Below are 57,671 nucleotides of genomic sequence, written 5' to 3'. Positions count from 1 at the left end.
GCACGTATTTCAGGTTTCCCCCATCGATCAGGCTATACAGATGACCGGAATTTTTGACAGCATTGTACTGGTCGCGCGGGTCCTGCGCTTCGCCATTGAATGTAAGTACATTGTGAGCCCGGCTTGTCACGAAATAACTGCTGTATTCGGGATTACCATAGCCTACATCCCCACCGTCGATCAGCAGGTATTCGCCTTTGTGATAGAGCACAAACGAACCGGCATCTGCGTGGGCATGATTCCAGGTAAAGCCACATTTCACACCCAGCAACGTAGCGTCGGGTTGCCACGATGAACGTAGCATTCCCCATCCCATCGACTCATATAGCGCCGACGTAGGTAAGGAAGGCGTCGCAGGAGCAAGCTTGTTTTCTGGATGATACAGAAGCCCCATTGGCGTGCTGACGCCTAAGTCTTCCCGGAATTGATTGCGGTACGTATGTTGTAAATACCAGTAATAATCATCTTTCCCCAATCCTAATGCAATCAGCAGTTTGGCCGGACGATCACCGTTAGCCAGGTCATTGCTGTCACCAAAATTTAGGGACATCAAGGGTTTGTTGGCAGCTCGGGGATACGATACGTTGATAAACCAATCGACAGTTTTTTGCAACAGCGCATCATAGGGAGTTTTGATGGCCCCTAATGCATTGGTATACGCCAGCCGAAACAGCAAGTATTCCGATACGCCGTAATTGGCATAGCTCACACTTTCATAAAAGCCTCCGGCAGAATCAAAATTAGAAGGCTTGTTTTCCAGCACGCTGCCAGCAAAAGCAAACCATTGTCGACTGTCCTGCATAATGCTGGTTGCCCATTGTCTGGACTGTGGAATTTCATTCATCACAGCCAATGAGGCAACGCCTGCTTCAAAGACGATGGCGGCCCACCAGTTATGCCCCATGTTGTTGAGCGACTGAATCCGCTTATCTTTCGATACCCAATCGGCAATAGACGGCTCAATACCAAGCTTTACGATCTTACTCGCAATTTCCTTACGCTCGTTGTTGGTGAGTGTATTGTAGATGGCATCGAACGTCACGGAAGCTATCCAATTGTTATGACTGGTAGCCAGCCCTGCGTTCCAACGCGGAGTACGGTCATCCATACCGTCCCAGAACGCACGGTCCACTAATTCCTTAAGCGAAGTCTTTGCCCGTTCGGCATAGCGTTTGTCACCCGTCATGGTGTAGGCTAATGCCAGTTGCTCCATATTCCCACCTTTAGTCTCCGTCAGCCACTTATCGCACCGTTGCCGAATGGCATTCCAACGATTAGCCAGCAACGTGTCGGTCTTGATGCGCTCTTTCAGCCGCTCAGTTCGCTGCGGGGTATATAACAGATACGGGTGTGCTTTTTGAGCCTGTACGACAAAGTCTGTGTAAAGCAGGAAGAACAGGATCAGGGTAAACTTTCTCATAATTCTAGAAAAAATGACTGTTCGACGGGGGTAGCCGACTGCACTTTCTGCCCTACGCTAGTGCCGTATTGCCACGCGACAATTGTTACTTTCATAGGCATCTTACTACGGGGGGGAATGGGTGTAAAAACGATTCGATTTTCATCAATCATTGCAGGTCCTTCTTTTACATAATAATGCACCGGCAACTGAACGTCCGAGACGGCATTCAATGATAACCTTTTCATACCAACTTTCTGATTCTCTATAGCAGGGAATGTAATATTCTGTGGGATGCCTTCCTTATTGCTGATAGGGAAACGCATATCAGCCTGCTGCACAATGCTTTTATAGGTTTGATCGCCTTCATTAGACGCTAGTAGCCAGATATCATTCGAGCGTTTAGGGTTAGTAAAGCCAATCCGGTAGAAGCTAAGCTGAAAGGTGGTATCATTCACTTTGCGTATGGGGCCACAGATGCGGTCGATGGAGATTGACGTACGAGCGTGTTCCGTCGTCGGATATATACGAGAAGTGTCGGTAAACGTACTTTTCAGACGGAACGTAATGCCGTCAGTATCGGGTCGAAACTGTAATTGGTAGTTGGCGTGTGCCTTCGTCGGTTTCAGCAACTGACCGTTCTGGCTAAATCCCAGATGTTGCGCTTTCTTACCTCGGGACTTGCAGTAAATGGCTTCAGTAGCTTCGGCCATTTCTTTATCGAAACACCAGGTGGCCATTCGCTTGTCACCAGTATAAGCGGCATACTGTGCCGGTTTTGCCGTGGGTAAACTATCTTTCCGCCAGCGATCCATCAGCCACCCTTTTTGCGGATCAACCGGTTTTAGAACGACGGTATCCTGTTGCCCTGATGTTTCGGGTAATCGGTATTTGGCGGCTTTTTCAAGATATAGTGCCAGAAACCGGACCATAGCATCAGAACTATCGAAGTGGCCCCGACCTGCATCGGCCAACAGACTGAATGGTGTTTTGGGATGCTTAGCTACATACGCAAAAGCCGGGCTCAGTCTATCTTCCCACCACTCGTATTCACCCATAATCATTAACCCCGGTACGCTATCAATAGTACGTCCAGCCCAGTCTGGATTAGGTCGTCCGCTGCCGGTTAGACTGGTTAGTGGAGCATCACCATGTACGGATAGAATAGCCAGGGTTCGGCCAGGACTCCACGCAGCAAAATTCCATGGATAACTGGCTAAGGCTGAATGCCCAATTGGCACGATGGGGGCAATTTTCAGTTCAGTATAACCCGATACGTCTGCCAGCCGGGCTATCATATCGGTGAACGCGACACCGGCCCCTTTCGAGGAACGGGTTGGATTCCAATCGAAAGTTTGGTTAAACATGGGCGTTACCCAGACGATGGCAAAGCCCAGCTTAGTCATGGTTTTCCGAAAATCGGGATGTTCAAAAATCCCTTCTTCGAGCATGTTGTGCTGACCAACCACAATTGCCCGCACATATTTACAGTTGTCAGGAATCCATAAAAAAGCCTGCGGATGATTGTTTGTCTCTGGTGAGATTACGGATTCAACCGGTACTGACCATTGCCAGACCTGCCCCAAAACCGGATTCAGCAAGCCTAGCGATAATCCTAGGTAGCCGACTATTATGTTTCTGACACTCATATTCCACTACGTGCTGTGCGTTTCGTAAATGCTCCAGAAGAATCCATTCAACATAACCGCTTACTAGCGGGCGTTCTATCAGGAAATAGACACGTAACGCGAACGCATACCCTTACAATAGATCAGGATATGACCAGCCATATCAGTTTTTTTCTTCAATGATGATCGCCTGACCACCTTTTGCCTTAACACTGACCGGAAGTGCATCAGCCTGCTTTATGTCAATGACCCGTTTCTGAATACTACCAGTAGCGTCGTCTTCGTAAATGGTAGCCTGATATTGCTTTCCGGCTACCAGAAATTGAAGCGGTAGTGAGCCACTCCAATCCGTTAAACCTGCCACCGTGCCGATGTACCACGTTTTACCCTTCCGCCGGGCAACGCTGATATACTTACCGATTTCACCAGCCAGATAATGTGTTTCGTTCCATACGGTGGGAACCCGTTTGAAGAACTCGATCTCCCCTTCGTCACTGTAGTCTGTCGGATTACCGTACCAGAAGATGGCTTGCAGCGGACTGAAATACACAACCGAGAGCGCCAACTGCTGCCCTTTGCTCACCTGCAACTTAGTCTTGTACAAATTGTCGGTAAAGTAACGATTGGCGTTGGGGTAACAAAAGGTATAATCAGCAGCCCCAGCCAGGAATCGGGTAAACGGCAAAACGGTATTATGAAATGCATCCGGATTGTTCTCATTCCCCCGAATTCCTTCCTGGGTAAGCAGATTAGGAAATGTTCGACTTAGGCCCGTTGGTTTATAATTATCGTGAATATCAAGTACAAAACCGTAGTCGTATACTTTTTTAACTGCTCCAGCCAGCCACGTAATCCCTTCCTGGGTCAGCCCATCTACGAAGCCAAATTTCAGTCCGGCTACACCCCATTTTTTATAGAGAGGCAAAATCTCGTCTAGTCTGGCCCGTAACGCAACCCGGTTTACGTATAAAATCACACCAATTCCCTTTTCCTGTCCGTATTGGATCACTTTCGGCATATCAATGGCCGTAATAACTTGGGTAGGATCAGATGTGGTTCGAAACTCAGCCCCGTACCAGCCTGCATCGAACATAATGTATTGAAGGTCATGCTTGGCAGCAAAGTCAATACAGTTGAGGCCACCTTGCGTGGTTAGTGATGAGCGGATCAGTTTACCTGGTTTAATCCAGCTTGGAATAGATTGCGCCATTGGCGTGCAGAGCCGCAGGGGAAGGTCGCTAAACTGATGCAACCCTATTGGCGATGTAGCCACACTAATGGTACGCCAGGGCGTTTGAAAATCAGCAGTCGTTTTAACCGAATCCTTGTGAAAAGCAACCGCCAGCGAATTAGGCTCCGTTCCTTTTGTCAACACGGCCTTCGTATAACGCTGATTATCGGCCTCACCAATCGACAGAAAGAAACGACCATTGGTCAGCGTCGCCGGAAAATCACAGGTCTTTTGCAGATCAGTAAGGGCGGTCGGGGTAAAAACAGACTCTTCGTTGTATTGGTAGATTGTGTAATTACCCGTCGGTGCGAAGGTGGTATGTTCCTGTCGGATCAATCCAGTTTCCAGACCTTTCTGGTTTAGCAATACGTATCGAAATGCCACACTCCCATCAAATACGCGGGCTATGACCTGAAAGGCTGTGGTTCCAGACTGACAATCAAGTATTAACTCATTGTAATTGTTCAGAATGATATCGTTTTCGCCCAGTGGCCACGCAAACTGTTCCTTGTGTGAGTGAGGACTCTGCTTTTTAATTACTGCATTCTGCCCTACGTGCACTCCGTTTAATTCAAAACCTAATGCAGACCAGTTTAGCACTGGCTCATCAGCTTGCCACATCCGATACATCAGTGTTTTTTGATCGCTAACGGATATGGCTATACGTGTCTTTGTGTCGGGCGATATTGCCTGATAAATTTTAAGTTTTGGCGCTGCTTTGACTGACCCAACGGATAGTAACAGAAACATCAAAATCTGATAATGTGCCAGTCTGATTAACATAAGGATTATCCCTACCACTGCTTAGTTCAAATTCCAATAAACCACGTAGCGCTGCTGATGGACTTTATAATAAGGCTCCAGTTTTATAGACTTGCCTGCGGATACGGTTTCAAAGGCTAAAGGATTTCCAGAGACCGGCTTTACCCAATCCGTAACCGGTTTTCCTTGTATGTTGAGTATATGGGGAATGTTGTCGGGAATAGAATAGTCATAGCCATAATATTGATACGGATCGACTGGATCATGAAACGGGGCTGTTCCTTTCATGTTGCTCTTTCCTACTTCTCCCGCCAGCACAATAGGCCCATAAGCAATAGCCGCAACATTCGGATTATCGTTGGTGGGTATCAGCCGAAGCGTCATCGGATACGTCAACTCAATCAGATCGCCGTTATTCCAGCTTCGTTCGACGGTAATATAACTGCCTGGCTGCTGTTTCACCGATACGGCTTTGCCATTGACTTTCAACGTAACGCCCGTTTTTGCCCAAGCCGGATAACGCAGATATAGCTGCATCTTCACCGAATTGGTGGTCTGAATGGTCAGGCGAGTGGTTGTTTCTTCAGGATAATTTGTATCCTGAATAAGCGTAACACCTTTTTCCCGCCATGTCAATTGTGAAGGGATGAACAGGTTGACGAAAATCCCCTTATCATCGTGATAATAGATAGCTTCACCGTATTTGGACTGGCTCTCAAAACCAGACCCGACGCAGCACCAGAACGATTGATCGGGCGTACTGTAGAGCCGATACGCACCAGCTTTCATAGGCGTGAAGTAACACACCATGCCCGACTCAGGGTCCTGCTGACCCAGAATGTGATTGTACAACGCCTGCTCATAATACTCCGCGTACTTTTCCTCGGCTGACCAGGTAAATAAATGCCGGGTTAATTTGAGCATATTATACGTATTGCAGGTCTCACTAGTGTTGCCCGTCAAGTGTTCCGAGATTTTGTCCGGTTCAAAGAAATGCTCTTTATCGCTGTTACCTCCGTGGGCGTAGGTATGGTGCTGAACAACCGTATTCCAGAAAAACGTAGCGGCTGTTTTGGCTTTCTCGTTGCCCGTAAGTTCGTAATCCCGTGCTTCACCAACCAGCTTGGGGATGAATGTATTCGCATGGGCTTTGTTGAGATTATCCTTGCCTGCTTCCAGCGGTTCGAGCGCAGCTTTGTGGTAAAAAAGTTGAGCGAGTTTCAGATGTTCAGGATTATTTGTTACAGCATATAGGTTGAAAAAAGCATCGTTCATCCCGCCAAATTCATTCCGTAACATCTTCTGGAGTTGCTCCTGCGATAAAGGCGCAAGCTTTTTAGATGCCCACTGTGCCATTTTAGTCTCAATGTCGAGCGCCTGTTGATTACCTGCGTAAGTATATTGGTCTGTTAGCCCAGCAAATAATTTGTGCAGCGTGTACCAGGGGGCCCAAACGGAGCTAGCAGCAATATTCCGATCAATATACTGTTGTGGATAAGCACTCAAATAGCCATCCTGATTCAAAACCCGCTGCACCTCGCCCAGCGCCGTTACCAGACTATCACCTTTTTTACGGAAGACTTCGTTGCCGGTAGATGCGTATTGTAATGCCAGTCCTGACAACATATGCCCAATGCTGTGGCCCCGTAGTTCCATATCCAATCCTTCCCAACCGCCAAGTGGCTTGGGCATTTTAGTCAGACTTCCGGTTTTTGGGGTATTCATGCCTGCATTCACCCGAAAGCTATGAACCATCCGCTCAACCGGCAGCGATAATAGCCATTTACCCTCGCGCTCCAGGTTTTCTTTGAATAGGCCTTTAGTCAGGCGAATATCCTGTAGATTGAAGCTATACGCTTTAATCGGCACTTTGACCGACACACTCATTTTATCGGACGCCTGACCAGGATATTGAGCTTGGGCCAGAAAGGATTGGCTGACAAGGCTAGAAGCTATAAGTCCTAGCCACCAACAGACTTTTCGTGATCTACCAAATTGAGTCATAACGATTTATTGGGCGTACTTATGCAGGTGTAGCTTCTGCTATGAAATAGTGCATCATCTAACACTCATACTCTTTTTCACCTATAAATTGCTTGCCTGTTTTTCAGGTAACAGGTAAGGTAGAGGGAGCAACTAAGCCCCTCACTGTTTGCATAATTATCTTGTCCTGGCGGCTATTTGACCACGACAAAACAGTGCTACCCTCTGCACAGTGGAATCGTTACTGATCTGACTCTGCTACGAACTATGGCAAAGCGCGATTAGGGGAAATACTCCAGTTTATCGGAATCGATGTTGTTAACTGATTTCACCTCACCACCACTAGCAGCCTGGATAACTGCACTAAGGCTTATCACTCCTGTAGTACTTCCCGGTGTCAGGGCTCCTTTTAGACCCATTGACAGTTTTTCCCCTCCGGCAATCGCCTGAGTCGTTGTCAGTATATAATAATTGGGCTGCGAGTCGTCGAATGTCCATGCACTGTTCTGTACAGATCGGCTTCCAAACGAAGTCGTTTGATTGTCAAAAGTCAATTTCAGTTTGGCATCTTTCGTGATTCTGACGGTGATAGTGTCATTTGTCGGTATCGAATTCAATTCAACGACATCGACCACCACGCTAAAATTGCCTGCTCCATACGATATTGTTGGCGACGTGTACATAATTGGTGTTACGTCGGAAGTCAGTGGTACAATCGTTAAGGTTTGACTTACCGGACTGGCAGCGCTATAAGCTATATTACCGTCCTGTGACGCCGTTATGATCGTGGAGCCTTCTCCAGCAATATGGATTTTGCCATTCACAATCGTGGCAACCGCCGTATTTGAACTGCTATAACTGATCACCAAACCTGAACTAGTCGTTGCGCCTGGATCAAAATCCACATCGCCCACTTGTTTTGTAGGTAAGACATTAAACGTAATCGCTTGAGACTGTTTCGGCACGATCAGCACAACATCGTTTCCAGTTCCGCCAAGGTATGTGATCTGAAAGCGGTTGGTGCCCACCGCAATAGTACTCCCTTCGGGCATACCATTGAACGTTCCGGCAACGGGTGTATCGGAGGTATTGTCAATAACTGTATAGCTGGTTCCAACCGACAAGCCAGACGCATTACCTAAATCGGTGATCACCAAATTTGCTCCATTGACCATTACGCCGTTAGCAATGAGTTTGTCAGCCTTGTTGTCGCTGGTGTTCAATTCGACTTGATATGTTGCCCCACCAGTCAGGCTTAACACTGCCGAAGTAGTAAACGTACCGACTGAATTGCCGGGTGCTACAAAGCCTCCGTTGCCAATTGAAATAGAAGCGCTTGATTGACCTGTACCAGACAGTGTCCCGCCAGTAACGTTGATTGGGCTGGCCAGAGACCCATTAACGGCTAATGTTCCGCTGTTTACTAGTGTTACTCCCAGGTACTCGTTTTCGCCATTTAGTACCAGTTTACCATCATTTACTGTCACTGACGAGTAAAAAGGTGTACCGCTAATGATCGTCGTACCGTTTTTGATCTGCCCCGTCATAGTCTGCGTACCCGTGCCGACCTTTTCAAGATTAACACGCCCTTTATCGACCGCGTCGGCAGTTGGGCCGGAACCAATCGTCCCCTCAAATGTCCCATTCTGATTGTCAGCACCTACTGCTAAGGTAGAGGCTCCGTTCGTCAGGGTGTTTCGAGAGATAATGTAAGCGTCGGACGTACCGTCAAGGGCACCGATGGTCTGCTTGTTGGCGTACAGATTCGCGCCATTATAAACCAGGACGGCCGTTGCGTCAGTCCCCATCATCAATCGCGTAGGGGGCAGCAGCACGTTGTTCGCATCAGTAAGACTGTTCGTCGTATTGTGGAGTTCAATCGTACCCTGTGCCAGATTGATGCCACCTTGCAAACCACTCCAGTCCATAGCGGCCTGTATGCGTAGCCCTGCGTATGAACTACTGCTACCATAGATGGGCGTTGTGATTTTGAGACCCTGCGTACCGGCAATTTTTAATGGAACGCGCGAATTGTTATTGGAGTTGCCTAGAAACAGCTTCCGGGCTCCTGTATTAATCATGTTAATGGTAGGCGTACCCGACAGTGTCTGAAACGTTAGTGTACCCCCATTTGATCCGCTGGCCAGCGTCAGTTCCGATGTACCGTTGGCGGCATACGTTAAGGTTCCAATCGTAATGTTACCATCTAATGTTACTCCGCCAATATTGGAAAAGTTGGTTGAGCCAAAGGTAGCGTTAGATTGAACCCCACCTGGCACTACCGAATTACTCCAGTTAGTTGCCGTCGACCATTTCAGAAACCGGTTACCAGTTCCGTTTGTAATTGATGTAGTAGCGGCTACAGCCGTGCCACCTGGTCGTTGCGAAAGCTGAATCATTGAGCCATTAACTGCCACAACAGAATAGTTGGTGTTGGCAATAAAACCACCCGGAACAGTGCCCGTTAATCGCACCAGATTACCCACCTCGAATGTCTGACCCGGCCAGGTTAAATTGACATTACCAGCGGTTGACGAAATAGTTGTAGTGGTAATGCCTGCTGTGTTGGTCCAGGTGCCATCAGTAACCCCCGGAATTTGATTTACCGTAAGCGTCTGGTAGGCTATTGGTGCTATGTTGTATTGGTTATCGCCCATCTGCTGGGCAATGATCGTGGTTGTACCCGGTTTCGACACATGAATCGTACCGTCGGCATTGATGGACGCAATAACCGGGTTCGAGCTGGAATACACAACCGGCAGTCCTGAACTGGCCGTTGCACCCGGTGCAAAATCGGCAGCTCCAAACTCTTTGTTAGGCATTGCAGGGAAGGCGATTGTTTGATTGGCAGGCCTTACGGGTTCGTCAAGCGAAAAGGTCAACGTGCCATATCCTAACTGATCGTAACCGCCACTATTCGGTCCATAATTCCCCCCTCCTCCCTCGGGTCGTACAATCTGAGCGAAGCGGGTCATATAAGGGGCCGATAGCCCTTTACGGTTCACATAGTGATTATAGACCATCTCCCAAACCGGACGAAGATTACCACGCTGATCCTCCGATATAATTGGCTGCACAACGCCAATGCAGTTGCTATACGTGGTATAGGGCACCTCATAGCCCAAGTTATATTTAGCAATGTATTCAAAACCTTTCAGGAGCCGGTTATCATCGTATCCATACAGATCTTCACCCTGATTCCAGGCCATTTCGCAAAAGGAGCCCGCCAATGCCACCCCCAGCACTGTATGGCCCTGATCGCGACCACTTTCCTGCCACTGGCCTAAATCGCCAAACACATAGGGTACCGCGTTCTTCACAGAGCCCATCCCTGCCCCGTTCTTAAAATAGTCGACTGCTTCGTTGTAGATATCCCGACGGTCACAGAGTACGCCAATACTCAGCATAGAGGCCATGTTGCAAAGGTCCCAGTTTGCATAGTAGTTACTGATACAAGCCCCATTGTGATTGACTAGAAAATCATGGTTCATCGAATACCATACGGTCAGCATCCAGTTCTGAAACCGCGCAAAATCAGCGGGTGCCCAACCGCTGTAGGTACGCATAATCTCGGCAGCATTAGCCAGTTGATAGCCCTGAATACCCGCCAGAAGAAATTTATCAGATGTACCGTTGATGCTCGTCATAGTAGCTGACCAAGCATTCAGAATAGCAATTGATTTCTCGGCGTAGGCATCATCGTTTGAAATTTTCCATCGTAGAGCTGTCTGATAAGCTGAGGCTGCATCGCGGAAAATTGACGCATAATTCTCGGGGTTTGTGCCGTTAAAGCCCCGGTAGACGACTGTTGGAACCGGGTTGGTAAAGGATCGCGTCAGCGAGGAGTGCGAATTAGCTACCAGAATATCCCAACTGGCTTTCCAGGGTTGGGCATTGGCATCTACTCTACTTTTTATTCGATCGAAATCAGTTTGTTTATGGAGCAATCCTGGATGAACAAATGGCTGCGCCCGAAGCAACACGGTAGCGCTGAAGAACAGGATTATAAACAAAAGAAATCGGAGGCCTTTGGGACGGCTACTTTCCTGAGCATTAAATAGAATCGATCTCATACTGGTTTTAGAGAAACGTAGTAAAAACAAAAGGCAAAGGCGTAGCAAGGATTCCCTCCCTTGAGAGGGAATCCTAACCTAAAGAATGCACGTAGTGATGGGTTGACTACCAGCCGGAGTTCTGGGTGAGCTGTGGATTCAGTTGGATCTGCTGTGTAGGAATGGGAAGCAGGTAGTTTTTTTCCGACCACTGCCGACCACTTTCAAAAATCAAATTACCTTCGGCATCAAGCGGATACGGAGACGTACCGTTTACAACCCATCTTCGCTCGAAGGGAGTACCTTTCCAGCGGATACCCAACAGCGGTTGTGGCATTTCAACTTCGGCGGTTTTCCAGCGTTTGAGGTCATCAATCCGGAACCCTTCCAGAAATAATTCAACATTCCGTTCCCGGCGGATTTCAGTCCGTATATCCAGGCCATTCGCTGTGGCAAACGCATTGCTTAGTTTAGGCATGGTTTTATTTACCCGATTTCGAACCCGGTTCAGCGATTTGTCCAGGTCGGCATCACTGATGGAACCGTTCCGTTCATAGGTAGCTTCGGCATAAATCAAATAGACTTCGGCAAGCCGGATCACGGGCCAGTCGTAGCCTTCTTCATTGTCGTTCAAACGCCGTTCGGTACCCCACTTCTGATTCGCATAACCCGTAACGGTATTGACCGTGCTATTGAACCGCCCACGTCCGCTAGCCCGATCAGCGGCATCACTTAACCACGTTGACCGGGCACCGGGGTTTTCATTATCCCAGTAATAACTGCTGTCAATAGCCATGGTGTACCGCATCCGATTGTCCCGATTCTGGTATTCCGAACGGGTGGTGCCGTAACCTCTGAAGAGTGGCGATTTCTCGATGGGTAGGCCGTCCTGACTCAGAAATTGATTAGCAAACTTGCGGGTCAGGCTACTGCCAAACCAAGTATGCGTTACGTTCTGGCGAATTTGCCGTAGGGTGTAATCGTAGCGGTTAGACAGAATGTATTCACGGTTGGCCGACTTACCAATGCTTGCCGGGTTCGATTTTTCATTTTCCAGAATGAACAGGTACTTCAGCGCTGAATCGCCCAGAGCTACCGGTGCAAATAATTCATACTGCGCACTGGTGATAACCGTGTTGCTATTGGCAATTGCTTTATCGAGGAGCGGATTCGCCCGGGCGCTGTTGTTGCGATACTTTTGCCACGTACCCTCATACAAGCCTACACGCGCTAAAAAAGACTGAGCAGCTCCTTTGCTCACGCGACCTTTGTTTGCTGCCGTAATAGCGCTTTCCAGGGGTAGAGCAGCAATGGCTTCTTCCAGGTCTTTCACAATTAAATCGACCACTTCATCACGGCTGTTACGGGGAGTCTGCAATTCGGGCGAATCGACTGACAATGATTTGGTGACGATGGGTACACCGCCAAACTGCTGCAATAGATCGAAGTAAACATAGGCCCGGAAAAACTTAGCCTCGGCTACATATTGAGTAATATCAGCCTGACCCGGATACGTAGCAGCTTTTTCAAGAAGATAATTGATCGCTCGGAGCCGCGAATAACTATTGTTCCAGTTGACATCCGTGGCCAGTAATGAATAGCTACCATTGCTATAGGGCGTGCGTTGCCCGACAAAATCAGCGCGGATGTCAGAGTGCGGGCTACCGGCTACGCTGGCGGTTGGCGTTGGATCATAAAGCACCTGAGCAAAACTGGTCAGGTAGGTATAAAACTCATTTGCGGCCAGTTTGAACTGATCAGGTGTATTCCAGTAACTGGCATCTGAAATTTCGTTGATGGGTTTCAGGTCTACCAGCTTGTTGCAACTGAACTGGAGGAATACCAGGATTCCCGCAATCAGCGTGATGGGTTTTATTCGTGTATTTTTCATGTTGCTGCCGTGCTGCGGGTTAAAAAGTCAGGTTGATGCCGACCGTGTGAAATCGGTAGAAGGGAAATCGCTGGCTGAATGTACTTTGGTTGTTGTTATTCGTATCGCCCGTGTTTGATACGGTGCGTGAAGCCTCGGGGTCCCAACCGTCGGTGATCTTTGAGATCTCCCATAAATCGTTACCTGAGTAATACAACCGTAGTCGCTGAATACGAGCTTTCTGGGTTAGTTTCTGGGGAAGTGTGTATCCAAAGACCAGATTCTTCAGCCGGAGGTAAGCACCATTTTCGGCTACCCAATCCGACGGGATGTAGTTGTAGTTATTGATCGTTCCGGTTGACGAGATACGGGGCAGGCGGGCGTCCGTCCGTTCGGGTGTCCACCACTGATTCAAATAAGCCGAATTTTGGGCCTGGAAAAGAACAGCTGCCGGAATCCGCCAGTTTCCATCCCGAATGATGGTCCGTTCGCCAACACCCTGGAAAATAAAATTGAAGTCAAATCCTTTGTAATCGAGTCCACCATTGATACCATAGATCATTCGTGGATTGTCGGTACCCAGGTATTTTGCGTCGCCTTCGAACGTAAGCTTACCATCGCCGTTGAGGTCTCTGAACATGTTGTCGCCCAGTTGAAGCGACGCGTTACGGGCCGTTCCACTGGGAATACCGATGTTATTGCCAGGAATCAGCTTTTTATAGGCTTCCAGTTGCTCCTGCGTCTGGATACGTCCGGCATATTCCAGGCCGAAATACGAATTGATCGGGTAACCCTCCACGGCGCTGTTCAGGCCACGGTTATTGCTATTGAATAGTGTCTGTCCACCAAAATCAACCAATTTGTTCGTGAAGTCAGAGACATTTCCACCAAACCGGTAGTTTAGCTGGCCGACGCTGCCCCGCCAGTTGAGCGATACTTCCCAGCCTTTCGTTACCAGATTACCGTTATTACCGGCTGGTGCCGTTGAGCCTAGAACAGTCGGGTAGGTGCGGGCAATGAGCATGTTATCGTTGTTCTTGATAAAATACTCAGCTGCACCTGACAGGCGGTTTTTCAGTACTGAAAAGTCCAGTCCGAAGTTAGTTGTTCTGACACGCTCCCAGGTTCTGTCTAACGCAACCAGACCACCCGGCGCTACGCGAACAGCGGGTGACGTACCCAGAATTGGGTATCCGGAATTCGTACCGCCCGGCGATGAGCTTAAATTGAGTAACTGGATGTAATCATACAGACCGATACCACTTTGATTCCCTGTAGTGCCGACCGATGCCCGTAGCTTCAGTTCATTGATGAATGGAATATTTTTCATGAATTCTTCCTGCGAGATTCGCCAAGCTGCAAGCACCCCACCAAAAAGTTTCCAGCGATTTTCTGCGCTGAACTTTGAGGAGCCATCGTAACGGAAGTTGCCTTCCAGGAGATATTTATTCCGAAAAGTGTAGTTGGCCCGACCAAAGTAGCCTGCAAGAGCGTAGTGGTTTTGCGCTTCTGTGTTCGTACGTGAAGCCGCATCGCCCGTTCCCAGCGCCAGAGAAGTCGGTACGCCCGCCAGGATGTCCTGCGTACGGGTCAGAAAGCTGTTAACTTCGTCACGCTCATACTGAGCGCCCGCCGTTAGATTAAGGCTATGGTCGTTGCCGAAAGAGGTTCCGTAATCCAGATAAGCGTTGAGATTATAGTACGCTTCCCGACGGGCTGCCCGTTGGTAAAAACTTCGGTTGGCACCTGACGGCGTTAAGGTCGAAATAAGCTGGGTGCCACTGTAGTCGTAAAATGGAATCAGATCTTCATTGGTCCGGTAGTCGGCATTGTGAAAATAGTATCCAGCCGTAGCTACGGCTTTAAGCTTTTGGGTAAAGGTATACGTAGCACTAAAGTTCGTATTTAATCTAGTGTTATATTCTTTGGCGTCACCTCCAAACTGTGCGATGTTGTTAGGAGCCGCGTTGGCAATTCCTGACCCCCATACGTATGCTTTGCCATCGATGGTTGAGGTCGGTAATCCGGGCTGGATACCGTTGTTCAAAACGGCTCCGATGTTAGATGGCTGGATGATGTCATTTTTTTCCAGCGAGATATTTGATTCGATCTTGAGTTTAGGCGATACCTGATAATCGTTCACTAGGCGCAGGTTATATCGTTGGTTAGAGTTATTACCCCACCGAAGTAAACTGCCATCATTGAGATAGCCTAGTGAAATACGGTAACCCGCTTTATCAGATCGAGATGAAACACTCAACTGATGTTCCTGCGACGTAGCATTTCCCCACAATATATCCTGCATGGTGCCGTCGAAAAACGAAAAGTCTTTGACATCCGTAAAGCCAGTGTAACCAGCGGCTGTCCACTGTGCGTAGGTTAGGTTGTTGATACCGTTCTTTTTGGCATAGATGGCTGCGTTCGCCAGATTTATCCAGATATCTGTAGGAGCGAAAGCATCAGCCTCCCGCGCTTCTTTAATCATGGGTCCCCAGCCGTTTACATCAACCAGTTTAGGCTGTAAGCCAATTACTTTTCGCGAAACTGATCCGTTATATTCGATGATGGCCTTACCTAATTTAGCCCGTTTGGTCGTAATAAGTACAACACCACCAGCGGCACGAGCTCCATAAATAGCAGCCGCTGCGTCTTTCAAAAAGGAAATATTGTCAATGTCAGCGGGGTTGAATGAGTTCAGCGCACTGGCACTCGGAATCGGTAAGCCATCGACGATAATCAGCGGTTCTGTCGAATTGACGGATGAGTTGCCCCGGATTAAAAAGCTCCAGCCTTCGCGACCTGGCTGCGACGAACTTCGGGTGACCGCTACGCCCGGCACCTGTCCCTGCAAAGCGGCCAGTGGACTGGCAATTGGGCCTCTGTCCTGAAACGTCTTGGCATCTACCGTAGCGATAGCCCCGGTTAAGGTTGCTTTCTTCTGCGTCCCGTAACCAACCACCACAACCTCTTGTAAGCTTTTCGTATCCGGGGCTAATTTGATGGCTAATTGAGTCCGGTTACCGGCGCTCACCTCCTGATTTACATAGCCAACGAATGAAAACACCAACGTTACGTCCGGGCTGGGGACACTGAGCGAAAACTGGCCCTGAGCATCGGTTGTTGTACCGCGAGACGTTCCTTTTACGGCAATTGTTACACCTGGTAAGGGAGCGTTGTTTTCGTCGGTTACGGTACCGGTAATGGTTTCGTCGGCTGCGGTAGCTGGCGTCTCCGTAGACGGCACGGCGCTACGTGGTTCCACATTCCGTAAAATGATCTGCGAACCAACCACTTCGTAGGTAACGTGAAGCGGTGTGAGTAGCGAATTGAGAACCTCAGAAAGCGGCTGATTCTGCACCGACAAGCTCACCTTTCGGTCAGAGCGGATGACCTGTGGACTGTAAATAAACCTGACTGACGCCAGCTTGCCGATTTTTTTGACAGCCTGCTCAATTTGCAGGTTTTCAATGGATACAGAAATAGGTCGGTTTAAGACCTCCTGTCCCCTACCATCGAAGGCCAGCACCAGACTGGAACACCAGACTAGAATGAAGACCTGATAAAACGCTGTTCGCATGATTTTTTCGAAAATCACCCGTGGTTTTGTATTGATTCGCATAGAAGTAAGGAAATATACTCGTTTACGTTTGGCACAAAAAATCCCCTTACCCAGTCGGACCGCAGATGCGGAGTGTCTGGATTTAAACCGTTGTATTGGACTGGGGAGTTAAAAAAGGAAACTGGGTTGATTAGACAGTCGTAGCCTATAGGCACTGAGCGCGCAGGCTAGTGTAGGAGCAGCAAAAAATTAGACAGGTTCATAGGATTCTGTAGGTTTAGAGTAGTTATATTAATTTGGCTGACCAGATCCACCTCACCGGCACCCTTTGCTATAGACAACAATCTGCGCATCAATTACCTCATAATGCGAATCGGTTGCCCGACAAATGAGATCCAGCTTCTCAAACAATGATTCAGCCCCAAATTCGGCGGTCAGCTCGCAACCCGCCAGCAGGTCAGTGTCGTAATTAATGACGATACCATATGTGGCTTCCAACTTTTTAAACACCGTAACGACCGGCGTATGCTCGAACATCAGCGACTGAGGCTGGCCGGGTAGCGTTGCGACAGGCTCCGGCATGGCCACTAATGACCGTTCCAATTGCTGATCCTTCGCCTGAAACGTTACCTGTTGGTTTGGGGTTAGAATCAGCGCCGGTTCGTTTGGAGCTACGTTGCCCAGATTTCCGGTGAGTGGGGTCTTAAAAACCGATACTTTTCCCGTTCGAACGATCACTTTGGCTTCCTTATCGTTGGGATAGGCCCGTACGGTAAAGCTAGTGCCTAGAACCTGCGTCGTTAGCTGGTTTGTATATACCATAAAGGGTTGCTTTGGGCGACGTATTACTTCAAAAAACGCTTCCCCAACTAGAAACACTTCACGTTGTCGAGCCGTAAACGTGCGTGGAAAACTGATCTGGCTACCCCGGTAGAGGGTTACCTTGCTTCCATCGGGCAGACGAACTAACTGACTGGCATTTGTGCTGTTCCGAACTTCCTGTAACGTACCAACCTTCTTCTCAATGACTTGCTGATAAACAGCTATGGGCGTATCGGGTGTGCGCCAGTAAAAAAAAGCTAACGTTCCAAAACCAACCAGCAGAACAGCGGCTGCGATACGCAACCAGCCTGAAAATCGGCTGGGTCTCGGTTGCCACTCTGGTACCAATTCTAATTCGTTCAGATCCTGAGCTTTCTGCCGGTTGATCCGAATACGGCTTACCTCCGTGGCCAGTTCCTCATCCGATAGCTCTTCCTGCGCCTGCTGCAACTGAGTGACGTAATGACGAGCGGCCAGTACCATATCCACTTTGTCGGGATTGGTCTGTAGCCATTGATTCCAGAAAGCCTGTTCGGCAGGTGAGTTGGTTAGTACCCACTGTCGAAAGCGGCTATCCAGCACAAAGTCATCGAACGTGTACTTGGTATAATCAGGCATGGATGCGGCTGGCAATTTCCCTGTTTAGTAGGAAGTAGACAAATGATTTCTGATCATACTCTTTTTCACAGATTTTTTTCATAAAATTTTTGAAGAGAATGATGACGCGGTCAAGTAGCTTTTATTTATTCGAATGAACGACAAGAAAATGCCCCTGCTCAAAGTGCTAAGCTTTAAACAGGGGCAGAAATATGAGCTTAATGGATGCGTCTGCTATGAGAAAAGACGGATAGGCAAGGAATTGCGAAGCTGAGTCATTGCCCGGTAGAGAAAATTAGCGACGGTTTGTTTTTCAACATCCATCACTTGGGCAATATCGTCATTGGAAAGTCCTTCGTAAAATTTCAGGAACACAACTTCCTGCTGCCGTTTCGGTAAATGAGAAACAGCTTCTCGTAAATTTTGCTCGGTACTGAGCTGTGTTTCTCCAGCAATCCAGGTAACTTCGGCAGTAAGCTCGTCTATATGGTAAATGTCATTTTCTGGATCTTCTTTAACTGCAAGAGCCCAATCCCGTTCCCGACGGAGTTTTCGCAGCAGATTGTTCCGTAGCGCCTTGATTAGATAAATAGTCACATAAGGTGTATCGACAATCGCCTTGCGTCGATTCCAGAGCTCCAGAAATAAATCCTGAATACAATCCTTAATCAAATCCCTGTCTTTGGTAAACCGGGTGGCGTAATTAAATAATACCCGGTACCTAGCTTCCACCAGTTGATCAAAGGCTTTCTCATCATCCGCTCGAAACCGAGCCCACAATTGTGCCATGGTTTGTTCATCCGCAGGAATTGACACCGAGTTAGCCATGATTAATTGGTAAATACTTTAAGTTAATGTTGTACAATTCTGACGCAATTTAAACAAGCGACATTAATGAAAGTCTTACCGATACGTATATTCAAAAGCACAATATCGCGGCAAAATACAATTCACCTAGTAAAGTAAGGAAACTTGATAAATGTTTATTCAAAATCCTCTATGATCTGTTTCTTGAATATATTCTACTAAAATACTCCATAAGTACAAGACAGCAAGCTATTTCATGCAAAAAAACGAGTCTTAAACCGTATATTTTTTTGCAAACGTTTCCGGAAACGTTTGCATTATGGAATTATGACCAAAAAAGATTAAAATTTTCCGTGTACAATTGCTCACACGACGTGTGTCTTATCACTTAAACGTTTAATTCCCCGAGAGCTCTTTATTGAAAAAGTAATATTTCAGCGATTGCTGCACTTTATGAAAAACACACCTGTAACGATCAAAGACATCGCCCGCAAATTGAATATATCTATTTCAACCGTTTCACGGGCACTACGTGATATGCCGGAGATTCATCCCGATACACGTAAGGCCGTGATACGATTGGCGGAGGAACTGGATTATCAGCCTAATCAATTGGCGAAAAATCTGGTAAAAAGCCGTACCAAAACAATCGGCATTATTTTCCCTAACTTATCATACCATTATTTCTCGGCTATGCTAAACAGCCTGGAAGAAGCCTTTATGCAGGCGGGTTATAGCGTCTTGGTGGCCCAAACTAATGAGTCGTACGTACGCGAAACCATCAGTATCCAAAACCTGCTGCGCAGCCAGGTAGAGGGGCTTGTTCTTTCGCTTTCCCGTGATACCTCTACCTTTGATCATGTTGAGCGATTAGTCAAAAAAGGAATACCAATCGTATTAGTTGACCGTACAGCCGATATTACATCAGTGTCCAAAGTAATGGTCGATAATCGGGCAGCTGCTTTTAAAGCAACCGAGCATTTGATTGAACAGGGTTGTCGTCGGATTGGATTTTTGGCGGGACCGCCCCAGTTATCCTTAAGCAGCCAACGAATTGAAGGGTATTTAGCAGCTGCTGCCCAACATAACGTAACGGCTGGCGGTCAATACGTACGGCACTGTGATTACACCAATGAAAACACGATCTTACAAACTCTGGCGCTGATGAGTTTGCCCAATCCACCCGATGGGGTCGTTACTATAAGTGATCGGATTGCTTATCCAGCGCTGTACGCGATGCAACAGAAAGGATTGGTTATACCGAAGGATATAGCCATCGTTAGCTTCAATAACGAACCAGTATCGGCCTTTTTTTCACCTACTCTAAGTAGTATAAATCAACCGATTACAGAGATGGCAGCTGAAACAGTCCGCTTATTATTGCGTCAGATTGAAAGTAAGGATGAAGTAAATAGTGAAACTATTGTATTTGATACGCAACTTATTATCCGTACATCATCAGTACGAAGCAGCTAAGTGCTGAAAATCTGCATCACTGCCCATCTATCATTCCTTTATAAATAGTGTCATTTGATGTCCGAATAACTTTTACAGCAAGTCACAAAGAAAAGACGCCCACATGAGCAAGAACTCAATGGGCGTCTTTTACCGACCATATCACTGGCGAATCTTCGAAAATAGTATCGTGGCCGAAGTGGCGCTATGGCTTTATGGCGGTATCTGGGGATAAATGGCCTAGGATTTATCAATTCAGTTATCGGCATGTCAGTTGCGTGACAAGCTACATTAGGCGTCAATCTGGTCTACGGCTTCTTCGGCCACAGCCGCCATTGCTGTTTTTTTATACTCCCCCCGATCTATTTGCACTAACATTCCCGTCTCACAAAAGCTACTAAGCCAGCGGGTTTTTGTTCGTTCTGCAACACCCTGTCCACTAGCAATGGCATTAACGGTCTTCATCTCAAAATGCGCAGGAAGAGCATTAAAAAAGGTCATCCGTTTCCCAGTAGCGATATGGATACTCGGGTGCTGCGGCATCGTCCTGTAGAGGTTAAGACTTTTCTGAAATGAAATATTTGCCAGCATCAACGCCAGTTCAAAATCTACATCATCACAGACCCAACTATTTATAAATCCATCTACATTTCCAGTGACGGGATCGACCCGACGAAAAAAGGAAAGTGTCATTGCCAGTCGTATGACCATCAACCCATGACGCCGGGCAATACTGACCGAGTAATCTCCACCAACGAAATGAGCGGTTGCCTGCTGCTGTTGACCACGCTCATCAAGCAGGTCCCATTGTTTGTCGGTGAAGCTAACTTCAACCCGTAATGTTTGGGTTTGCAGCCATACCCTGTAAAACCATTCTGACCACTCGGTATAATGGTCATCTAACGAACTTGACCCAGCGCTCGGCCTTAGGCTACGCCATTGCATGCTGCTCACACCGCGCAAAAACAGGAATCGGGAATACAAACCATCCTGATTACCTTTGAAGATCGATAAAATCTGATTATCTGTCCCAGCGATAACCACGGATAACTTAGGCTTTTCAATTTCAATTAGTTCATTATTGGTTTTCCTTGATAGCCCTACCCGCTCATGATGATAGGCCTGACGGAACAGCGTGCTTAATTGACTGCCATGATCGCTTTTGAAGGAACCTGCTATAACATCGGCTTCTGTCTCAACCATAATCAGCGGCAGGGATTGGTTATCTGCCATCTGCTGAATGAACTTAGCCGTGGTTATATTGCCTGGCACCAGCAATTGTGCCCGTTTGGGCCTGGTTGGTATCTTATCCGGCTGGTCGGTCTTCAGGGAGGATCGATATTGATCCATCTGCTGCTGATAACTTGCCAGAGCGCTCTGATAGCTCTCACTCAAATGGCGATTAATACGCTGGAGTAGCTTAGTACCCAAACTAACCACTCCTTTACCGCCAGCCGGTGGACAGACGATAAAAAGCATCAGGTTTGGATATATCCGTCGTCGATCATAGATAGCACTGACTTCGGGAATGATACTCCCCCCTACCACCAGAGTGGTCATCAACGCTGTCAAGTATTCACTATCTTCGTCATGGCAGTCCATCAGTCGTTGTAAGGCGGTTGGCAAGCTGGCTTTCAGAACTGACAGATCCGTATCGGCAGTCTCGTCAATACAATTAAATGATCGTTTTACGTCGAGCATACTTAGTGGAGTGTACATTATCTGAGATAAACCAGTTACGAGCTAAATAATTACCATGATTAATCTTCTTACAGAAGTAGGCAATTCCCTTGACAGTAATGTGCAACTCGGGTCTATTTTCTCCATTCGGCATAGATAAATACCGACTGATAATTAGTCGAGAGTTAATGGCAGCTCGGCTGGGCAGCAAATCATCCGTTAAGTATTCCTGGCAATACAGCCAGTCGATGAATGCCTGAGCACCACCAGTCATTTGGATGATATCAGCAGCTTGTGCCAGTGAAAATGTTGTTGGATTTTGGTTCATGGTTAGTACGGAAGATCGTTTAAATCGGTCAAGTCAGGAATGATACGTTCGTTGCCGTTGAACTTCTTGTCAAAGTAGTTGAGTCCTCTGATCGTCAGGGAGGGGATCAATGTAAACCGTTTAAAATTTCTCGGATCTGGCAGTGAGTGCATATCGCCCACAAACCAGCCTGCATTAATACAAAATTGGTAGGGCCGTAAATCTTTGTCCAGGTACCGTTGTGTGCGTAAGGTGAAAATAAAGTTCTGTACCCCACCTGAGAAGTGTAACAGATCGGCAGCTTGTGTCAGCGAAAAAGTGGTTTGTTTTGTCATAAGATTAAGATTTGGCACATACGTCCTGAGGAGCCACTATGAGTGACTCAGAAAAATTCATTGACAGAATAGTGGAAGAATCAAATCAAGGACTGCTTAGATAAAGACAGTCTCATTCTTTACTGACATTGTAGCGCAATGAATGCACTGATTTATTCTGGGGATGTTCTTTTCTTGATGTCGAGATTTATCAAGAAGCTTTTCTAGAATAATTCTGCGGATGTTTCGGACATCATTGTCTGCGCCCCCTTTTCTTAGTTTTTACATACTGATCTGCAACAGCATTGATCTCAATATGAGACATACACGACTGTCCCTTTAGGTATTGATCTATCTCTGATTGTAGAAAGGTCAATCGACGGCCTAGTCGTTTAAAAGGCAATTCACGACGTTGTACTTTACCGTACAGTGTCGTCACTGCTGGTTTGCCAGGTAAATAATCGCTCAGTTCTTCGATCGTCATCCATCTATCCGCTCCAGACTGTAATACAGTGGGTACTTGGAGCGACTTAAGCGCATCGATACAAGCTTCAAACACTAATACTTTGAATTGCGTACGGGGTACTACAATGAATTCATTATCCATGTTCAATATTTTTTTTATGAAACATGGCACAAAAATGGAAAGCTCAATATTGCACTTAGAATCAAATGCACTAAATGCACCAAATGCACTATAAGGGCATAAGCTTTCTGAACTTTTCTTGTATATCTGGATCTATACTGTTGTCAAAATACCTTAAATGTTCACCGAATTTTAAACCTTGAAAAAAATCCTCCAACAATCTTGCCAACTGCCTCTTATCCAAATGATTAGGAATTTTTTTGCAATATTTCAATCGGTCTATCCAAGCAATAAGAATTTTTTTGCTACCATCTTTCCGGCCGCCCAGCCATTCATTATCGCTATTAATTACTGGTTTATCAGACCTAAAATTTCTTAGTATTCCCACATACTTATCTAAATCTTCAGCATTATCAAAAAGATCATTAAAAGCCTTTACTGAAGGAACGCTAACATCTAATTCAAACGATATATTTTCATTTGAGGATGAGAATATATCGTTTGAATTAGATGTTAGAATTCGAGTAAAATTTTTATCCAGTTCAGCATACAATAAATCCATACTCTCTACCCTTGCAGGTTTTCCGGTAAATAGCTCCTCAAAACGTGCATAAGTTAATTCATTCTGCTTCGCTTCATATAAAAGATATATTGCTTTATTAAAGCTTTTATAAAACTCATAAAATGATTTCTTCGTCACAGAATCTAATACATCAGAACTGATTGACTCAAAAATCTCGCTTACGGGATATTCTATTCTCTCGCGAATATCTTCTTCAGTATAAGACACGTTTTGATTTCTGTCGTCTATCTCTTTTTTACCTTTCTCAACCCAATCTGTCAGCAAATTAATCGCTGCCATCCCTTTTGAAGTTCTATAAAGCGGTTCTAACTCTAGCCGTATTTTTTCGACGCTGCCTCCTCTTAATAATACAAGGAATAATCTTTGAAATTCAAGTTTAATTTGTTCAGGTGTCATTTTTAAAACGGTTATAAGCTAATTTTAATTTTGTCCGCAGCATCCCGTTTCGCCTGATCCACAATTTTGGTGTAAATCTGCGTTGTCTTCAATTCGCGATGCCCAAGCATTTTTGAAACAGTATAAATGTCTGTTCCAAGTGAGAGTTGTAATGTGGCATAAGTGTGCCGGAAGCAGTGAAAAGATAAGTGCTTCCCTTTAATTCCAGCTTCAGCTGCCCACCGACGTAGGACTTTATTGAGCGTAGCAGAGTACTGTAGCCCTGATAAAATAGGCTGATCATCGCTTAAACGTGCGCCTAGAACTAGAACGGCCTGTTCCGAAATGGGTATTACTTCGACGCCTTTGGTCTTTTGCTGGGTAAAGTGGATAACATATCCATTCACGGCATCATGTCGAATCTGTCCCCAAGTCAAAGCTTCAATGTCCGAGTATCGTAAACCCGTTAATGCTGAGAATAAGCCAGCTTGTTTAAGTTGAGGCATGGCTGGACAATCAGTACGGGCCAGAGCTTGCAGTTCTTCTAGTGTTAAGTATTCGCGATAGGTCTCATCTGGCCTGATGCCCTCTACTCTAGTACTTAAGTCAATTGCCAATAAGCCTTCTTTAAAAGCCTGCTTCAATGCTGCTTTGAATTTCCCAAAGTAAGCAACGGCTGAATTTGTTGCTAATGCATCACCATTTCGCCGGTTTTGTGCTGTTAGGAGAAAACTTTTAAAAGATTCGCATTTATAAGGCGTCAGGTCTGAGAACCGTAGCGTTCCACCAGTAAAATCTTGCAGATAATACAGAGCACTTGTCCAGTTATCGGCATTACTGCCTTTACGCTTTGCGGCTAACTGCTCAAAATATTCGACAAAGCAGGCCATCCGTTGCCGCTTGGAAAGAAATCCATAGGCACCCATTTGCACATCAATCTGCCGTTTGGCTCGGATGGTTTCGGCTAGAGCTAACGCTTCAGCATTCTGTTCTTTATCAGCTGGCGTCTTTGGTCGATTGAATAAATACATCCCTAAAAACTCACGCCGGGTAGGTTTACCCGTGTCAGGATGAGGAATTGCCGGGTAGTAATCTAAATACAGACTGGTGCGTCCGTTACTAATCGGCTTCTTACGTAAATGAACCTTAATCATGATTGAATAGGTGTATAAGATAATAGCTCATCAATCCGGGTCTTTGGCACGTACGCGTAAATACCACTGTACTGCTTAGGAATATCATTGCGCTTGATTAGTTCATACAGCGCTTTTTCAGAAATACCATATCTCTGCATAACTTCTTTCATGGTGTAACATTCCGACAGTAGTACCGGAGCTGGACGGCTTTGCTCTAATAGTTGGGCTGGCCGATCAAACAGTAGATCAATATCAGAACGACGTATAACCGTACGACGGTTGAGCTTGACGAAAGGCAACTCTCCTCGCTCATTGAGTCTGTATAAACTACGGCGGCTGATACGGATGAGCTTTGCCGATTCATCAACAGTAAGAAATTCCTGAGCCTTCAAATCTTCGATAGGCTGCGTTTTGATCTGCTGAGTCTGCTGATTACTCATCTCAACTTTTGCCGCCCTTTGACGGGCTTTATACGCCCTTTTCGCGCAGGTGTCACTACAGGTTTTCGTTACCGTCGTACGGGCTTCAAATTCCTTTCCGCAGTGCTGGCAAATACGTAAGATTCGAATGTTAGTGCTCATTGTGTCAGGAGATGCAGATAAGTGTCATAATGTGCATGTATGTGTCAGTTTGTGCCATCTTTTCGCCTAAAAAACGGGCATTATACAAAACCCGCAAATTGAGATACAACGAAGGTACAAATGTATGATGAATATACATTTATTATCACTGAATAAACGGGTGGTAACAGTAACAAAAAAGCCCCTTTAAAGGGCTTTCATTGCGATTTATAATGATAATGATACTAATTCAGTAGGTGCGTTTACTTTCCGATACAGAACTTACTGAAAATTGAATCCAATAAATCATCTGTTGTTATCTCACCCGTAAGTTCGCCAAGATGTCGTAAGGCCACTCGTAAATCCATGGCCAGCCAGTCAGGTGTCACGCTTGCATCCAGTCCTGAAATAGCACGCGCCAACGCATCATCCGTTCCCGTGAGGTGTTCGTAATGTCGAGCGTTCGTCACCACAGCACTACCCGTTTGTACAGCCGTATCGGTACGTACCCGGCTCGACAACACAGCTTTCAATTCGTCTAAATGAGTTTGCTGAGCAGCCGAAATCCAGGCAACCTTCTCTCCGGCAACGTTCTCTAAGGCTTGTTTTTTCTCATCGGTCAGCGCATCGAGCTTGTTTCCTACCAATATATAGGGCTTTCCCGACAAACGGATTTCCTGAATCGCTGATTGCAATTCGTCCGGCGTTATATTTTTTCCATCGAACAGATACACAACCAGAGCAGCATCCCGCATTTTCTGTTGCGTCCGTTCAATACCGATGGCTTCGATCTGATCAGTCGCCTGACGCAGACCGGCTGTATCGATTAATCGAAAGCGAAGGCCGTCAATAAATAATTCGTCTTCGATGACATCTCGGGTTGTGCCAGGAATATCGGACACAATGGCTTTTTCTTCATTCAACAGTGCATTCAGAAGAGTCGACTTACCCGCATTGGGCTTACCAACGATAACGGTCGGAACGCCGTTTTTTATCGCATTACCAGCCGAAAATGACTCTATTAATGGATGCAGAACACGCCGAATATCGAGCATGAGTTGCCGGAGTTGTTCGCGGTGGGCAAACTCAACATCTTCTTCGCCGAAATCCAGTTCCAGTTCGACCAGGGCGACAAAATCGATCAGTTGCTGGCGAAGCGTCTTGAGTTGCTTCGAAAAGCCTCCGCGCAGTTGTGTCAGGGCGGCTCGGTGACTGGCATCCGAATCCGAAGCAATCAGATCGGCAACGGCTTCAGCCTGTACTAAATCAAACTGACCATTCAGAAAAGCGCGTTGCGTAAACTCGCCTGGTCGGGCCAATCGTACACCTTCGGCTGTCAGCCGACGTAACAGTTGCTGAATAATAAACTCCGAACCATGGCATGAAATCTCAACGACATCCTCTTTCGTAAACGACTTTGGCGCACGAAATACGGTTGCCACTACTTCGTCGATCAGACTGCCATCCGTATTACGTAACGTACCAAAATGGGCGGTATGTGACGCTTGGCGGGTCAGGTCTTTCCCGTAAAAAATCCGGTTTGTAATGTCAATGGCGCTTTCGCCCGACACGCGAACAACGGCAATAGCACCGATGCCCGGCGCAGTAGCCAGCGCAGCAATAGGTTCTAACTGGTACAAGTTTTTGCGTTTTTGCGTTTAGCAGCCCGACGTTTGAAGCTGATACCATACATAGCGTATCCGTTTCAATTCCGCACTATAAACTAGATAACTGAGCCGAAAAAATAGGCAATCGACCGAACAGGCCCGCCAGTCGTTTCTCGACCGGTACGTTTGGTATTCCCAACCAATCGGCGTAGTGATCACCCAGAAAGAAACGCATTTCACCGGCTGCGAGGTTCCGGGCTGTTTCGGGGTTGGCAGAACCAAGCTGACGGGCTACTGCATCAAGCAATGAACGAGTCAACCCGATACCGGCTTCGGAAGGCGCAAATTGCCGTTTGGCAATGGCCTGACCGAGCATATAGGCTTCACGTAAATTTTTCGGAAGAAGTTCTTCAGCGACGCCATTCAGATAATCCACTACGTTAATGTGATGCAGATAATCCTCCTCTTCCTGCTCTGTTGCTTGTATGCCCAACTTGCGCAGGCCCATTAATACGACATACGAGAATGTTAGGTTTGTCCCGGCCATATCCTCCTGATTGATCGGATGTCCCCATTCCATAGTCCATCGGTTTGAGTGCAATGAGAACCAACGGGCGCCGGCATGGATCAGCCGGACTTTCAGGGTTTTACGGATAGCCCTTCCCGTTAACCACTCTTTGGGGTTGTTGACCGCAAATACCCATTCTCCAGTTTCCTGCAATCGGCGACTGGTATCGTTTTTGATACGTTCGGTTAACCAGAGTACCTGTGCCCCATTAGCGCCCAGATAAGAATAAGGAAGTGAAAAGAACCCGAGCGTTAGACCAATCTGATTGGCATGTTTTTTAAAAAAAACCATCCCTCGTTTCATCTTTACCGGATCAGCCCAGGTTGGCAAATGGGCATATTGACTAAAGAAATCCTGAACTGTCTGAGGTTGACCGGATATAGCTATATCGTTCGGATTAGCCAGCCAATGCATCAATGACCGCAAGCCCGTTGGGCCCTCAGCCTCAACAATACTGGTAATAACTGCGTCGGCTGAAGAATCTCCCTGCTGCCGATACGTCTGTAGTAGTTCGTCAGAAAAAACGCGGGAAGGTTTTATTAATGTTGGCATCGTATCGTTGTCATATACCTCCGGGTAACGATACGTAGAACGAATTGGTTTGTACCACCACTGTCCCAGCCTTACAGGCGAATCTGTAAACCATCGTATCCCAGTCGGATAGTAGACGGCAATTCTTTTTCGACCTCACTGTGCAGGCCAAGCTTATGACTAATGTGGATGAAATACGTTCGGTTAGCGCCTACCCGTTGCGCCAAAGCTACGGCCTGATCGAGAGTGAAATGAGAGATATGCTCCTGACGCTGGAGCGCATCAAGGACAAGTATTTTAGTCCCGTAAACCTTCTCCAGCTCCTCGTCCGAAATGTAATTGAGGTCCGTGAGATACGTAAAATCGCCAATACGATAGCCAAATACGGGCAACTTATGGTGCATGGCTTCGATTGGGGTAACCGGTACCGATAATACGTCGAAAGGCTGGTTACTGATCTCGTGAAGCCGAATACGGGGAATACCGGGGTACTTGTGTTCGGCAAAAATGTAAGCGAATTCGCGCTGAAGTTGCGCTAGTACTGTTGGGCGGCCATAAACAGGCATGTCCTGCCCTGACCGGAAATTATACGCTCTGACTTCATCCAGACCTGCCGTATGGTCTTTGTGTTCATGCGTAAATAAAACGGCATCGAGCTGCTGTAGATTCAATCGAAGGACCTGCTGGCGGAAGTCTGGACCCGTATCGATGACGAAACTATGGCCGTCTACGGCTATATGAACCGACGAACGCAATCGTTTATCCCGAAAGTCGACTGAGCGGCACACCTCGCATGTACACCCGATCAGCGGTACACCCGATGACGTTCCCGTACCCAGCAGCGTAATAAGCATAAGGAGGAAGGGGAAGAAGGAGTAAAGGGAGGAGAGGGAGTTGGTAATACGAACCCTTTACTCTCTTTCTTCCCTCCCCTCCCTTTACTCCTTTTTATTTATCCGTTAGTTGATTGACCACTTCTACCAGCCGATCAAAGTTGAGTGGCTTTACGAGTACGTCGTTAAAACCGGCGGTTTTGAACTCTTCTTCTGTGTAATTTTTAGCGTTACCTGTAATGGCGACGATAGGCACCTCGGCCTTTTCCTTGTCTGGTAAAGCCCGAACACGCCGAACACACTCCATACCGTCCATCAAGGGCATATTGATATCTAACAGGAGGATACTGAAGTCTTCTTTTTCCAGAATCTGCAACACTTGCTCACCATTTTTGACGGCTGTAATGTCGTAATTCTGAAACTCAAGAATTTTGCGGGCCAGATTCTGGATAACGGAGCTATCTTCGGCAATCAGGACGCGTTTGGAAGCTGACATAGGGCTTGAAAGATCGTGTTTCGTTTTATGGTGGTGAAATTAGCAGTTAAATCGGCAAACGCAAAAGAGCATTTTTGTCAAAAACGGTTAACGCTTTCTTTTTACTCGAATGTCTAGAGCGATTTAGTAGGCTTAACCAGAAAATTCTCTGATCAACTAGTTCTTGGTCAACCCGAGTTCTGCCACTGTTCTGATCAACATTACAGCTTATCTACGGGCAAGCTGATTTTACATCAATTTTTCCATGACAATAAATTCCAGGGGTTGTTTAGGAAGTCCAAAGCGCGGATCATCTGGAAAGGGTCGTTTCTCTCCGGTGGCCTGATAACCGCGTCGTTCGTACCAGGCAATCAGTTCATGACGTACCGCAATGACCGTCATCGTAATCGCTCGGTAGTCCTGCTCCCGAGCGATTTGTTCGGCAGAAGCTACTATTTTCTTACCAATACCACTGGTCTGTGCCTCTGGCGAAACGGTCAGCATTCCCAGATATAGGTCCTGCCCTTTCGTCTCCAGAGCCACACATCCCAGCAATTGCCCATTTTCTTCGTATGTCAAAATCGTTACGTCTGGATTTCGTAACATGATTCGCAGCCCTTCCTCGTCAGTACGAATACCATCCAGCAAATCCGCTTCCGAGGTCCAGCCTTTTTTTGAGCTTTCGCCCCGATAAGCACTGTTTACTAACCTATTTAAGCGTGGTACATCCTGTTCGGTAGCAACTGAAATGGAGTCGGTTGTCATTAATTTCTAAGAATTTATAAAAGACATTGTTATGCCGAGATACCGGGAGTCGTTTATCGTACCACTTCCCGAAAATCGAGTTGCTGAATTAACGCCGGATTCTCAGGAGTCAGTGTGAAAAATACGTCGATAGTACCTGTTGAGCCCTCTAGCTGAAAGCGACCGCGAAGTTGATTTTCGGGCATGAGTTCACCCACACGCTGAATTTTACCCACTTTGGCGTATAAATCCTGCACAACTTTTCGGCGAATCGCGACGGATTTGTCAGGAAAAAAGTTTTCTGCGAAAATGCCGCTTTTCTCAGCGTTTGTCCAGTCAGGAAGTAGCTTCACTAACTCGGCTTTACGTTGCGCCAGAATCGGCGATACGGGCAGTTGTCGAGGTTTCAGTTGCCCGATACTCACCAACGTATCGAGCACAGCTGCGTTAACAGCCCCCATTCCGGCATAGGTCAGATTGGCGTAGGCGATGACCCCAATCCCGTATTCCGTCAGAATACGCCACTGGCTCCCGAAGCCGGGTAATCCACCCGTATGGCCGATGCCGGTTTGCCCTTTGCAGTTCTGTCCCCAGCGGATTCCGTATCCATAGCCCGTTACTTCAGGACATAATTGTCCCGCCGAATTTTTAGCCTGCGCCAATAAACTCGAAAACGTCCAGGGTTGGTGCATCTCCCGAATTGAACTGCGTTTGACCGGTGGTACGCGGTTCCCCGCCGGGACATTCCGGCCGTTATCGTCGTCGGAACGTGGGGGCCAGGCAGCCTGATGCAACGCTACGTATTGGCTAAAATCCTCAATGGACGTAATCAGACCACCCATTGCTGCGTGCGATCCGTCGTGCAGTAGCGGCTCTTCCAGCCATGTTTCATCCTGCCAGCGATAGCCGTGCGCCAGCTTTTCCGCCGGAACGCGGGTATATTCCCACTGCGTATCGTTCATACCGAGCGGCTTCAGAATGGATTCGGTGATGTACTGCTGGTAGGGCTTACCCGATACAACCTTGATGATACGTCCCAGCATGGCAAACGCCAGATTACTATATTCATACGCAAAACCTGGTACATTAGAATTGGAGATTCCCCCTTTGATCAGCGTCGTTAGATCTGCATCCGTATCGGCCAGTTGGCGGTCGCCCCAGGGATTATCTTCGGGAAAACCAGCCGAATGCGTCATCAGATTACGGACCGTTATTTTAGGGGCATCAGCTGTCAGGTATTTGTGGTTTTTCAGTTCCGGAATGTAGTTTTCAGCGGGATCGTCGAGCCGGAGTTTGCCTTCGTCACGAAGCTTCAGAATGGCCATCGTCGTAAAACTCTTGGTCATTGAGGCAATTCGAAATAAGGATTTGGGTGTTGCCGGTATCTTTTTCGCTACGTCGGTATACCCTACCCCGCCCGAATACACCAGCTTTCCATCCAGAACAATACCGAACGCTACGCCCGGAAAATGCCGTTTTTCGGCGGCATCTTTATATATTTTTTCGATGATGGGGAAAGCCTCTTCTAATTTCTTCGCTCGGTCAGCATCGGCAAAAACCGGCGGTTGGTACGTTGTTACGTGGGCAACCGTACGGCTTGACGTAGTTTGTTGGGCAAAAACAGAGGAGGCCGCTAGGGCAAGGGCTGGCAAAAGCAATTTCATAGAGATGCGCGAAGTGGAGGTTGTATCAGTGCTGCTAACTTAACAAATAACCGAATAGAATACGTAGCGTGGATCTTCAGTCCGCGCAGCCGTCAGGCTAAAAATCTGGCAAACCGGTATTTCCAATTTAGCGTGGGGCTATTAGCCTGGCGGTTACGCGGACGTGGCCGTCCACGCTACGTTACTTCATGGCGTTGATCCACTCCCGCAGCAAGGCCAGGCTTTCCGTATGAACGGTTTTACGGCCGAGTTCGGGCATCATTTCGCCGGGATCGGTCGAATGCAGGCGGTAGATCAGGATGGACTCGTCAGGTTTGCCGGGTACGATGTCGAACTGATGACCACCTGAACCGCGTCCGGCTGCAACGGGTGGTTTTAGAATACCCAACGCGGTGGGGTCGGTTTCAGAAATTCTCAGATTCAGCCCCGACGTCATCGCTGGACCGTTAGGATTGTGGCAATGCGCGCAGTTGATGTCGAGCCAGGCGCGGGCGCGGTCGTTGAGGGAACCGGTTTCAGGTTTGTTCCAGACGGGTGTTTTCGGGCATGTCGACAAAGCGGGCAAACCTGTTAGCATACCGCTACGTTGCCAGTGCGCTAATTGATTTTCTTTCTTTCCAGTATACGCCAAATCACCATTGAGCTGACGTATCGACGGGCCAATGGGCACCATCACTTCATTTCGGTTGTGGCATCCTTTACACTGGTTCAGGTTTGGAATCATATACGCATGCTGGCGGTTTTCGCCTTTCGCATCGATGTACCGTACCATTTTGGTATCCCCCGCCACTTCCAGCACGGCGTCGGTTTGTTCGTCGTTCCAGACGTAATCGAACGCCTTCCAACCCTCGGCCTGGTGAACCAGTAACCGCGTTTCCATCAGCCGTCGCCCTTTAGCCGGATTGCGAAAATCATTAGAAAAATAGAAGGTTTTAATCAGGGTTGTGCCGACTGGAAAATTCAGGACCGACGTATCGTTGTAAGCAACCGCTTGTCCGGCAGGCAGTTTGACGAACCGTAGCTTCTCGGCGTAATCCGAAAACAAAGGCGTATTGAGCGTATAGGGCACTACCCCGGCCGCCGGTTGTTGATCAGCCAGCTTTCCGGTAAAGAAACCGTACTCAGATAATTTCTCGGGCACAGCCGCCGTCCGCCAGCTAACCAACGTCAACCAGGCAACGAGTACGGACAAACTCCCGAACAGATAGGTACGCATTCCGTTAGCGAGCATTGACCGCTGTTGCTTTAAGTGGCGCAAGCTGGCAATCGAAAGCAGCTGCATCGAGCGACACATTTTTGAATCCACGGCCCGCGTCGAGATTTACTAAACTCTGATTCTTGTTGTTACGAATGCAGATACGCTTGTCGGCTAGCGGTTTTCCGTCTTTATCGAACGTAGCGGGGTCAGCGATGCCGTCGTAGATAATATTCGGCACTTCCTGCCCTCCTTTCAGAATTTGTTCAAAGAGTTTGCCGTAGCGGCCACGCTGACTCGCCGGGCCGGGCTTCCGTTCGTAGACATTATCATGAATAGACACTGCCGTTGAAAACGGATAATAGGCTTTGTCTTTGATAGGCAGTTCGGTCAGCAGATAACTGATAATGCCTGTGTTAACGCTTTGGTTGTGAATAAACCGGTTGTTAAATACCTCTACACCGTTCGCAGCCAAAATCAACAGACCCGTACCGTCTGATACGCTGGCGACAATGTTTCCGGCGGGGGCGAAATTCGGCAGGTTGTTATCGTGAACGTAATTATTAAAAACCCGCACGTTTCCACCCTGTTTCTGGACCAGATCGGGCAAATCGAAGACCAGAATGCCCCCCGTATTTTCGTACGCTTCGTTGTCGAAAACATCAGCGTTTTTTGAGTTCTCGATTTCGATGCCCGCTACGTTATGATGTGCTTTGCTGTTCTTCACGACAATCCCGCGCGACTGCCCGACATAGATGCCCGCGTCGGAAGCGCCAATGGCCGTACATTGATCAATCACTACGTTGTCGCACTGCACCGGATACAGTCCGTACCCTCCGTTTTCGGCTTTGGGGCCACCCGTCCACTCTACCTTGACGTTTCGGAACGTAATGCCTTTGACGTTCATGGTTTTGATGCCATCACCTTTGCTGTCCTGAACCGTCAGGTTTTCGATAACGATGTTTTCGCCATTCGACACGCGCAGACCCTCAGCCCCGTCGGTTTGACCTTTGAAACTCAATACAGTTTTATCGACGCCTTTCCCCCGAATTACAATGCGCTTTTTATCCTGTAACGATAATGTACTGGTGAAGGTAAACGTCCCCTGATCGAGATCAATCGTGCTGCCGTCCTCGGCCATAATCAGTTTTGTCTGATAGCGTTTCTGGACATCAGCCTGTGACCAGGCCTGTGCGTAAATCAGGCAGATCATCAAGATGCATAAATAAGGTTTCATGACTAAAGGAAGTTAGGAAATAGACTTACGTAAAGTTCCGATAAGTTACACCTTTTTCTTAACTCACACGCTTGCCCTGTAGCAACATATCGACGGCTTCGTTGAAGGATCCAGCGCGGGTAACCTGCCCGGCGTTGATAAAGAAAATCTCATCGGCGGTTTCGATGGTGTTCAGTCGGTGGGCAATGATAATGCGGGTGGTGGTTTCAGGAAGATTTTGCAGAATTTCTTCCAGTAGTTGCTCCGTAACGGTATCGATGTTGGCGGTGGCTTCGTCCAGAATCAGCAGGTCAGGGTTACGTAACACGGCCCGCATGAACGCGATGAGTTGTTTCTGTCCTAAACTGATCGAATCGCCGGTTGCCAGTACGTTCGTATCCAGCCCTTCATCGAAGTGATCCAGCAATCCTTCCAGATTAGCCTCCCGGATCACTTGAGCCAGTTGCTCGTTGGAATAGTTTTGATAACGCTCGTTGCCGTATAGAATATTCTCGCGAACCGTGCCCGTAAACAAAAACGGCTCCTGCAAAATAAAGCCAATTTTACGGGTACGTTCTTCGGAACCGTAGGTGCGAATATCCTTTCCATCCAGTAAAACGGTTCCGCTCGTGGGATCGTACAAACGGGCAATCAGGGAGGCTGTTGTGGTTTTGCCCCCTCCGGTCGGGCCTACCAGCGCATAGGTTTTGCCACGTTCCAGCGTAAAACTGATGTTATGCAGCACTTCATGCCCGTTCGGATAACTGAAGGATACATTCTGAAACGACAGCAGCGACGACGTGGGTACGGTTAACGGATTTTCAAGAATTTGCAGATCGGATTGTAACGCCAGCATGTGCGAAATACGGTCCCAGCCTGCCAGCGCCACCTGGAAATTAGCCCAGAGAGCCGCTAACTGCCGAAGCGGGTTGTAAAAATTCGTTACGTACGACAAAAAGCTAAGCAGCAATCCAATCGAGAAATGGCCCGTCGAAATTAGGTAAATCCCAAATGTCAGTACGATCAGTTGGCCCACACTGGCGGCCAGTCCATAAACGGGGATGAAAACGTTATTGGCGATACCTGCTTCAACAGCCGTTCTGTAGTTCTGCTGGTTGGCTTCAGCAAAACGTTTCCGAAAATAATCGCGCCGATTAAAGGCAATGATCACCTTGAAATTATTCAGGTTTTCCTGAATTTCAGCACTCAGGCCGCCCACGCTTTTCAGGTTAACGGCATTCTTTCGTTTTACCCAGGCCGACGTAGCTTTCGTGAACAGCCAGATAAAGATAGACGGTGATAGGGCCGCAGCTCCAAGAGGAAGGTCAATAAACAGGAGAAACAACCCAGCTCCGGTCATGGTAAATAGGCTGCCCACAAACTGCATCAGCGACTGCGAAAAAAACTGATTCAGTTTATCAGTGTCATTGTTAATCCGGGAGATCAGATCGCCGGCTTTGTTCTGGTTGAAGAACGCAACGGGCAATTCCTGCAATTTAGTAAACACCGCGTTGCGGAGTTTGAACAGCGTGCGTTGCCCTACGCCCCCCATCAGGCGGGTTTGCAGGTAGTTGGTTCCGAACGCAATCGTATAAAGCCCAAGCAGCAGACCCGCATTACGCAAAACTCCGTCGTATTGTTTCGTTTGAATGTAACGGTCGATGGTACGACCAATCAGCATAGGGCCTACCAGACTCAACCCCGAATTGATCAGAATCGCGATAAACGCCAGCATCAACGTCCGGCGCTCATCATTGATGAGCGTCAATAGTTTGCGAAGCGCTTTGTACGTAGCATTTTTCTCTTCCTTCTGCCCGACAAACTGATTAAGATCGTAGTTCATACTGGTTCGTGCTCCGTTGCGATTGATAGATCTGAACGTATTCGGGGCTGATCGCCATCAATTGTGAATGGGTACCTTTGTCGATTACTTCGCCCTCCATGAGCAGGATGATCTGCTCGTAGTTTTCAACGGCTGCAATTTTCTGCGTGACTGAAATCAGCGTCATTCCGGGATAGTTCTGCTGTATGTTTGCCAGAATTTTCTGTTCCGTACTGGCGTCAACCCGTGCCGTAAAATCGTCCAGCAACAACACTTTTGGATTGAGTGCTAAAGCACGAGCCAGCATGATCCGCTGTTTCTGTCCGCCTGACAGGCTACTGCCTCGTTCGGACACGATCGTTTCCAGTTTATCAGGTAGTGATTCTACAAAATCGCCTAATTCGGCGGTGTTTATCGCTCGCTTCATCGACTCGTCAGTGACGGCTTCATTGAAGGCAATGTTCTCGCGCAGGCTCAGGTTGAACATAATACTATCCTGAAAGACAAAGCCGACCTGCTGATGAAACGTATCTTCATCGTAACTGTCAATGGATTGACCATCGTAATTCACACGACCTGACGTAGGCTTGATCAATCCAGTCAATAAAAACAGCAACTGGCTCTTTCCAGCGGCTGTTGGTCCAACAATAGCCGTCCGGGTCCCGGCGTTGACCGTGAACGAAACAGCTTTCAGAACCGGTTTTTCGCCATAATACACGGATACGTCGTGAAGATCAACCTCACCGGTTAAGGCGACATGCACTGTACCGCTTTTGGCCGCTTCCGGCGCCTGCAACACGTCGTTCACCCGCTGGTATGACGCCGACGCCTGCGCGATTACGTTGCTCATGAAACCAATGATAATGATCGGAAAAATGAGTAACGCCAGATAGGTGTTGAAAGCCGCGAAGTTGCCCAGCGACATACTTCCGACGATAACAAAATGGCCACCCAGTACCAAAATGGTTAGTCCTGCCATCGACGCGGTGAAACTAATAACCGGAATCAGTGCAGCAAACAGACGCAAAATGGCGATTCCTACATCTTTCGCATCGGTATTGGCCGCCAGAAATTTGTCGTATTCAAGCTGTTGCGAGTTGATGACCCGAATAAGCGCCGATCCCAGAATACTTTCGTTAATAACTTTATTCAGCCAGTCAATTACTTCCCGACTGCGCACGAACAACACCCGTACTTTTTTCAGCACCAGATAAAACGTAATGCCAATAATCGGTACAATGGCCAGCACTGCCAGCGCCAGTTTCCAATTGATGCTGATTAGTAGAATACTGGTTCCGATGATAAGGCAAAGGGATGAAACAATGGAGACAAGCGCCTGCGAAACGAACGTCTTGACTGAATCGATATCCGATGTCAGGTTGGTTAGTAACCTGGATGGGTTGGTCTGCTGAATGTACGCAAAACTCTGACGGGATAGTTTATCAGCCAGTTGCGTGCGTAAATCCCGGGCTACGCGTTCCGACGCATACGTCTGCACGATGCTTTGCAGATACGTAAAAACGAAAATGAGTATAGCCGCTCCCAGAAATTCGACAACTGTGGTTTTCAGCACGAACTGGCCAGCGCTATAGGCATCAATTCCATGCGAAATGAGAAGAGGCAAAACCAGATTGATTCCGTTGCTAGCCAGCGCCAGGACAATCAGCAGCAGAATCATCCGGGAATATGGCTTGAGCAGACTCAACAAAGACGGAGGAGACTGTTTAGCGGCTTCTTTCTGGGGAGTAGCTTTATCCATACGAATGTGATTAGCTCGCTAAGCAAGATGGCTACCAAATGTAAGAAAAACGGAAAAGGGGCAGTCTGTAGAGGCCAACCATTTTAATTCATTTTTAATATTTTTCTTTTTGTCAGGCAGGTCTTCAGCGAGCGATTCCATCGTGGATTTAGCAATTAAAGTTGGTTTTGTTTTCTTTTTTAATAGATTCTTCGGCAATTGGCACTAAACTCAAAATCATCCATAAATTGCTAACTCAAAATATCGTCTGCTATTTACGACTCCACTCATTTTTCTTTTTAACCACTCTTTATGAACAGATTCAGTACGTTTCTACTCTGTTTTATTTGGTCATCAGCTCTTTACGCTCAAAAGTCTTATTATGGTACTGAAGAAAAATGGCCTGAGCAGGACACCGCCCGTAAGTTCTATACCGTAAAAGGCGATCGGCACGGCATCAGTTATTTCAAGAAACATCAATTCAAGGAGGTGCAGTACGTAATGGGTAACACGCTCTCATTCGATACGTATCACACCCCCGACGTGATGTATAGCTGGTGCCGGAAATGGGCTGAACAGTACCCAAATCTGGTGGAGCTGTACGAAGTGGCGAAGAGCTACGAAGGCCGGCCAATTCTGCAAATGACGCTGACGAACAAGAAAACGGGTAAGCATACTGATAAGCCCGCAGCCTATTTTGAAGGTGGTCGGCATAGTGGCGAAGTAACGAGCAGCGAAGCGGTTCTGTGGTTGACTAAACACCTGCTGGATAACTACGGAAAAGATGCGTCGATCACGAAACTGCTGGATACCAAAACGATTTACCTACGTCCGCAGAACAACCCCGATGGCGCGACCATGTATTTGTTTACAGCGCAACGGAACCGCAGTTCACTACGTCCGCGCGACGATGATCGGGACGGGCTGTTCGATGAAGATGCGGAAGACGATCTTGATGGCGATGGTATTATCTACCAGATTCGGAAAAAGGCTACCACGAAAGAGGAATTAGAAAAAGCGGATTTCGTGATCGACCCCAGGGACAAATCGGGAAGGTTGATGAAAAAAGTACGTGAGGGTCAGGGCAACTGGCTGGTTTATACCGAGGGCATTGATAACGACGGCGATGGAAAATACAACGAAGACGGCATTGGCGGCTTAGACAATCACCGCAATTATCCCGAAAACTGGCGTCCGGATCAGGGCGGTGATTTTACAAACCGGGGCTACACGCAGGGAGGTGCCAGCGACTACCCGCTTAGCGAACCCGAAACACGCGCTACGTTTGTCTGGCTCATGGGGCATCCAAACATTTCCGTCGTGAACTCAATGGACACACGCGTACCCATGCATCTACGCCCACCCTCCACCTCGACCAGCGCCGAAAGTATGTTCCCACAGGATCTGGCCATCTACAAACACATGGACAGTCTGGGACTCTCGTTCACAAATTATCCGTGGGCAGGCGACGTGTACGAAGTCTACAATACCCGTAGCAAAGTGGATCGCGTAACAGGCGACCCGTCCAAGGCAGTGCCTTTGTTCGGGCATGGTCCGGATTTCGGTTATTTTCAGTACGGTTCGGTCTGGTACGGCGATGAGCTATGGAACGGGGGTGCTATGAAAGATTACGATGGCGACGGTGAATACGACGAATACGATGGCCTGATGTGGGACGATGAAGCCAACGGTAAACGAGGTTTCAAGCCTTGGACAAAATTCACGCACCCGCAACTGGGCGCAGTTGAACTTGGTGGCTTTCATCCCAAATTCTTCGCGCAGAACGGTCCGGCCTGGCAATTGGAAAACTGGATTGCAAAAGAATCGCGTTTTAATCTGGCGATGGCAAAAGAACTGCCGCAAATTGATCTGACCGACGTAACGATAAAGCCTCTGGCAAACAACGAGTACGAAGTCAAAGTAACCTGGACTAACTCGGGAAAATTGCCCGTAGCGCTGGAACAAGCGAAGCGAATTAAGATGGTGCCGGAAGACCGCGTTACGCTGGATATTGACAAAAACCTGCTGAAAGGCTTCCAGGATGCCAAAGTAACAATCACGCAACCCGAGCTGGTGGACAAAACCATTTATGCAGGCTATACGAACATAGGCGAGAAAAAGGAAGCGACGTTCCGGGTCAAGCTCAACCAGCCGGGGCCAATCAAAGTGAAAGTCAAATTGTTATCCACACGGGGCGGTTACAAGGAAAAGGAGATTACGATTGGTGATAAAAAGTAATCGAATTTTACTTATAAGAATCAGACAACCAGTAAGATTCATCACTACGTCTGTTTATATGGCGGGTTTAATCCAGCCACTTGGTGCGACCCCAGCGGGGTCGTATGTTTATAGAGTTCATTCTCTTCTATATACATACGACACCAGCCGGGTCACACTAGACTTCCATACGCATAAAAGCAGGCGGGGCAACATACCTTTCTGGTTATTTCTCTCCTGATTTCTTCTCAACGGGTTTCGTTACGTCGACAATTTTTATGGGCTTACCCGTTTTACGCGCTTCGATCTGTTCCAGTAACTGCAACCCCATCAGTCCGTTGAGCGAACCATCGGCTCCGTTACCTCCGCCATTGATAATGATGTCGGGGATAACCCGAATCTGCCCCCGGCCAATCTCTTCGGTAATTTTGAAACGGGTAAAGTTTTCGTCGCCCATGGCCCGTACCTGCAATTCATAGGCTTCGGCCGTGGAGCGACCAATGACCAGAATTTTCTCGGCTTCGGCCGTACCTGTTTTAGCAATCCGTTCCGCTTCAGCGTCGGCGGTTAATTTGGTGGCTTCGGCATCAGCCGCGGCTTGTCGACGACGCGCTTCGGCATTGGCTTCAGCCCGAATTTTTGTTGCTTCCGACTCTGCGCCAACCTGTAGTTTTAAGCTGCGGGCCTCCCCTTCTGATTTTTTCACGGCGGCATCCGCCGTACGTTGCGCAATCTCGACGCTTTGCTGCGCTTTCACTACCTCGCGCTGAATGTCGGCCAAGGCTGTTTCGCGTTCCATACCCTGTCGTTTTTCCTGCGCCATCCGTTGTGTATCGTAGGTTTTTTCTTCTTCCTGCGCAATTTTCCGATCAGTCAGGGTCTTCATCAGGCTATCGGGCGGCACAATATCACCAATCAACGTATCGACGGCATTGACGTTATAAACCTCCAGTACAGTCCGGATGTGTTCGCGGGCAGCTTCCTGACGTTCTTTCCGTGTACTCAGGAACGCAATCACGTCGGAATCCTGCGCCGAGTTCCGGAAATAGTTACCGATGGTTGGCTCCAGTACCTGCGACACCAGATTATTCATACTACCAAAACGAGCAATCACTTTTGGGGCCTCCGTCGAGGGAATATGGATAATCTGCGCGACGTCGAGGTTGAACGGAAAACCGTCTTTTGAGCGAACAGTAATCGTCGATAGATTGCGGTCAAGATCGTGCGATTCGGTGCGGGCATTCGCCCAGTTGAGCACCAGATTCGTTGTTGGCACTTTCTCAACTTTCATCGTGTACATATTGATGGGATATTTACCCGGTCCCAACGGCTCCATCCAGACACCCCGGAACCCTTTCCGAACGATATTACCATGCTTGAATGACTCGCCTGTAATATCTTCTCCGTCTTCACCGATGTACGAGATTACAACCCCTACGTGGCCGATAGGGACTTCGGTCATCGGAAGTTCTTCAATCTGTACCGCCCACGGATTAATATAATAGGAACCTGCCAGTACTACCTGTGGCTGCAGCCCCCGATTACCCCCGTTCTGCAAAAAAAAGTCAACGTTCTGAAAGTTATTGTGTCCCTCTACGTGCTTACCAGCAATTTGGCCCGGTTGTAAGGGAGCGCCATCGAGTGTTGTAATAATGCCGACCTTATTTTCTTTGATAACGGTCATATCCGCAATCGTAACCGTGAACGCGTACGGATTGATCCGGTACGTTCCGGGCGTCAACACGGCCGTTTGCCGACCTTTTTGTCCGCTATTGGTCAGAAAGCGTTCGGTATCCTGAAAGTTATCCGAATCAACGCGCCGGGCCAGGATATTACCCGTCGGAAGTTCGGCCCCGTCGTTCGATAAGACCAGTCCAATTTTACCTTCCGGTACAACCGTAAATGGCTCCATCGTAATGCCGTATTGCCACGGCCACATCCACCAGTATAAACCCGGCGCCAACGTCTGCGCCTGATAACCAGCCTCCCCTTTGGTAGCAATGATACGTCCATCGGGTAAGCCACGATCAGGTCCAACAAGTACGTATTTTTTCGTAATTAGGCCAATCCGGTCTTCGGGTACAATGACCATACCAAACAGAAAACGCAGCACCCATTTGTAGAGAACGACTGCAAAAAAGAGCAGGATTACCCAGCTCCATGTCGAAACAAGAGGTAAAAATTCCATGAATGAACGGATGTTAAACGGTTAAGAAAATGAATAGAAAACGAGAATCTCAGCAGCGTCAAAGGCTTGCTGATCAGGCAGGAAATGAAGATAATAGGCCTACATTGGCGTAACAATTGATTGGTCAGATTGACTCGTCAAATGTACAGGATGCGCATACTCCAGCGCATCAGAATTCGGATGATTGGTTACCTACCTGTCGAATTGTGCAGGGGTGTTGATGAATGGATATCAATATTGATTTCGGCTCTCGATGTGATACCAAGTTCTCAAACCTGACACTTTTGCTGACGCGAGGATGCCAGGTTTAAGCACCTGACACCCCATAAAACAAGCAGCCTGACGTTACAATTCCTGCGCCAGGTTGAAGAAGAAACCCGTTTTTCCCTGCCCGTTGATAGTGCCGCTGAAGCGCATCACTAAATTGTAGAACGTTACTACGTCAAGGCTCATGCCCGTCCCGACGAGCAGCCGATTGGCCAGTAGACTTTGATACTGTTCAGCAACCGTACTGCTAACGTAACCCGCATCGCCAAAGGCAGTGATATACGCTGAAATGGGTAGGGTGTTAAACTGCCGAACGTGCAACCAGTTCAACTGTTTTCGTACGTTAAACAATTGATAACGAACGCTATTTCGCCAGACGGCCGTTCGTTGACCATCCACTACATATAGCTCGTAGCCGCGTACCATGTCGAGCGAGCTACCGAGGCCACGCAGGTTAAAATAAGGCTGACGAGCGGGCCAGGTCGAGCGCCCCCGCAAGCTTCCGGCCGCGTAAAACTTGCCGCCCAGGGGCCAGTAACGTGTAATGGCGGCCGACATCTCCAGAAAATGAAAATTATCGTTCGGCAATAATCCTGCTACGCCAACAATACCCGTAAACAACGTCCCCTGCAACGGATAAACGACGTTATCGCGTCTGTCGTAGCGATAACTGTAACTCATCGATAAGTAGCGTTGCACCGTTCGACCGTCCAGAAAATAGTCGGGATTGATTCGGGCAACAGTATCGGCGATCGTGTTGCGGTTGTAGCGGGTATCGAAGCCATGGTAGTGGTAGAGTCCGCGCCGATGGGTTAAACTAACCGCAGCATACGCCCGTTCCCGCAGAACATCATCCGACCGGGTAAATACCCACTTATCAAACTGTGTACGATAGGGAATTTCTTTGTTGGTCTGGTACGACAGATCGACGCGCAAACCGATTTTCTGCGCCCGGTCGATGTACGGCTTTGAATACGACAAACCAATACGTTGTAGAAACCCAAGTTCAACACCAACCTGTAGCCGGTCGTTCGTACCCGTTACGTTGCGGTAACTTAATCGTCCGCCGTAGATAACCCGGCGCAAGTCTCGACCCCGGTCGTACCACCATTCGTTAAAATTCCTATCGGCTATGTCAAAAACCGGGTACGCAATGATGTACCATCGCTCCTTCATCAGAACGGTCAGATCAAGCTGAGGGGATTGTGCCGAATCTGCCGCGGGCGTAATCTGCGTTTCCGTATCGACGGTAATAAACAGGGTTGTATTTTCGATATTACGCCGATCCCAAGCCACACGGTCAGTTAAATCGGTCAGCCGGATAGAGTCACCTACGTGAATTGACATTTCCCGCAGAATGATTCGGTCGCGCGTGCGGTAGTTGCCTTTGAGCGTTACCGAGCGCACAAGGACTTTCTGAGTCGAATCAACCGACGTGTTGGCAAAGACGGTTTGAGAAGAGAAGATAAACGCCGTTAGTACAAAAATAACGACCAGCCACTTTCTGGGAAACATTCTCAAAAGTACGTCTTTTCAAAAAAATAAGACAAGATTATCTCTATATCCTGCAAATCAGTATGTATTATTGTTGGCTTTTGCTAAAAACCTATGATGACTCTTTAAATATACAATAATCCATGCAAACGGGTAATATTCAGAAACCAGGTACTAAAGTTAAACCCAACCTGAGTTTCTGGCAGATCTGGAACATGAGTTTCGGATTTTTTGGCATTCAGTACGGCTTTGGTCTGCAGCAAGCCAACATGAGCCCAATTTTTCGGTACTTACAGGCCGATGAAGCCAATATCCCGATCTTATGGCTGGCTGGTCCGATAACGGGACTGATCGTTCAGCCGATCATTGGCTCAATCAGCGACCGGACCTGGTCGACGCGCTGGGGACGCCGGAAACCGTTTTTTCTCATCGGCGCTATCTGCACTAGTTTAGCGCTGTTTCTAATGCCGAATTCCTCGGCGCTCTGGATGGCGGCCAGTTTAATGTGGATTCTGGATACGGGCCTAAACATTACTCAAGAGCCATTCCGGGCGTTCATCGGCGATAAACTCAATGACCAACAGCGTGATCTGGGGTTTGCCGTGCAGAGTTTCTTCGTCGGATTTGGTCAAACGCTGGCCAACCTGATGCCTACTATTTTCCGACTCCTGGGCCTGACGACAACCGCTGTTGTTGCCGCCAACGTGATTCCGGATAGCATCAAATATCCTTTCTATATTGGTGGCGTAGCGGTCATACTGGCCGTTTTATGGACGATGTACACGACGAATGAATATCCGCCAGAGGACATGGAGGAGTTCAAACGGATGAAGCAGGAAGGCAGTGGTATTAGCGGTGCTTTTTCGGAAATTTTCCACGCCTTTAAGGAGATGCCCACGACCATGAAGCAGTTGTGGTGGGTCAAATTCTTCACCTGGTTTGGTTTGCCACTCATGTGGCAATATCTGACTCTGGCCGTCGCTCGTCATGCATTCAATGCCCCTACGGCCGAATCGCCAGGCTTTCAGGAAGGTATTGAGTGGGGAAATTTATGCTTCGCCATGTTCAACGTAGGGTGTTTTAGCATTTCTTTTTTCCTGCCAGCCATTGCTGACCGGATCGGGCGTCGGGCGACACACGCCGTTTTTCTGACCATTGGCGGGCTGGGTTTTCTGTCAATGCTCCTGTCTAACGACAAGTATGTTTTCTTTATCGGCATGACTCTGGTAGGCCTATCCTGGGGCTCTATTCTGTCGATGCCATACGTATTGCTATCAAGTTCTGTACCGGCCGAACGGATGGGCGTTTACATGGGTATTTTCAACGGATTTATCGTTGTTCCACAGATTGTTAATAATCTAACCGTCCGGCTCTTCTATCCGACTCTATTGAAAAATGATCCACGTAACGCACTCGCTTTAGCCGGTGTTTGTCTGCTGCTAGCCGCTGCCTCCTGTTTTTTGGTGAAAGAGAACAGAGCCAGTGAAGAAGCTGCGTTCCCGATTGAACCAGGAGGAAACTAATTCTATTGATGATTTTTGATTGATGATTTCGGATCAATGTAGATATTGTCAATCCGAAATCACCAATCAAAAATCAGAACTTCATTACATGATACCCTCACCACGTCCTTACGCCCTTCTGTCTGTTGGCGAATTACTGGCCGATTTTATTGGCCATCATGTATCAAACAGTTTAATTGATGCGCTGGATTTTCGTCGATACCAGGGTGGCAGCCCCGCCAACATGGCTACAAATATGGCCCGGTTAGGTAACAAGGCCGCTTTGGTTGCTTGTGTCGGCAATGATAGTATCGGAAAATACCTTACCCGGCAAATTGAAGAATCGGGCGTTGAAACCCAATACATTACGACAGACTCGTCTGAACCAACCACCATAGTTGTCGTTTCACGCACAGCCGGTACGCCCGATTTTGTAGCGTATCGCCACGCTGATTCCTGCATTAAATCCGAGCAACTTCCCGACTCGTTACTGGCGAAAACGCAACTGTTCCATACGACCTGTTTTGCCCTGAGCCGACAGCCGGCTCAGGATGCCATTGTCGACGCGGCTAAACGGGCGAAGGCCGCGGGTTGTCAGGTTACGATTGATGCCAATTATGCACCAAGCATCTGGCCTGACCGGCAGCAGGCATGGCGCGTACTAACCGACTATCTTTCAGCTGGAGCGCTGGTAAAAATCAGTGAGGACGATGTGGAACGGCTCTATGGCGAACGTCAGACGCCGGAACAAGTCCTAAATGATTTTCATAAAATGGGCGCTACCATCATCTGCCTGACACTGGGGGCCGATGGAAGTCTGGTCTCGTACGAAAGTGGAGCGCAACAAGTACGAATTCCAGGAAGGAAGATCGATGTGGTGGACGTAACCGGCGCAGGCGATGCCTATTGGGCGGGTTTTCTGACCGCGTATTTAGATGGCCACACACCCGGCAATTGTGCCCAGGCCGGTGCAGCCATGGCGAAGATGAAGTTAACCCGACAGGGGCCACTTCCTGATAAAGTTAATCGCCAATTGCTGTACACCTATTTTGAGTAATACGTATCGCGGCCTTTAGTACGTTCTAGCAAGATAGTACTAAAGGCCGCGATACGTATGTCATTACTTCGGCTATTTCAGCGCTGCCAGCTTATCCAGATCAACAGCTTTCAGGGCCTCTTTGAGCTTATCCATGCTCACACCCTTTCCTTTTACCGTAACGATAAATCGTTTGTTGACCAGTAAGGCGATCTCACCCGATTCGTCGGTATTATCGTATTTCTCGTACGATTTATTCTCGCCCATCGTACTGGTTTTTTCGTATCCGTTTTTGGTTTCTTTGTCCACCTCAATCATCGACCAGGCGGCTAAACCCATCATCACTACGGAACCACCTCCGTCTACAAGGCTTACTTCGATGGTTTCGCTGTTGTCGTCGTTCGCATAGTTGCCTGTAGCGGTCGAGACCGTGAAACCAGCCGCGCCATTTTTCTCACCGGTAGCTTCTTTGCGGGCCAGACCATCAACATCAGCAGGTAGCAACTCTTTCAGCGAACGGAAATTAACCGTTTCGACGGGGCCGTTTTTCTGCATCTCTCCGGCTCTGGTGGCGATGTCTTTGAGAGCACCAACCGCCCCCACTGCCGACACCGATTCATCCTCATCGTCATTCTTTTTCTCTTCTTTCGTTTCTCCGCAACTCATCAATAACGTAACGGAAAGCAATCCTGTACAGAATGATTTTAGGTTCGGTCGCATAGTTTAGAGTAGTTACGTAATACCGTATTCATTAACGGACAGCAATTTATTGGTTCTCCTGACACGATGGTCGATTTTCTGAGTAAGTGTCATTCACCTACCCGCTTACACAATACGTAGTAGTTGGCATCGACGGTTAGCGTTGTTGCGCCAGCCGAAGGCAATGTTTTCCACTGCATGGTTGGTTGTATAGTCCGATATGGCCCTGATTCGCCCAGACACACCCGCACAGGCATCGCAAAACCCGCTACGCAATTCGTCCATCGGTATTGTATTCCACCGGCAGTCGAGCGGTATTCTAAAATGGGAAGTTTCGTATCGCGGAGGTATTGATCAAAGACCGGCTGTAAATTAAGGCCTGTCTGCTTAATCATATACTGCTCAATTTGCTGCGCGGTAACGGTCTGGTGATAAAACGTTTTGTTCATACCCCGTAGCAACTGCCGCCATTTCACGTCGTCGTTAACCAATTGCCGGATGGTGTGGATCATGTTGCCGCCTTTGTAATACATATCACCCGACCCCGAATGGTTGACGTTATACGTACCAACAATGGGTTTATTATTACGGATCAGCGCCCGGCAGCCGATTACGTACTGCGCGCCCGCTTCTTTGCCATAATAGTATTCCGTGAACAGACATTCGGAATAATTCGTAAAACTCTCGTGAATCCACATGTCCGCTACGTCTTTATACGTAATGTTATTGGCAAACCACTCGTGACCCGACTCGTGCACAATGATAAAATCCCAGCGTAGTCCCCAGCCCGTCTGCGAGAGATCCCGGCCCAGATACCCATTCCGAAAGTGGTTGCCATACGTAACAGAACTCTGGTGTTCCATTCCCAGATAGGGTGTGTCGACCAACTTATAGCCGTCTTCGTAAAACGGATACGGTCCGAACCAGTATTCAAAGGCTTTTAACATTTTAGGCACCTGCTGAAACTGGACCTTCGCGGAATCGAGGTGTTCCGGCAGAACGTAGTAATTCAGATCCAGTTTTCCTTTTTCACCTTCATAGGTTTCCGCCCAATGCTCGTAGCGGGCAATGTTGAGGTTAACGCCGTAATTATTGATCGGATTTTTAACGTACCAGTCAAACGTCCGGGTATGATCATCGTTGGTCGTTACGTGGCGAAGCCGCCCGTTCGATACGTCCATCAGGTCTTCGGGAACCGTTACGCTAATGGCCATCGAATCGGGTTCATCATACATGTGATCTTTACAGGGCCACCACGCACTGGCGCCTAATCCCTGGCAGGCAGTAGCAATAAACCAGTTTCCCGCCCGATCGCGTGACCAGACCATCCCGCCGTCCCAGGGTGGCCGCTTTGCCACGCGGGGTTTTCCGGCGTAGTAAACCGTAACGGCTTCTGTCTGACCAGGTTTTTGCGGCTTCGTCAACGTAACGAAATACGCATTGCCATCCTGCCGAAAATCAAGTGATTTTCCATCCTGTTCCACGCGCTCCACCCGTAGCGGACGCTGTAAATCCACCTGCATGGTCTGGTTTGGTTTCAATACCCGATAGCGGATTTCCGTCGAGCCGCGCAACGTACTGTCGGTCGGTTGAACCCGCACGTTCAGGTGATAAAAAGCCAGATCCCACCAGGCCCGTTCGGGCGTAATAGAGCCCCGCAACGTATCATCGTGCGTAAACTCATAGCGCTGAGCCGAAGCCAGAACGGGTAAAAGAAATAGACAGATTGTCAGGAATCGGGTCGTTATCATTTGGGTCGATATGGTTCGGAGTAGCCTGGCCGGGCTACGGTCGTTAGCGTGGGCCAGGTGGGCAGTATTGACGTAAATAATTGGTGTACAGCGTTTGCAGATGTTGCCGCGTACCTTCGCCTTCGTAAATGCCATGCGAGCGGTTGGGGTAAGGCATCATCTGGAATTGCTTGTTGTGTTTTATCAATTCATTGATCAGCACTTCGGCGTTGTCGTAATGTACGTTATCGTCGCCGGTACCGTGAATGTACAACAGGTTTCCCTTCAGGTTTTTCGCGTGCGTAACGGGCGATCCAGCCACGAAATCTTCCCGATTTTCCTGCGGGATACCCATATACCGTTCCTGATAGATATTGTCGTAAAATAATTGATTCCCAACGGCGGCAATGGCGATTCCGGTTTTATAGATGTCCGGATACTGGAAAAGTAGGTTCAACGTACTGGAACCTCCCCCACTCCATCCCCAAACCGCAACGCGGCTCGTGTCGATGTAAGCATGCCGGGCAAACAGCTTCCGGGCGGCCATCGCCTGATCCCGAACATTGATCCGGCCAATCTGCCGATAGATCGACTTTCGCCAAACGGCTCCTTTCAGGTTCGGCGTTCCCCGGTTATCGAGTGCTACGTAAAGGTAACCGGCATCGGCCATGCTGCCCTGGAAAAGAAAGTTGTTTCCAACCGAAAAAACATCGTTGACCGTACTACTCGCCGGTTCGCCATAGACGTAAAAAACGATTGGGTATTTTTTCGTGCTGTCGAAGTTGGTCGGTTTCGCCATCCAGCCATCGACCGTAACGCCATCCTCCGTTGTTACGTTGAAAAAGCTAACGTTGGATTTCGTTACTGGTTTCATGCGCGACGCAATACTTTCCTCCGCATTAACGGGCTTGTGGTCGGGCAGGTTCACCCACTCCTGCACGGGTGGCGTCTGATAATTCGTGAACGTATGCTGCGCAAAACGTCCGTTGGAAGAAATCGTGTAGCCGTGGGTTCCGTCCAGGCCGACAGGCGTGATGCGTTCGGCTTTACCTTTGCCATCCAACCGGATTCGGTACAGATACCGCTGGTTGGGGTTTTGTGGCGAGGCAATGAAATAAATCTGGTTGTTGGCTTCGTCGATCCGGCTGATCGTTTCAATATCATACGAACCGGGCGTCAGTAGGGTTTCTGTTTTCCCGTCGAGGCTTACGCGGTACAGGTGACGCCAGCCGTCTTTTTCAGACACCCACACGAATTCTTTCCCACCTTTCAGCCACTCCCATCCGCTGGGATCATCACTGTTCCAGCGCTCTTTCGCGTCGATCCAGGCTTTATCCGTTTCGGTATAGATGGGCGTAATCGTTCGATTGGCGACTGAGCAGATGAGTATTTTACTTTCGTTCTGTTTGCGATTCAGTTGCTGCACAATCACGCTGCCACCGGCGGGCAACCACTCCATACGCGTCAGGTAATGCTGCTGCGGATCGCCGGGAATATTCAGCCAGTTGGTTGATCCACCCGATGCCGACACAATACCGATACGAGCGGGCGATGGCGATTCGCCAACTTTCGGATACTCAACCGGTATGACGTGCGAATAAGCGGAATCGGTCGTATTCAGCATCAGGTAATCGCGAATTTTGGTCGCGTCGACCTGCCAGTAAGCAATCTGTTTACTATCCGGGCTCCAGCGAAAGCCATCCCGACAGCCAAACTCCTCTTCGTAGGCCCAGTCGAACGTACCGTTGATCCGCTTGCGGCTTCCGTCGCTGGTAAGCTGCGTTACTTTTCCGGTCGCAACATCTTCTACGTACAAATTATGCTCACTAACATACGCTACGTTACGTCCATCCGGCGACAGTTTGGCATACATCAATGACTGCGCGGGCTGATTCTGCCCAAGTTTGCGAGCCTGGCCGGAGGCCCGATTAATTAGGTAATAATCACCGCGTGTGTTGTATCGCCAAACCCGGGCAGTATTGGTGAAAATCAGTACGTTCGCACTATCGGGCGTGAACGCAAAGTCCGTAGCAGACATCACCTGAGTGCCTCCCGGCTGGCGCAGTTTTTCTTTGGGTATCAGCGTGATTTTAGTACCCGTGCGAATATCAGTCTGAACGATATTTCCCTGTACGTTAGCCGCATAGGCATTTCCATTAGCGGCCCAGTGCGTCTGACGACCGGGTATCTGAGCCTGGGCAGTACAGACAGTCAGACTTAAGAAAAGAATAGATACTTGTTGACGAAAACTAGAAAGAGACGGCTCCACAGAATAAGAGTGTAAAAGCGGTTAAGAATGACCAAAAATACACCTTTCTGTGGCACCGTCTCCAAAATGAGCAGAAGCCAATAAAATTCTAATGCGTCTTTCTACAGAGTTGTCTCTTTCGATTCGTTACGTGCCGGAACCACAACGGGTGTCTGGTAGCTACGTATCACAAAATAAATCCCCATCAATACAGCCGGAATACTCAGAATCTGACCCATGTTCAGCGCCATTGTGTTTTCAAACGCCACCTGATTTTCTTTCAGGTATTCGTATAAAAAACGGAGGCTAAACACCCAGATCAGAAAAATACCGAGCATGCTGCCGCGGGGCGTCCGTTCCTTATAGCGTCTCCAGAACCAGAACAGAAGAAAAAACAGGATCAGGCAGGAAATCGACTCGTACAATTGCGCGGGATGGCGCGGAATCTTGGCGTATTCGCTGTTATTCATGAAAACAAACGCCCAGGGAACGTCCGTCGGGCGACCAACGATCTCCGAGTTCATCAGATTACCGAAGCGAATACAGGCTCCTGCCAGCGCGACAACGATAACAATACGGTCGGTTACCCACAGAAATGTCTGACTCGTCGCCCGGCTTTCTTTCCGGCGCGAATACAGCCAGAGTCCAGTCAGAATACCAATCGTTGCTCCATGGCTGGCCAACCCGGCAAAGGGGGGCGTAATGACGATTAGAGGATTGTGTAACAGAACATCGGGTTCATAGAACAGAAAATGGCCCACGCGTGCGCCCAGAATGGTGGCGACGACCATATAAATCAGCAACGTATCGGTATCGGCAACGGGCTTATCTTCCTGCTTGAAAATATAGCTCATGATCTGCATGCCGATCAGAAAACCCAGCGCGAACAGCAGCCCATACCAACGTACCGAGAAGGAGCCGATGTGAAAAATTTCAGGATTAACTTCCCAAATAATGTATTGCAGCATAAGAAAGTGAATACGTTTACAGTTCGTGGTTTACCGCTTGTGGCTAGAACAAACGGCTAAAAAACTTCGAACGACAAAGCTACTAGTGAATCTGATAACGATAGCGGACAAAGATACGTATTGCCGGAAAGTTTTTGACCGTTTTCGTGTTTATGCCTGTATGATGAAGTCAATTCTGATCGGACTGGTCAAGGTGTATCAGGCCATTGTGTCACCGTATTTCCCGAATGCCTGCCGGTATACGCCAACCTGTTCGCAATACGCAATTGAAGCCATTCGTAAACACGGTGCTGTTCGGGGCGGGTGGCTGGGGCTAAAACGCATCAGTCGTTGTCATCCGTGGGGTGGTCATGGGTATGATCCGGTGCCCTAGAAAAAAAGTTGGTCTGGAGTCTTGACATCTGTTCTGACATTTTGACCTGCCCAATAACTTCGCCCGATTTTTGACAACCAACTGACACTATTGACCATCAATTACCATGCTTGGAATTACTGCTGATAATAAACTTAAACGTCTGATCGTCGTTGGCGACCGGGTGCTGATTAAACCCAAAGACCCATCCGACCGTACCAATAGTGGCCTATACCTGCCGCCAACCGTACAGGAAAAAGAACAAGTGCAGTCGGGCTACGTTATTAAAGTGGGGCCAGGCTATCCGATTCCCGTACAGACGGAAGACGAACCCTGGAAAGAAACTGAAGAGAAAGTGAAATACATGCCGCTTCAGGCGCAGGAAGGTGACGTAGCGCTGTATCTACAACGGAACGCCATCGAGTTGCAGTACGAAGGGGAACAGTACGTTATTGTACCCCAGTCATCGATTCTGATGCTGGAGCGATTAGAGGATTTGTCATAAACCTGCGGTTTTCCATCGAATGTCGACCGGCCGCGTTACGTAAACACTATGCGATACTATTGGTTGATGATTCTGACAGTCCTGCTAATGGGACTTACTTTTGTTATGGAAAGCGTAGCGAACCAGCAGAAATCGCTTAAAGCGATATTGAACGAAAAGAAAGATCATCGGCGGGTGTTACTCATCTACGGCCGCGACGATGCGCAGCACTATCTTATTGAGCAACAGGAAGCCCTGACGGAAGCAAAAGATGGAGTTGCTGAACGCGATCTGGATGTCATTGTGCTGATTGCATCGATGGTTTCCGAACCCGACCGCCAGTTTCTGATGCACGACTATAAGCTCAACCCATCCGACAATTTTGCAGGCTGGCTCATCGGCAAAGATGGGCTCCATAAGAAAACCTACCAAAAGCCCGTCTCGGCAAAAGAACTGTTCGATACAATCGACAGCATGCCAATGCGGAAACAGGAAGCAAAAAATTAAGTCAGAACCGCTCCGGCAGTCCGCCGGAGCGGTTCTGATCAGTTTCCAAACTTAGCCGCTTCGGTAATCCCTTTCCACGTATCGGTTCGAAAGGGAATGGCTGGGAACCCTTCCTGGTTATACAAATTCACCTCGCCGTTATCATCGGCCCAGCCATACCGTATTGCCACCGGCGTCGTTACGGAATCAGCATGGACAACCACTGAATTACCCTGAAGCTCCGCCTTGGCATAATAGAATTTCTGATCGGTACCCGCTACTTCAAAACCTTTCAGATACCCATATTTATCTTTTGCCACCAGACCGGCGCCCATGTTGCGAAACGTTAGAACGGCCCGGTTACCGTCAATCATCATTTTATCAAATTGTGGTCCGCGCGATACGTCGTTCCCATTGGCTTCGCTTTTTGGATACGCAACCCGCATGGCTTCAGCCGCTAACCGTTTGCCGACATCCTGCTTGTTTCTGGGGTGTATATCGCTCCGCTCGCCAATGTCGGACGTAACGGCCATTCCAGTATTCGGTAGTTGAAGTGTCATCGTTTGTGCTTCACGAAGTTCGGCCCAGTTACTGCCATGTCGACTGTCACCGTTACCAGCATTATAATTAGCCAGCTGCACAAATAAAAACGGAAAATCGTACCCCCAATGTTGCCGCCAGTCCTGAATCATGAGCGGGAAGGTTCGGCGATATTGATACGCTCTTCCTGCATTCGATTCACCCTGATACCAAATGACGCCTTCAATCGCGTAGGGAATCAGCGGCTTTAGCATAGCGTTGAACAACTGCGTACCATACGTATTAGGTCCCGGTTTGTAGGAGGATGGAAAAACCCGGGCGATGCGGTATTTCCACTGATCGGCCAGCGGAATTGTCAGGTTATCATTCGCTAGGTAAAACTGACTGGCCTGCCCCATCATCCCTCCCGATCCACCTGAATCCGAAACACGAATGGCCAATACGTTACGTCCCGGTTTCAATAAACCATCCGGCAAACTGTACTCCCGAATGCCCCCGCCTTTTTTATTCCCTACCAGTTGACCATTAACAAATGTCGAATCAGCATCATCGACAGATCCCAGGTGCAGGGTCATTTTCTGTAACTTACTTCCTTCAGGAATCATCACTTCTTGTCGAAACCAGACAACACCGTCCAGGGTTGGCAAGCCCTTCCACTCCCAGTCGCCGAGCATAGCCATCCTTTTCCACTGACTATCATTCGCATTGATAGTTGCCCAGGCTTGCTCGTCAGCCAATGTAGGCAGGCTACCCTGCTGCGCCTGCACAAACGCATCACTACGTTCTTTACCCGCACGAATTACCTCGTCGTACGTAGCAGGCAGTTTACCCGCTACTACCCGTAAATCCTCATCGCGGTTCATGGCTTCGCGGCTGGTCCAGGTTTCGGAATGGGTACCGCCCCAGGACGTATTGATCAGACCAATCGGTACGTTCAGTTCCTGTTGAAGCTGCCTGGCGAAAAAGTACCCAACGGCCGTAAAACCAGGAGCGGTTTCGGGTGTGCAGACGCTCCATTCACCTTCGATGTTATCTTTTGGCGTTAAACTAATGTCTTTTTTGACCAGCAATTGCCGAATGTTCGAGTAATTCGCCCTATCGATTTCGTCTTTAGCGTTGGAAGCCGAACGTAACGGCCATTCCATATTCGATTGCCCGGAACAAACCCATACCTCGCCCATCAGCACATCATCGAACGTAACGGCATTTTTCTTGCCTTTCACCAGCATCTGGTACGGGCCACCCGCTTCCATTGGGTCCAGGTTTAGCCGCCATTTACTGTCTTTACCTGCCTTGACGGATTTGGTCTGTTTATTGAGCGTAACGGTTATGGTTTCGTTCGGGTCGGCCCATCCCCAGACAGGTACAGGCTTTCGGCGCTGCATGACCATATGCGAACCAAATACGTTTGGTAAACGTACATCGGCAAGCGCCGATTGAATGACCAGCAGCGATAAAAATAGACTTCCAAATGGCACACGTTTCATACAGGTCAGGATTTTACAGGCTCGTTGTTTAGCCAACAAAAAAGGTGGCCGTTATAGCCACCTACTTTCTTTTATCTAATTTTCCTGATTCTTTTCAATTGGACCTATAAAAATTTAGTCGATCGTTTCTTTCCCTGAACATCCAGTACGCTGGTCATTTTTCGGCGTGTGCTAAACGTGTACCGTAGCGTTGTGCCATAACTCATCCCCGTACCATCACCCTGCAATTGGGCTTGCTGAACAGGCCCCTGTTTCTCGGCGTAGCTAACGTCGGTCGTAATGGAGTTGCCAAGCCCGAAAAACTTACGGACCGAAAAGCCCAGATCGACCGCACTGCTTAGTCGAATTGCGTATTCAGCACCCACTTCGGCTAAGGTAGTTGGTTGACCATTGACCGATGTATGGCCCACTAGTTGAACGGGAACGCGCGTTTCACGCATGTTCAGATATCGGGTCCCCGAGATTGAAAAACTACCTTCCCTTTGTCCGTTATTTGGTATTCCCCATAGGCCACCACTCAGCCAGAAGCCCGACCGCAGCCACGGTTTACTGGTAGACAGAACCAATCGCTTGCCGCGTAACACGAAAGCGCTGTGGGCATTCGTATAGCGAAACGTCAAGGGAGAGCTGGCCTCAACAACCGATACCTGGGTATGGATAGGCATTTGGGCATAGCCTGCTTCAACAGCCCATCGTTCCCGATATACCCAGCCAATAACGGCGCTTCCACCGAGTCGGGTTACCCGATCACTTTCTATCAGTCCATTGAAGGAGTTATCGAGCTGAGCGCGGTCTGTTCTGACGAATCCTTCGAGTGCTACGTACCACCGATTTTGAATAGTTGACCCACCATAGCGCGTAAGTAATCGGCTATATTGTTGGCCCTGGTCCGGTGCCCGATAGTAGTCCGTGACACCCTGGCCACAGACAGGAAATACGGCCAAGCCAAGCAGTATAATTAGTAAGTAGCGTTTCATCATCCATCATCTGGTTAAAGCGTTTTACAAATAACGCGATAAGCGTTTGTTTGTTAACTACTTACAGCTAATTTTTCAAAAAAAGTTCCGGCAAATCCAATAACCGTCTGCAAAGAACTTAATAGACAAATACTGGCACGTCAAAAATCTACTATTCTCACGATAAAACTTTGATTAACAAGGCATTAAAACAACATACCCGACCTTAGCAGATCGGGTATGTTGTTGACTCAAATAAACAACAGTTAGGTACCGGTTTTCAACAGTTTTGCTTAACCATGTTTCATAACCGGCACTGAAATGGTCATGTTATCCCAGGCAATGGCGATACTACTGTTGGCAGGCGTAATGGTCAGTTTTTCGATGGGCGTTTTGTTCATCGAAACCGGCACTTTTATTGTGGCTACGTCAGTACCTTTAATCTTATCGTAATCATAAGCGCCCCATTGGCCTAAGGTGCTGTTTAAAATGACACTCCACTCTTTTTCGCCCGGAATGGTAAAAAGCGTATACGTACCAGCCTTCACCATTTTTCCACCAAACATAACGTCGCTCTTGAACGTTACCTCCGTGGCTTCGTTAGCGCCTGTCCGCCAGACTTTACCGTACTTCTCCAGACTACTTGATCCATCAGCACCAAAGATGACCCGTCCTTTTTTGGAAGGCTGACCATAAATAACCTTGATGTTTTTATCTGGGCTTTCAACGGTTATTTTCGGACTCGCGGGTGCTTTTTTGTCCTGCGCCTGCACCACCGACACCATTGCAAAGAGGAACGTAAATACTAAAACTAGCTTTTTCATGTGTGAAATGTTGGTTGGTTTATTCCGTTTTATAAACGGCGTAAAGTAAACGATAGTTTTCCGTGAACTGTATAAACAACGTTGCGGAAGTCGT

42 protein-coding genes (1 of these 42 running past the window's edge) are annotated in these 57,671 nt (G+C 48.1%); 7 read left to right on the top strand and 35 right to left on the bottom strand.

The window, feature by feature from the left end; genetic code table 11:
- The 9 genes from IC230_RS06300 to IC230_RS06260 form a co-directional block, all read right to left on the bottom strand.
- Nucleotides 1–1,420: the 5' portion of a heparinase II/III domain-containing protein gene (locus tag IC230_RS06300; RefSeq protein WP_191038128.1), read on the bottom strand. The gene continues 920 nt to the left of window position 1, outside the view; 1,420 of the gene's 2,340 nt are visible here — the first part of the coding sequence; it begins with the start codon at nucleotides 1,418–1,420; the stop codon falls past the left edge of the window.
- Nucleotides 1,417–3,048 carry a hypothetical protein gene (locus tag IC230_RS06295; protein ID WP_223860366.1) on the bottom strand — a complete coding sequence of 544 codons (1,632 nt, stop codon included), beginning with the start codon at nucleotides 3,046–3,048 and terminating at the stop codon, nucleotides 1,417–1,419. The genes IC230_RS06300 and IC230_RS06295 overlap by 4 nt, the downstream gene beginning before the upstream one ends.
- A gap of 142 nt (nucleotides 3,049–3,190) precedes the next feature.
- Nucleotides 3,191–5,041 (bottom strand): glycoside hydrolase family 97 protein, encoded by a 1,851-nt coding sequence (locus IC230_RS06290; RefSeq protein ID WP_191038127.1) that lies wholly within the window; start codon nucleotides 5,039–5,041, stop codon nucleotides 3,191–3,193.
- 21 nt (nucleotides 5,042–5,062) lie between these two features.
- Nucleotides 5,063–7,024: a glycoside hydrolase family 127 protein gene (locus IC230_RS06285; protein WP_191038126.1), complete on the bottom strand. Its 1,962-nt coding sequence runs from the start codon at nucleotides 7,022–7,024 to the stop codon at nucleotides 5,063–5,065.
- A gap of 260 nt (nucleotides 7,025–7,284) precedes the next feature.
- Entirely contained in the window at nucleotides 7,285–11,076 is a 3,792-nt protein-coding gene (locus IC230_RS06280; RefSeq protein ID WP_191038125.1) for an alginate lyase family protein, read from the bottom strand.
- Between the two features lie 106 nt (nucleotides 11,077–11,182).
- Nucleotides 11,183–12,946, bottom strand: coding sequence for a RagB/SusD family nutrient uptake outer membrane protein (locus IC230_RS06275; protein ID WP_191038124.1), 1,764 nt, complete (start codon nucleotides 12,944–12,946; stop codon nucleotides 11,183–11,185).
- Between the two features lie 19 nt (nucleotides 12,947–12,965).
- Nucleotides 12,966–16,544 carry a TonB-dependent receptor gene (locus tag IC230_RS06270; protein ID WP_191038123.1) on the bottom strand — a complete coding sequence of 1,193 codons (3,579 nt, stop codon included), beginning with the start codon at nucleotides 16,542–16,544 and terminating at the stop codon, nucleotides 12,966–12,968.
- A gap of 255 nt (nucleotides 16,545–16,799) precedes the next feature.
- Complete coding sequence (locus IC230_RS06265) at nucleotides 16,800–17,924, bottom strand: FecR family protein (RefSeq protein WP_191038122.1); 1,125 nt, start codon at nucleotides 17,922–17,924, stop codon at nucleotides 16,800–16,802.
- A 213-nt stretch (nucleotides 17,925–18,137) separates the two neighbouring features.
- Nucleotides 18,138–18,731, bottom strand: a complete 594-nt coding sequence (locus IC230_RS06260) for an RNA polymerase sigma factor (protein WP_191038121.1) — start codon at nucleotides 18,729–18,731, stop codon at nucleotides 18,138–18,140.
- Between the two features lie 432 nt (nucleotides 18,732–19,163).
- Between IC230_RS06260 and IC230_RS06255 the strand changes: the two genes are divergently transcribed.
- On the top strand, nucleotides 19,164–20,186 hold the full coding sequence (locus IC230_RS06255) for a LacI family DNA-binding transcriptional regulator (RefSeq protein WP_191038120.1): 1,023 nt from the start codon (nucleotides 19,164–19,166) through the stop codon (nucleotides 20,184–20,186).
- Nucleotides 20,187–20,456: 270 nt separating this feature from the next.
- Here IC230_RS06255 and IC230_RS06250 read toward each other — a convergent pair whose 3' ends face one another.
- The 17 genes from IC230_RS06250 to IC230_RS06170 form a co-directional block, all read right to left on the bottom strand.
- Nucleotides 20,457–21,884, bottom strand: a complete 1,428-nt coding sequence (locus IC230_RS06250) for a DUF3987 domain-containing protein (protein ID WP_191038119.1) — start codon at nucleotides 21,882–21,884, stop codon at nucleotides 20,457–20,459.
- The gene (locus IC230_RS06245; protein WP_191038118.1) at nucleotides 21,841–22,173 is read right to left on the bottom strand and encodes a hypothetical protein; all 333 of its coding nucleotides are present in this window, start codon (nucleotides 22,171–22,173) and stop codon (nucleotides 21,841–21,843) included. The genes IC230_RS06250 and IC230_RS06245 overlap by 44 nt, the downstream gene beginning before the upstream one ends.
- Before the next feature lie 2 nt (nucleotides 22,174–22,175).
- Nucleotides 22,176–22,487, bottom strand: coding sequence for a phage antirepressor KilAC domain-containing protein (locus tag IC230_RS06240; RefSeq protein ID WP_191038117.1), 312 nt, complete (start codon nucleotides 22,485–22,487; stop codon nucleotides 22,176–22,178).
- Between the two features lie 232 nt (nucleotides 22,488–22,719).
- Nucleotides 22,720–23,073, bottom strand: coding sequence for a helix-turn-helix domain-containing protein (locus tag IC230_RS06235; protein WP_191038116.1), 354 nt, complete (start codon nucleotides 23,071–23,073; stop codon nucleotides 22,720–22,722).
- Between the two features lie 88 nt (nucleotides 23,074–23,161).
- Nucleotides 23,162–24,031, bottom strand: a complete 870-nt coding sequence (locus IC230_RS06230; RefSeq protein ID WP_191038115.1) for a hypothetical protein — start codon at nucleotides 24,029–24,031, stop codon at nucleotides 23,162–23,164.
- Between the two features lie 11 nt (nucleotides 24,032–24,042).
- Entirely contained in the window at nucleotides 24,043–25,164 is a 1,122-nt protein-coding gene (locus IC230_RS06225; protein WP_191038114.1) for a site-specific integrase, read from the bottom strand.
- Entirely contained in the window at nucleotides 25,161–25,727 is a 567-nt protein-coding gene (locus IC230_RS06220) for a helix-turn-helix domain-containing protein (protein WP_191038113.1), read from the bottom strand. Before IC230_RS06220 ends, IC230_RS06225 begins: the two co-directional genes overlap by 4 nt.
- Before the next feature lie 242 nt (nucleotides 25,728–25,969).
- The gene (gene mnmE, locus IC230_RS06215; RefSeq protein WP_191038112.1) at nucleotides 25,970–27,346 is read right to left on the bottom strand and encodes a tRNA uridine-5-carboxymethylaminomethyl(34) synthesis GTPase MnmE; all 1,377 of its coding nucleotides are present in this window, start codon (nucleotides 27,344–27,346) and stop codon (nucleotides 25,970–25,972) included.
- Nucleotides 27,347–27,422: 76 nt separating this feature from the next.
- Nucleotides 27,423–28,433, bottom strand: coding sequence for an oxygenase MpaB family protein (locus tag IC230_RS06210; protein WP_191038111.1), 1,011 nt, complete (start codon nucleotides 28,431–28,433; stop codon nucleotides 27,423–27,425).
- A 71-nt stretch (nucleotides 28,434–28,504) separates the two neighbouring features.
- Entirely contained in the window at nucleotides 28,505–29,266 is a 762-nt protein-coding gene (locus IC230_RS06205) for an MBL fold metallo-hydrolase (RefSeq protein WP_191038110.1), read from the bottom strand.
- A gap of 94 nt (nucleotides 29,267–29,360) precedes the next feature.
- On the bottom strand, nucleotides 29,361–29,741 hold the full coding sequence (locus IC230_RS06200; RefSeq protein WP_191038109.1) for a response regulator: 381 nt from the start codon (nucleotides 29,739–29,741) through the stop codon (nucleotides 29,361–29,363).
- A 228-nt stretch (nucleotides 29,742–29,969) separates the two neighbouring features.
- A complete protein-coding gene (locus tag IC230_RS06195; RefSeq protein ID WP_191038108.1) occupies nucleotides 29,970–30,485 on the bottom strand; it encodes a GNAT family N-acetyltransferase in 516 nt (171 codons plus the stop codon).
- A gap of 53 nt (nucleotides 30,486–30,538) precedes the next feature.
- The gene (locus IC230_RS06190; protein ID WP_191038107.1) at nucleotides 30,539–32,128 is read right to left on the bottom strand and encodes a serine hydrolase domain-containing protein; all 1,590 of its coding nucleotides are present in this window, start codon (nucleotides 32,126–32,128) and stop codon (nucleotides 30,539–30,541) included.
- Between the two features lie 181 nt (nucleotides 32,129–32,309).
- Entirely contained in the window at nucleotides 32,310–33,359 is a 1,050-nt protein-coding gene (locus IC230_RS06185) for an SO2930 family diheme c-type cytochrome (protein ID WP_223860365.1), read from the bottom strand.
- The gene (locus IC230_RS06180) at nucleotides 33,349–34,560 is read right to left on the bottom strand and encodes a parallel beta-helix domain-containing protein (RefSeq protein ID WP_191038106.1); all 1,212 of its coding nucleotides are present in this window, start codon (nucleotides 34,558–34,560) and stop codon (nucleotides 33,349–33,351) included. The genes IC230_RS06185 and IC230_RS06180 overlap by 11 nt, the downstream gene beginning before the upstream one ends.
- A 58-nt stretch (nucleotides 34,561–34,618) precedes the next feature.
- Nucleotides 34,619–36,382: an ABC transporter ATP-binding protein gene (locus IC230_RS06175; RefSeq protein ID WP_191038105.1), complete on the bottom strand. Its 1,764-nt coding sequence runs from the start codon at nucleotides 36,380–36,382 to the stop codon at nucleotides 34,619–34,621.
- The gene (locus IC230_RS06170; RefSeq protein ID WP_191038104.1) at nucleotides 36,366–38,120 is read right to left on the bottom strand and encodes an ABC transporter ATP-binding protein; all 1,755 of its coding nucleotides are present in this window, start codon (nucleotides 38,118–38,120) and stop codon (nucleotides 36,366–36,368) included. Before IC230_RS06170 ends, IC230_RS06175 begins: the two co-directional genes overlap by 17 nt.
- A 291-nt stretch (nucleotides 38,121–38,411) precedes the next feature.
- Between IC230_RS06170 and IC230_RS06165 the strand changes: the two genes are divergently transcribed.
- The gene (locus tag IC230_RS06165; RefSeq protein WP_191038103.1) at nucleotides 38,412–40,337 is read left to right on the top strand and encodes a M14 family metallopeptidase; all 1,926 of its coding nucleotides are present in this window, start codon (nucleotides 38,412–38,414) and stop codon (nucleotides 40,335–40,337) included.
- Nucleotides 40,338–40,542: 205 nt separating this feature from the next.
- On the opposite strand, the gene IC230_RS06160 is transcribed toward IC230_RS06165, so the two are convergent.
- Nucleotides 40,543–42,504 (bottom strand): SPFH domain-containing protein, encoded by a 1,962-nt coding sequence (locus tag IC230_RS06160; RefSeq protein WP_191038102.1) that lies wholly within the window; start codon nucleotides 42,502–42,504, stop codon nucleotides 40,543–40,545.
- A gap of 345 nt (nucleotides 42,505–42,849) precedes the next feature.
- Complete coding sequence (locus tag IC230_RS06155; protein ID WP_191038101.1) at nucleotides 42,850–44,286, bottom strand: BamA/TamA family outer membrane protein; 1,437 nt, start codon at nucleotides 44,284–44,286, stop codon at nucleotides 42,850–42,852.
- A 122-nt stretch (nucleotides 44,287–44,408) separates the two neighbouring features.
- Between IC230_RS06155 and IC230_RS06150 the strand changes: the two genes are divergently transcribed.
- Both IC230_RS06150 and IC230_RS06145 read left to right on the top strand, forming a co-directional pair.
- Nucleotides 44,409–45,788 (top strand): MFS transporter, encoded by a 1,380-nt coding sequence (locus IC230_RS06150; RefSeq protein WP_191038100.1) that lies wholly within the window; start codon nucleotides 44,409–44,411, stop codon nucleotides 45,786–45,788.
- A gap of 88 nt (nucleotides 45,789–45,876) precedes the next feature.
- On the top strand, nucleotides 45,877–46,824 hold the full coding sequence (locus tag IC230_RS06145) for a carbohydrate kinase family protein (RefSeq protein WP_191038099.1): 948 nt from the start codon (nucleotides 45,877–45,879) through the stop codon (nucleotides 46,822–46,824).
- Between the two features lie 72 nt (nucleotides 46,825–46,896).
- Here the strand turns inward: IC230_RS06145 and IC230_RS06140 are convergent, their stop codons facing one another.
- The 4 genes from IC230_RS06140 to lgt form a co-directional block, all read right to left on the bottom strand.
- Entirely contained in the window at nucleotides 46,897–47,523 is a 627-nt protein-coding gene (locus IC230_RS06140) for a transposase (protein ID WP_191038098.1), read from the bottom strand.
- Nucleotides 47,524–47,612: 89 nt separating this feature from the next.
- Nucleotides 47,613–49,253 (bottom strand): M1 family metallopeptidase, encoded by a 1,641-nt coding sequence (locus tag IC230_RS06135; protein WP_191038609.1) that lies wholly within the window; start codon nucleotides 49,251–49,253, stop codon nucleotides 47,613–47,615.
- Between the two features lie 43 nt (nucleotides 49,254–49,296).
- Nucleotides 49,297–51,420, bottom strand: coding sequence for a S9 family peptidase (locus tag IC230_RS06130; RefSeq protein WP_191038608.1), 2,124 nt, complete (start codon nucleotides 51,418–51,420; stop codon nucleotides 49,297–49,299).
- Nucleotides 51,421–51,602: 182 nt separating this feature from the next.
- Entirely contained in the window at nucleotides 51,603–52,448 is an 846-nt protein-coding gene (gene lgt, locus IC230_RS06125) for a prolipoprotein diacylglyceryl transferase (RefSeq protein ID WP_191038097.1), read from the bottom strand.
- A 163-nt stretch (nucleotides 52,449–52,611) separates the two neighbouring features.
- Here lgt and yidD point away from each other — a divergent pair, with 163 nt between their 5' ends.
- The 3 genes from yidD to IC230_RS06110 all read left to right on the top strand — a co-directional run bounded on the left by yidD (nucleotide 52,612) and on the right by IC230_RS06110 (nucleotide 53,791).
- Nucleotides 52,612–52,821 carry a membrane protein insertion efficiency factor YidD gene (yidD, locus tag IC230_RS06120; protein WP_191038607.1) on the top strand — a complete coding sequence of 70 codons (210 nt, stop codon included), beginning with the start codon at nucleotides 52,612–52,614 and terminating at the stop codon, nucleotides 52,819–52,821.
- 106 nt (nucleotides 52,822–52,927) lie between these two features.
- A complete protein-coding gene (locus IC230_RS06115; RefSeq protein WP_191038096.1) occupies nucleotides 52,928–53,305 on the top strand; it encodes a co-chaperone GroES in 378 nt (125 codons plus the stop codon).
- A gap of 48 nt (nucleotides 53,306–53,353) precedes the next feature.
- Nucleotides 53,354–53,791 carry a DUF4174 domain-containing protein gene (locus tag IC230_RS06110; RefSeq protein WP_191038095.1) on the top strand — a complete coding sequence of 146 codons (438 nt, stop codon included), beginning with the start codon at nucleotides 53,354–53,356 and terminating at the stop codon, nucleotides 53,789–53,791.
- Between the two features lie 38 nt (nucleotides 53,792–53,829).
- Here IC230_RS06110 and IC230_RS06105 read toward each other — a convergent pair whose 3' ends face one another.
- The 3 genes from IC230_RS06105 to IC230_RS06095 all read right to left on the bottom strand — a co-directional run bounded on the left by IC230_RS06105 (nucleotide 53,830) and on the right by IC230_RS06095 (nucleotide 57,577).
- Complete coding sequence (locus IC230_RS06105) at nucleotides 53,830–55,797, bottom strand: sialate O-acetylesterase (protein WP_191038094.1); 1,968 nt, start codon at nucleotides 55,795–55,797, stop codon at nucleotides 53,830–53,832.
- A gap of 104 nt (nucleotides 55,798–55,901) precedes the next feature.
- Nucleotides 55,902–56,777: a hypothetical protein gene (locus tag IC230_RS06100; RefSeq protein WP_191038093.1), complete on the bottom strand. Its 876-nt coding sequence runs from the start codon at nucleotides 56,775–56,777 to the stop codon at nucleotides 55,902–55,904.
- A 269-nt stretch (nucleotides 56,778–57,046) separates the two neighbouring features.
- Entirely contained in the window at nucleotides 57,047–57,577 is a 531-nt protein-coding gene (locus IC230_RS06095; protein ID WP_191038092.1) for a DUF2911 domain-containing protein, read from the bottom strand.
- Nucleotides 57,578–57,671: the final 94 nt, after the last annotated feature.

Source organism: Spirosoma validum, from assembly GCF_014699035.1.
GTDB classification, from domain to species: domain Bacteria; phylum Bacteroidota; class Bacteroidia; order Cytophagales; family Spirosomataceae; genus Spirosoma; species Spirosoma validum.
The sequence above is the reverse complement of the archived record's forward strand: the minus strand, read 5'-3'. Positions and strand labels throughout refer to the sequence as shown.

What these genes read in the sequence shown, in the direction of transcription:
- lgt (WP_191038097.1), bottom strand. Translation starts at nt 52,448, where the DNA reads ATGCTGCAATACATTATTTGGGAAGTTAATCCTGAAATTTTTCACATC.
- IC230_RS06105 (WP_191038094.1), bottom strand. Translation starts at nt 55,797, where the DNA reads ATGAAACGTGTGCCATTTGGAAGTCTATTTTTATCGCTGCTGGTCATT.
- IC230_RS06240 (WP_191038117.1), bottom strand. Translation starts at nt 22,487, where the DNA reads ATGACAAAACAAACCACTTTTTCGCTGACACAAGCTGCCGATCTGTTA.
- IC230_RS06290 (WP_191038127.1), bottom strand. Translation starts at nt 5,041, where the DNA reads ATGTTAATCAGACTGGCACATTATCAGATTTTGATGTTTCTGTTACTA.
- IC230_RS06250 (WP_191038119.1), bottom strand. Translation starts at nt 21,884, where the DNA reads ATGTACACTCCACTAAGTATGCTCGACGTAAAACGATCATTTAATTGT.
- IC230_RS06145 (WP_191038099.1), top strand. Translation starts at nt 45,877, where the DNA reads ATGATACCCTCACCACGTCCTTACGCCCTTCTGTCTGTTGGCGAATTA.
- IC230_RS06205 (WP_191038110.1), bottom strand. Translation starts at nt 29,266, where the DNA reads ATGCTTATTACGCTGCTGGGTACGGGAACGTCATCGGGTGTACCGCTG.
- IC230_RS06185 (WP_223860365.1), bottom strand. Translation starts at nt 33,359, where the DNA reads ATGCTCGCTAACGGAATGCGTACCTATCTGTTCGGGAGTTTGTCCGTA.
- IC230_RS06150 (WP_191038100.1), top strand. Translation starts at nt 44,409, where the DNA reads ATGCAAACGGGTAATATTCAGAAACCAGGTACTAAAGTTAAACCCAAC.
- IC230_RS06230 (WP_191038115.1), bottom strand. Translation starts at nt 24,031, where the DNA reads ATGACACCTGAACAAATTAAACTTGAATTTCAAAGATTATTCCTTGTA.
- IC230_RS06110 (WP_191038095.1), top strand. Translation starts at nt 53,354, where the DNA reads ATGCGATACTATTGGTTGATGATTCTGACAGTCCTGCTAATGGGACTT.
- IC230_RS06260 (WP_191038121.1), bottom strand. Translation starts at nt 18,731, where the DNA reads ATGGCTAACTCGGTGTCAATTCCTGCGGATGAACAAACCATGGCACAA.
- IC230_RS06170 (WP_191038104.1), bottom strand. Translation starts at nt 38,120, where the DNA reads ATGGATAAAGCTACTCCCCAGAAAGAAGCCGCTAAACAGTCTCCTCCG.
- IC230_RS06175 (WP_191038105.1), bottom strand. Translation starts at nt 36,382, where the DNA reads ATGAACTACGATCTTAATCAGTTTGTCGGGCAGAAGGAAGAGAAAAAT.
- IC230_RS06155 (WP_191038101.1), bottom strand. Translation starts at nt 44,286, where the DNA reads ATGTTTCCCAGAAAGTGGCTGGTCGTTATTTTTGTACTAACGGCGTTT.
- IC230_RS06235 (WP_191038116.1), bottom strand. Translation starts at nt 23,073, where the DNA reads ATGGATAATGAATTCATTGTAGTACCCCGTACGCAATTCAAAGTATTA.
- IC230_RS06270 (WP_191038123.1), bottom strand. Translation starts at nt 16,544, where the DNA reads ATGCGAATCAATACAAAACCACGGGTGATTTTCGAAAAAATCATGCGA.
- IC230_RS06285 (WP_191038126.1), bottom strand. Translation starts at nt 7,024, where the DNA reads ATGACTCAATTTGGTAGATCACGAAAAGTCTGTTGGTGGCTAGGACTT.
- IC230_RS06265 (WP_191038122.1), bottom strand. Translation starts at nt 17,924, where the DNA reads ATGCCTGATTATACCAAGTACACGTTCGATGACTTTGTGCTGGATAGC.
- IC230_RS06255 (WP_191038120.1), top strand. Translation starts at nt 19,164, where the DNA reads ATGAAAAACACACCTGTAACGATCAAAGACATCGCCCGCAAATTGAAT.
- IC230_RS06140 (WP_191038098.1), bottom strand. Translation starts at nt 47,523, where the DNA reads ATGCGACCGAACCTAAAATCATTCTGTACAGGATTGCTTTCCGTTACG.
- IC230_RS06295 (WP_223860366.1), bottom strand. Translation starts at nt 3,048, where the DNA reads ATGAGTGTCAGAAACATAATAGTCGGCTACCTAGGATTATCGCTAGGC.
- IC230_RS06225 (WP_191038114.1), bottom strand. Translation starts at nt 25,164, where the DNA reads ATGATTAAGGTTCATTTACGTAAGAAGCCGATTAGTAACGGACGCACC.
- IC230_RS06160 (WP_191038102.1), bottom strand. Translation starts at nt 42,504, where the DNA reads ATGGAATTTTTACCTCTTGTTTCGACATGGAGCTGGGTAATCCTGCTC.
- IC230_RS06165 (WP_191038103.1), top strand. Translation starts at nt 38,412, where the DNA reads ATGAACAGATTCAGTACGTTTCTACTCTGTTTTATTTGGTCATCAGCT.
- IC230_RS06195 (WP_191038108.1), bottom strand. Translation starts at nt 30,485, where the DNA reads ATGACAACCGACTCCATTTCAGTTGCTACCGAACAGGATGTACCACGC.
- IC230_RS06115 (WP_191038096.1), top strand. Translation starts at nt 52,928, where the DNA reads ATGCTTGGAATTACTGCTGATAATAAACTTAAACGTCTGATCGTCGTT.
- IC230_RS06280 (WP_191038125.1), bottom strand. Translation starts at nt 11,076, where the DNA reads ATGAGATCGATTCTATTTAATGCTCAGGAAAGTAGCCGTCCCAAAGGC.
- IC230_RS06210 (WP_191038111.1), bottom strand. Translation starts at nt 28,433, where the DNA reads ATGCCAACATTAATAAAACCTTCCCGCGTTTTTTCTGACGAACTACTA.
- IC230_RS06095 (WP_191038092.1), bottom strand. Translation starts at nt 57,577, where the DNA reads ATGAAAAAGCTAGTTTTAGTATTTACGTTCCTCTTTGCAATGGTGTCG.
- IC230_RS06135 (WP_191038609.1), bottom strand. Translation starts at nt 49,253, where the DNA reads ATGATAACGACCCGATTCCTGACAATCTGTCTATTTCTTTTACCCGTT.
- IC230_RS06245 (WP_191038118.1), bottom strand. Translation starts at nt 22,173, where the DNA reads ATGAACCAAAATCCAACAACATTTTCACTGGCACAAGCTGCTGATATC.
- yidD (WP_191038607.1), top strand. Translation starts at nt 52,612, where the DNA reads ATGAAGTCAATTCTGATCGGACTGGTCAAGGTGTATCAGGCCATTGTG.
- IC230_RS06220 (WP_191038113.1), bottom strand. Translation starts at nt 25,727, where the DNA reads ATGAGCACTAACATTCGAATCTTACGTATTTGCCAGCACTGCGGAAAG.
- IC230_RS06275 (WP_191038124.1), bottom strand. Translation starts at nt 12,946, where the DNA reads ATGAAAAATACACGAATAAAACCCATCACGCTGATTGCGGGAATCCTG.
- IC230_RS06180 (WP_191038106.1), bottom strand. Translation starts at nt 34,560, where the DNA reads ATGAAACCTTATTTATGCATCTTGATGATCTGCCTGATTTACGCACAG.
- IC230_RS06190 (WP_191038107.1), bottom strand. Translation starts at nt 32,128, where the DNA reads ATGAAATTGCTTTTGCCAGCCCTTGCCCTAGCGGCCTCCTCTGTTTTT.
- IC230_RS06100 (WP_191038093.1), bottom strand. Translation starts at nt 56,777, where the DNA reads ATGATGAAACGCTACTTACTAATTATACTGCTTGGCTTGGCCGTATTT.
- IC230_RS06200 (WP_191038109.1), bottom strand. Translation starts at nt 29,741, where the DNA reads ATGTCAGCTTCCAAACGCGTCCTGATTGCCGAAGATAGCTCCGTTATC.